The sequence below is a fragment of the Alicyclobacillus acidocaldarius subsp. acidocaldarius Tc-4-1 genome, from assembly GCF_000219875.1.
GTDB lineage: Bacteria > Bacillota > Bacilli > Alicyclobacillales > Alicyclobacillaceae > Alicyclobacillus > Alicyclobacillus acidocaldarius_A.
Genome location: NC_017167.1, coordinates 1,947,219 through 2,003,931 on the forward strand (window position 1 = coordinate 1,947,219; position 56,713 = coordinate 2,003,931).

At 62.6% G+C, this 56,713-nt stretch carries 60 protein-coding genes, 1 other RNA gene and 1 riboswitch (2 of these 62 only partly in view); of the genes, 15 read left to right on the forward strand and 46 right to left on the reverse strand.

The window, feature by feature from the left end; genetic code table 11:
* From cydD to TC41_RS09415, 5 genes are all read right to left on the reverse strand, one after another.
* On the reverse strand, positions 1–1,436 hold the 5' portion of the coding sequence (cydD, locus tag TC41_RS09395; protein WP_014464801.1) for a thiol reductant ABC exporter subunit CydD. The gene continues 322 nt to the left of window position 1, outside the view; only the first 1,436 of its 1,758 coding nucleotides appear in the window; its start codon is at positions 1,434–1,436; its stop codon lies beyond the left edge, outside the window.
* Positions 1,437–1,445: 9 nt separating this feature from the next.
* Positions 1,446–2,459, reverse strand: a complete 1,014-nt coding sequence (gene cydB, locus TC41_RS09400; protein ID WP_041695281.1) for a cytochrome d ubiquinol oxidase subunit II — start codon at positions 2,457–2,459, stop codon at positions 1,446–1,448.
* A gap of 33 nt (positions 2,460–2,492) precedes the next feature.
* The gene (locus TC41_RS09405; protein ID WP_041695282.1) at positions 2,493–3,878 is read right to left on the reverse strand and encodes a cytochrome ubiquinol oxidase subunit I; all 1,386 of its coding nucleotides are present in this window, start codon (positions 3,876–3,878) and stop codon (positions 2,493–2,495) included.
* A 223-nt stretch (positions 3,879–4,101) separates the two neighbouring features.
* The gene (locus TC41_RS09410) at positions 4,102–5,721 is read right to left on the reverse strand and encodes an MDR family MFS transporter (protein WP_014464804.1); all 1,620 of its coding nucleotides are present in this window, start codon (positions 5,719–5,721) and stop codon (positions 4,102–4,104) included.
* Positions 5,718–6,209, reverse strand: a complete 492-nt coding sequence (locus tag TC41_RS09415) for a MarR family winged helix-turn-helix transcriptional regulator (RefSeq protein ID WP_041695283.1) — start codon at positions 6,207–6,209, stop codon at positions 5,718–5,720. The genes TC41_RS09410 and TC41_RS09415 overlap by 4 nt, the downstream gene beginning before the upstream one ends.
* A gap of 206 nt (positions 6,210–6,415) precedes the next feature.
* On the opposite strand from TC41_RS09415, the gene TC41_RS09420 reads away from it, so the two are divergent.
* Positions 6,416–7,093, forward strand: a complete 678-nt coding sequence (locus TC41_RS09420) for a TIGR00266 family protein (RefSeq protein ID WP_041695284.1) — start codon at positions 6,416–6,418, stop codon at positions 7,091–7,093.
* Here TC41_RS09420 and TC41_RS09425 read toward each other — a convergent pair.
* The 3 genes from TC41_RS09425 to TC41_RS09435 are packed head-to-tail and all read right to left on the reverse strand — an operon-like array spanning position 7,062 to position 9,831.
* Positions 7,062–7,835 (reverse strand): ABC transporter ATP-binding protein, encoded by a 774-nt coding sequence (locus TC41_RS09425; protein WP_014464807.1) that lies wholly within the window; start codon positions 7,833–7,835, stop codon positions 7,062–7,064. The genes TC41_RS09420 and TC41_RS09425 overlap by 32 nt on opposite strands.
* Positions 7,832–8,848 carry a FecCD family ABC transporter permease gene (locus TC41_RS09430; protein ID WP_014464808.1) on the reverse strand — a complete coding sequence of 339 codons (1,017 nt, stop codon included), beginning with the start codon at positions 8,846–8,848 and terminating at the stop codon, positions 7,832–7,834. Before TC41_RS09430 ends, TC41_RS09425 begins: the two co-directional genes overlap by 4 nt.
* The gene (locus TC41_RS09435; RefSeq protein ID WP_148260173.1) at positions 8,845–9,831 is read right to left on the reverse strand and encodes an ABC transporter substrate-binding protein; all 987 of its coding nucleotides are present in this window, start codon (positions 9,829–9,831) and stop codon (positions 8,845–8,847) included. The genes TC41_RS09430 and TC41_RS09435 overlap by 4 nt, the downstream gene beginning before the upstream one ends.
* Before the next feature lie 93 nt (positions 9,832–9,924).
* A riboswitch (cobalamin riboswitch) is annotated at positions 9,925–10,127 on the reverse strand.
* 93 nt (positions 10,128–10,220) lie between these two features.
* On the opposite strand from TC41_RS09435, the gene TC41_RS09440 reads away from it, so the two are divergent.
* The gene (locus TC41_RS09440) at positions 10,221–10,757 is read left to right on the forward strand and encodes a hypothetical protein (RefSeq protein WP_041695285.1); all 537 of its coding nucleotides are present in this window, start codon (positions 10,221–10,223) and stop codon (positions 10,755–10,757) included.
* Positions 10,758–10,837: 80 nt separating this feature from the next.
* Here TC41_RS09440 and TC41_RS09445 read toward each other — a convergent pair whose 3' ends face one another.
* Positions 10,838–11,413, reverse strand: coding sequence for a cob(I)yrinic acid a,c-diamide adenosyltransferase (locus TC41_RS09445; protein WP_014464812.1), 576 nt, complete (start codon positions 11,411–11,413; stop codon positions 10,838–10,840).
* Positions 11,410–12,501: a nicotinate-nucleotide--dimethylbenzimidazole phosphoribosyltransferase gene (cobT, locus tag TC41_RS09450; RefSeq protein ID WP_014464813.1), complete on the reverse strand. Its 1,092-nt coding sequence runs from the start codon at positions 12,499–12,501 to the stop codon at positions 11,410–11,412. The genes TC41_RS09445 and cobT overlap by 4 nt, the downstream gene beginning before the upstream one ends.
* Before the next feature lie 119 nt (positions 12,502–12,620).
* Between cobT and TC41_RS09455 the strand changes: the two genes are divergently transcribed.
* The 4 genes from TC41_RS09455 (at position 12,621) to TC41_RS09470 (ending at position 15,042) form a co-directional block, all read left to right on the forward strand.
* Positions 12,621–13,004 carry a winged helix-turn-helix transcriptional regulator gene (locus tag TC41_RS09455; RefSeq protein ID WP_014464815.1) on the forward strand — a complete coding sequence of 128 codons (384 nt, stop codon included), beginning with the start codon at positions 12,621–12,623 and terminating at the stop codon, positions 13,002–13,004.
* 124 nt (positions 13,005–13,128) lie between these two features.
* Positions 13,129–13,596: a 6-carboxytetrahydropterin synthase QueD gene (gene queD, locus TC41_RS09460; protein ID WP_041695286.1), complete on the forward strand. Its 468-nt coding sequence runs from the start codon at positions 13,129–13,131 to the stop codon at positions 13,594–13,596.
* Complete coding sequence (locus TC41_RS09465) at positions 13,584–14,357, forward strand: 7-carboxy-7-deazaguanine synthase QueE (RefSeq protein WP_014464817.1); 774 nt, start codon at positions 13,584–13,586, stop codon at positions 14,355–14,357. Before queD ends, TC41_RS09465 begins: the two co-directional genes overlap by 13 nt.
* 16 nt (positions 14,358–14,373) lie before the next feature.
* The gene (locus TC41_RS09470) at positions 14,374–15,042 is read left to right on the forward strand and encodes a haloacid dehalogenase type II (protein ID WP_014464818.1); all 669 of its coding nucleotides are present in this window, start codon (positions 14,374–14,376) and stop codon (positions 15,040–15,042) included.
* A 53-nt stretch (positions 15,043–15,095) separates the two neighbouring features.
* Here TC41_RS09470 and TC41_RS09475 read toward each other — a convergent pair whose 3' ends face one another.
* Positions 15,096–15,296 (reverse strand): alpha/beta-type small acid-soluble spore protein, encoded by a 201-nt coding sequence (locus tag TC41_RS09475; RefSeq protein ID WP_008337062.1) that lies wholly within the window; start codon positions 15,294–15,296, stop codon positions 15,096–15,098.
* Between the two features lie 178 nt (positions 15,297–15,474).
* On the opposite strand from TC41_RS09475, the gene TC41_RS09480 reads away from it, so the two are divergent.
* The gene (locus tag TC41_RS09480; RefSeq protein ID WP_014464819.1) at positions 15,475–16,950 is read left to right on the forward strand and encodes a Ppx/GppA phosphatase family protein; all 1,476 of its coding nucleotides are present in this window, start codon (positions 15,475–15,477) and stop codon (positions 16,948–16,950) included.
* A 71-nt stretch (positions 16,951–17,021) separates the two neighbouring features.
* Here TC41_RS09480 and lgt read toward each other — a convergent pair whose 3' ends face one another.
* The 3 genes from lgt to metA form a co-directional block, all read right to left on the reverse strand.
* Positions 17,022–17,843, reverse strand: coding sequence for a prolipoprotein diacylglyceryl transferase (gene lgt, locus TC41_RS09485; RefSeq protein WP_014464820.1), 822 nt, complete (start codon positions 17,841–17,843; stop codon positions 17,022–17,024).
* Positions 17,844–17,932: 89 nt separating this feature from the next.
* On the reverse strand, positions 17,933–18,244 hold the full coding sequence (locus TC41_RS09490; RefSeq protein WP_041695287.1) for an aspartyl-phosphate phosphatase Spo0E family protein: 312 nt from the start codon (positions 18,242–18,244) through the stop codon (positions 17,933–17,935).
* Between the two features lie 134 nt (positions 18,245–18,378).
* Complete coding sequence (gene metA / locus TC41_RS09495) at positions 18,379–19,314, reverse strand: homoserine O-acetyltransferase MetA (RefSeq protein WP_041695822.1); 936 nt, start codon at positions 19,312–19,314, stop codon at positions 18,379–18,381.
* Positions 19,315–19,473: 159 nt separating this feature from the next.
* Here metA and TC41_RS09500 point away from each other — a divergent pair, with 159 nt between their 5' ends.
* Positions 19,474–19,887 (forward strand): hypothetical protein, encoded by a 414-nt coding sequence (locus TC41_RS09500; protein WP_014464823.1) that lies wholly within the window; start codon positions 19,474–19,476, stop codon positions 19,885–19,887.
* Here TC41_RS09500 and TC41_RS16870 read toward each other — a convergent pair.
* From TC41_RS16870 to TC41_RS09525, 6 genes are all read right to left on the reverse strand, one after another.
* Positions 19,884–20,513, reverse strand: coding sequence for an inorganic phosphate transporter (locus TC41_RS16870; RefSeq protein ID WP_237699893.1), 630 nt, complete (start codon positions 20,511–20,513; stop codon positions 19,884–19,886). The genes TC41_RS09500 and TC41_RS16870 overlap by 4 nt on opposite strands.
* Positions 20,399–20,998: an inorganic phosphate transporter gene (locus tag TC41_RS16875; protein WP_237699894.1), complete on the reverse strand. Its 600-nt coding sequence runs from the start codon at positions 20,996–20,998 to the stop codon at positions 20,399–20,401. The genes TC41_RS16870 and TC41_RS16875 overlap by 115 nt, the downstream gene beginning before the upstream one ends.
* A gap of 127 nt (positions 20,999–21,125) precedes the next feature.
* On the reverse strand, positions 21,126–21,524 hold the full coding sequence (panD, locus tag TC41_RS09510; protein WP_041695289.1) for an aspartate 1-decarboxylase: 399 nt from the start codon (positions 21,522–21,524) through the stop codon (positions 21,126–21,128).
* Between the two features lie 102 nt (positions 21,525–21,626).
* The gene (locus TC41_RS09515) at positions 21,627–22,487 is read right to left on the reverse strand and encodes an SGNH/GDSL hydrolase family protein (RefSeq protein ID WP_014464826.1); all 861 of its coding nucleotides are present in this window, start codon (positions 22,485–22,487) and stop codon (positions 21,627–21,629) included.
* 79 nt (positions 22,488–22,566) lie between these two features.
* Positions 22,567–22,785, reverse strand: coding sequence for a heavy-metal-associated domain-containing protein (locus TC41_RS09520; protein WP_014464827.1), 219 nt, complete (start codon positions 22,783–22,785; stop codon positions 22,567–22,569).
* 313 nt (positions 22,786–23,098) lie between these two features.
* On the reverse strand, positions 23,099–24,451 hold the full coding sequence (locus tag TC41_RS09525) for an IS1380 family transposase (protein WP_014463112.1): 1,353 nt from the start codon (positions 24,449–24,451) through the stop codon (positions 23,099–23,101).
* 137 nt (positions 24,452–24,588) lie between these two features.
* On the opposite strand from TC41_RS09525, the gene TC41_RS09530 reads away from it, so the two are divergent.
* From TC41_RS09530 to TC41_RS09545, 4 genes are all read left to right on the forward strand, one after another.
* Complete coding sequence (locus tag TC41_RS09530; protein ID WP_014464828.1) at positions 24,589–26,256, forward strand: spore germination protein; 1,668 nt, start codon at positions 24,589–24,591, stop codon at positions 26,254–26,256.
* Positions 26,257–26,301: 45 nt separating this feature from the next.
* Complete coding sequence (locus TC41_RS09535; protein WP_237700110.1) at positions 26,302–27,402, forward strand: Ger(x)C family spore germination protein; 1,101 nt, start codon at positions 26,302–26,304, stop codon at positions 27,400–27,402.
* 22 nt (positions 27,403–27,424) lie between these two features.
* Positions 27,425–28,600 (forward strand): GerAB/ArcD/ProY family transporter, encoded by a 1,176-nt coding sequence (locus TC41_RS09540; protein WP_014464830.1) that lies wholly within the window; start codon positions 27,425–27,427, stop codon positions 28,598–28,600.
* 76 nt (positions 28,601–28,676) lie between these two features.
* On the forward strand, positions 28,677–29,102 hold the full coding sequence (locus TC41_RS09545) for a DUF1284 domain-containing protein (RefSeq protein ID WP_041695290.1): 426 nt from the start codon (positions 28,677–28,679) through the stop codon (positions 29,100–29,102).
* 3 nt (positions 29,103–29,105) lie between these two features.
* Here TC41_RS09545 and TC41_RS09550 read toward each other — a convergent pair whose 3' ends face one another.
* The 5 genes from TC41_RS09550 to TC41_RS09575 form a co-directional block, all read right to left on the reverse strand.
* Complete coding sequence (locus TC41_RS09550; protein ID WP_041695291.1) at positions 29,106–30,581, reverse strand: PAS domain-containing sensor histidine kinase; 1,476 nt, start codon at positions 30,579–30,581, stop codon at positions 29,106–29,108.
* Positions 30,582–30,855: 274 nt separating this feature from the next.
* The gene (locus TC41_RS09560) at positions 30,856–32,295 is read right to left on the reverse strand and encodes an ISLre2-like element ISAlac1 family transposase (RefSeq protein ID WP_014464833.1); all 1,440 of its coding nucleotides are present in this window, start codon (positions 32,293–32,295) and stop codon (positions 30,856–30,858) included.
* 266 nt (positions 32,296–32,561) lie between these two features.
* Positions 32,562–33,584 (reverse strand): NADH:flavin oxidoreductase/NADH oxidase, encoded by a 1,023-nt coding sequence (locus tag TC41_RS09565; RefSeq protein WP_014464834.1) that lies wholly within the window; start codon positions 33,582–33,584, stop codon positions 32,562–32,564.
* 61 nt (positions 33,585–33,645) lie between these two features.
* The gene (locus TC41_RS09570; protein WP_014464835.1) at positions 33,646–35,037 is read right to left on the reverse strand and encodes a sensor histidine kinase; all 1,392 of its coding nucleotides are present in this window, start codon (positions 35,035–35,037) and stop codon (positions 33,646–33,648) included.
* Positions 35,038–35,712 (reverse strand): response regulator transcription factor, encoded by a 675-nt coding sequence (locus TC41_RS09575; RefSeq protein ID WP_014464836.1) that lies wholly within the window; start codon positions 35,710–35,712, stop codon positions 35,038–35,040.
* A 149-nt stretch (positions 35,713–35,861) separates the two neighbouring features.
* On the opposite strand from TC41_RS09575, the gene TC41_RS09580 reads away from it, so the two are divergent.
* A complete protein-coding gene (locus TC41_RS09580) occupies positions 35,862–36,308 on the forward strand; it encodes a DUF2231 domain-containing protein (protein ID WP_041695293.1) in 447 nt (148 codons plus the stop codon).
* 44 nt (positions 36,309–36,352) lie between these two features.
* On the opposite strand, the gene TC41_RS09585 is transcribed toward TC41_RS09580, so the two are convergent.
* The 3 genes from TC41_RS09585 to rnpB form a co-directional block, all read right to left on the reverse strand.
* Complete coding sequence (locus TC41_RS09585; RefSeq protein ID WP_014464838.1) at positions 36,353–36,538, reverse strand: hypothetical protein; 186 nt, start codon at positions 36,536–36,538, stop codon at positions 36,353–36,355.
* A 90-nt stretch (positions 36,539–36,628) separates the two neighbouring features.
* Entirely contained in the window at positions 36,629–37,489 is an 861-nt protein-coding gene (locus TC41_RS09590; protein ID WP_014464839.1) for a GNAT family N-acetyltransferase, read from the reverse strand.
* Positions 37,490–37,584: 95 nt separating this feature from the next.
* Positions 37,585–37,982, reverse strand: an RNA gene (gene rnpB / locus TC41_RS15490) — RNase P RNA component class A.
* A 182-nt stretch (positions 37,983–38,164) separates the two neighbouring features.
* Here rnpB and TC41_RS09595 point away from each other — a divergent pair.
* Entirely contained in the window at positions 38,165–38,938 is a 774-nt protein-coding gene (locus TC41_RS09595) for an arginase family protein (protein ID WP_014464841.1), read from the forward strand.
* Positions 38,939–38,942: 4 nt separating this feature from the next.
* Here TC41_RS09595 and TC41_RS09600 read toward each other — a convergent pair whose 3' ends face one another.
* The 16 genes from TC41_RS09600 to rpsU form a co-directional block, all read right to left on the reverse strand.
* Positions 38,943–40,052, reverse strand: a complete 1,110-nt coding sequence (locus TC41_RS09600) for a Nif3-like dinuclear metal center hexameric protein (RefSeq protein ID WP_014464842.1) — start codon at positions 40,050–40,052, stop codon at positions 38,943–38,945.
* Complete coding sequence (locus TC41_RS09605; RefSeq protein WP_014464843.1) at positions 40,049–40,819, reverse strand: tRNA (adenine(22)-N(1))-methyltransferase; 771 nt, start codon at positions 40,817–40,819, stop codon at positions 40,049–40,051. The genes TC41_RS09600 and TC41_RS09605 overlap by 4 nt, the downstream gene beginning before the upstream one ends.
* Positions 40,820–40,840: 21 nt before the next feature.
* Positions 40,841–41,452 carry a YdcF family protein gene (locus TC41_RS09610; protein WP_014464844.1) on the reverse strand — a complete coding sequence of 204 codons (612 nt, stop codon included), beginning with the start codon at positions 41,450–41,452 and terminating at the stop codon, positions 40,841–40,843.
* A gap of 186 nt (positions 41,453–41,638) precedes the next feature.
* Entirely contained in the window at positions 41,639–42,745 is a 1,107-nt protein-coding gene (gene rpoD, locus TC41_RS09615) for an RNA polymerase sigma factor RpoD (RefSeq protein WP_014464845.1), read from the reverse strand.
* Between the two features lie 36 nt (positions 42,746–42,781).
* The gene (dnaG, locus tag TC41_RS09620) at positions 42,782–44,587 is read right to left on the reverse strand and encodes a DNA primase (RefSeq protein ID WP_041695294.1); all 1,806 of its coding nucleotides are present in this window, start codon (positions 44,585–44,587) and stop codon (positions 42,782–42,784) included.
* 264 nt (positions 44,588–44,851) lie between these two features.
* On the reverse strand, positions 44,852–45,667 hold the full coding sequence (gene recO, locus TC41_RS09625) for a DNA repair protein RecO (protein WP_014464847.1): 816 nt from the start codon (positions 45,665–45,667) through the stop codon (positions 44,852–44,854).
* Between the two features lie 2 nt (positions 45,668–45,669).
* A complete protein-coding gene (locus tag TC41_RS15905; RefSeq protein ID WP_081462324.1) occupies positions 45,670–45,834 on the reverse strand; it encodes a YqzL family protein in 165 nt (54 codons plus the stop codon).
* Between the two features lie 92 nt (positions 45,835–45,926).
* Positions 45,927–46,823, reverse strand: coding sequence for a GTPase Era (era, locus tag TC41_RS09630; RefSeq protein WP_014464849.1), 897 nt, complete (start codon positions 46,821–46,823; stop codon positions 45,927–45,929).
* Positions 46,820–47,359 carry a diacylglycerol kinase gene (locus TC41_RS09635; protein WP_014464850.1) on the reverse strand — a complete coding sequence of 180 codons (540 nt, stop codon included), beginning with the start codon at positions 47,357–47,359 and terminating at the stop codon, positions 46,820–46,822. Before TC41_RS09635 ends, era begins: the two co-directional genes overlap by 4 nt.
* Positions 47,360–47,378: 19 nt before the next feature.
* Positions 47,379–47,852, reverse strand: a complete 474-nt coding sequence (gene ybeY, locus TC41_RS09640) for an rRNA maturation RNase YbeY (RefSeq protein WP_014464851.1) — start codon at positions 47,850–47,852, stop codon at positions 47,379–47,381.
* Positions 47,849–49,972: an HD family phosphohydrolase gene (locus TC41_RS09645; protein WP_014464852.1), complete on the reverse strand. Its 2,124-nt coding sequence runs from the start codon at positions 49,970–49,972 to the stop codon at positions 47,849–47,851. Before TC41_RS09645 ends, ybeY begins: the two co-directional genes overlap by 4 nt.
* 33 nt (positions 49,973–50,005) lie before the next feature.
* Complete coding sequence (locus tag TC41_RS09650) at positions 50,006–50,977, reverse strand: PhoH family protein (RefSeq protein WP_014464853.1); 972 nt, start codon at positions 50,975–50,977, stop codon at positions 50,006–50,008.
* A 19-nt stretch (positions 50,978–50,996) separates the two neighbouring features.
* Positions 50,997–52,211: a sporulation protein YqfD gene (locus TC41_RS09655; RefSeq protein WP_041695295.1), complete on the reverse strand. Its 1,215-nt coding sequence runs from the start codon at positions 52,209–52,211 to the stop codon at positions 50,997–50,999.
* A complete protein-coding gene (locus tag TC41_RS09660; RefSeq protein ID WP_014464855.1) occupies positions 52,208–52,492 on the reverse strand; it encodes a YabP/YqfC family sporulation protein in 285 nt (94 codons plus the stop codon). Before TC41_RS09660 ends, TC41_RS09655 begins: the two co-directional genes overlap by 4 nt.
* A gap of 132 nt (positions 52,493–52,624) precedes the next feature.
* On the reverse strand, positions 52,625–53,068 hold the full coding sequence (locus TC41_RS09665) for a GatB/YqeY domain-containing protein (protein ID WP_014464856.1): 444 nt from the start codon (positions 53,066–53,068) through the stop codon (positions 52,625–52,627).
* 21 nt (positions 53,069–53,089) lie between these two features.
* Positions 53,090–53,272: a 30S ribosomal protein S21 gene (rpsU, locus tag TC41_RS09670; RefSeq protein ID WP_008337132.1), complete on the reverse strand. Its 183-nt coding sequence runs from the start codon at positions 53,270–53,272 to the stop codon at positions 53,090–53,092.
* Between the two features lie 120 nt (positions 53,273–53,392).
* On the opposite strand from rpsU, the gene TC41_RS09675 reads away from it, so the two are divergent.
* Positions 53,393–54,328 (forward strand): Na/Pi cotransporter family protein, encoded by a 936-nt coding sequence (locus TC41_RS09675; protein WP_014464857.1) that lies wholly within the window; start codon positions 53,393–53,395, stop codon positions 54,326–54,328.
* 5 nt (positions 54,329–54,333) lie between these two features.
* Here the strand turns inward: TC41_RS09675 and deoC are convergent, their stop codons facing one another.
* Both deoC and mtaB read right to left on the reverse strand, forming a co-directional pair.
* A complete protein-coding gene (gene deoC / locus TC41_RS09680) occupies positions 54,334–55,632 on the reverse strand; it encodes a deoxyribose-phosphate aldolase (RefSeq protein ID WP_014464858.1) in 1,299 nt (432 codons plus the stop codon).
* Positions 55,611–56,713, reverse strand: partial view of a tRNA (N(6)-L-threonylcarbamoyladenosine(37)-C(2))-methylthiotransferase MtaB gene (gene mtaB / locus TC41_RS09685; protein WP_014464859.1) — the 3' portion only. Its footprint extends 313 nt past the window's final position; only the last 1,103 of its 1,416 coding nucleotides appear in the window; the start codon falls outside the window, past its right edge; the stop codon is at positions 55,611–55,613. Before mtaB ends, deoC begins: the two co-directional genes overlap by 22 nt.

The following is a 56,713-nucleotide window of genomic DNA, read 5'->3' on the forward strand; positions in this document are numbered from 1 at the left end:
TGCACCCGCTCGCCGTCGAGCTCCGTATCCATGCCGCCAGGCAACCGCTCGACGACCTCGTCAAGCCCCGACATCCAAAGCGCCTCCCGAATCTCCTCGTCGGTTCGCGGCTCTTTCCACGTGACGTTATCGCGCAGCGTCGCGTGGAACCACGTTGGCTCCTGCGCGACGAGGCCCAGGTGACCGCGAAACACGCCGAGATCGATCTCGTCGAGCGGCACGCCGCCGACCAGCACCTCACCTGACTCCGGCCGGATGAAGCCGAGCAGCACGGCGAGAAGCGTGCTCTTGCCCGCGCCGCTCGGCCCGACGACGGCGACCAGCTCGCGCGGGCCAATCCGGAACGAGACGTCCTGAAGCGCGGGCTTCGCGGCGCCGGGGTAGCGGACCGTGACGTGACGAAACTCGATGGTGACGCCCTGCGGGCTCAAAAGCGGCGTCCGGCCTCCGTCGCGTAGCGGCATGGCAGGTATCGGCGTCTCGAGCACCTCCCGGTGCTGCTCAAGCATCGCCACGCCGTCCCGCGCCGCGTGATATTGGGCACCCGCCGTGCGAATCGGCAGGTAATATTCCGGCGCGAGCAGGAGCAGCACGAGCGCCGCGGCGAAGTCCATGCGGCCGTTCAGCAGGCGGATGCCGAGCGAGACGGCCACGAGGCCGATGCTCACCATGGTGAAAAGCTCCGTCACGAGCGAGGACAGAAAGGCGAGCCGGAGTACCTTCATCGTCGTCCGCCGGTAATCGTCGGCCACGCGCTCGATGATCTCCACCTGCGCCCGGCTGCGCCCAAACACCTTCAGCGTCCAGAGCCCGCGCACCACGTCGAGGAAGTGGCCCCCGAGGCGTTCGAGGGCCTCAAACCGCCTGTCGGTGGCTTTCTGCGCTGCCTGCCCCACGAGGACAAGCAGCAGCACCATGAAGGGCACCGTCGCCGCAAGAATGACGGCCGTCAACCGATCCTCAACCGCAGCAAACGCGAGGATGGCGATTGGCACCGCCGCGGACGCAGCCGCTTGCGGAAGATAGCTCGCGAGATACGCGTCCATTCCGTCGATCCCGTCCGTGAGCCACGTCCGCCACGCTCCGGCCGGATGGCGGCGAACCTCCACCGGCCCAAGCGCAGCCATCTGCTCGACCATCTCGCGCCGAATGCGCCGTTTGACGTGCGAGGCGAAGCGCTGGGACAGCCACTTGGCGGCTGCCATCAGGACCGCCCTCGCCGCAATGACGGCGAAAAAGGCGATGAGCGCGGCGAACCACGCATGTGCCCCCTCCGCACGCGGGAATACGGAACTCACAGCCCGCGACAGGTACCACGCCTGCGGCAGGACCAAGAGCCCGGCGAGCGCGGATGCGGCGGATGCGAGCAGGAACATACGTCGTTCCTGGCGCGTCGCGACAGGCAGGTGACGAGTGACGGAACGCACCGGCTTCACCTTCGTTCCTTAGTATTCGAGCGGGTGATCGCTCGACAGACGCTTCCGGAACACCCAGTAACTCCATCCCTGGTACAGGAGAACGAACGGCACCACCGTCAACGCGACGATGGTCATCACCTTCAGCGAATACGGATTCGATGCCGTGTTGTAAATCGTCAGGCTCCACGCCGGATTCAGCGAGCTGACCATCACCCGTGGGAACAAGTCCATGAAGACCGTGATGGTCGAAAGAACGATGGTCAGCCCCGTCATGAAGAACGCCCAACCGTCCCGCTTCGCGCGAATGAAGAACTGGACCGAGAACAGCGCCAAACCGGCCAGGACAGGCACGACACCCGGGTCAATGCCCCGGCGCGTAAACATATCCGTTTCGAGATAGCTCAGCACGACGAACAGGAAGGTGAGCGCCGTCGCCCAGGCACCAATTGCCGTGGCGGCCGCGCGAGCTCGCTCCTGCAGCACGCCGGACGTTCTGAGCGAGATGAAGAGCGCCCCGTGCAGGATGAAGAGAAGCGTCATGCTCACCCCGCCCACGACGGAGTACAGGCTGATGAGATCCCAGAACGATCCGACGTAATTCTTGTTCTGATCAATCGGCACGCCGTGCATCATGTTGGCAAGGGCAATGCCCCACAGGAGTGGTGGCAACAGGCTGCCGCCGAAGATGACCCAGTCCCAGAACGTCCGCCAAACCGGATGTTCCACCTTGCTCCGAAACTCGAAGGCGACACCTCGCCCGATGAGCGCCACCAGCAGCAGAAAGAGCGCCATGTAAAATCCGCTGAACAGCGTGGCATACCAGCCGGGAAAGGCGGCGAACATCGCCCCGCCCGCCGTGATGAACCACACCTCGTTGGCATCCCAGAACGGCCCGATGGTGTTGATGAGCAGCCTGCGTTCCTTATCCGTCTTGCCGAGAAACGGGACCAGGATGCCCACCCCGTAGTCGAAGCCCTCGAGGAAGAAGAAACCGATGAACAACACGGCGATGATCGCAAACCAGAACGATTCAAGCGTCATCTCGCGCACCTCCTAAGGCTCGTCGCACGCCCATCAAAGCGCCACTGGCGAAAGCGACTCGGGTTCATCGCCGTGATCGTCTTCCACTGGACCCTGTCGCACGACGCGCGCGATGAGGTACAGGTCCACCGCGGCAAGAAGACCGTAGAGCAGCGTGAAGACAATGAGCGTCGTGAGCACCTCTCCCGCGGACACGGTCGGGGACACCCCGTCTCGTGTCAGCTGCAGGCCGTACACCACCCACGGCTGCCGCCCCATTTCGGTCATGATCCAGCCCATGGTGTTCGCAATGAAAGGCAAGGACGTTGCCCAGACCATCCACTTCAGGTAGCGACGGCCAGGAACTAACCGATTGCGAATGATCCGCCACACGCCCCACGCGGAGGCGAGGAACATCAGAGCACCCGCGAAGACCATGATGCGGAAGCTCCAGAAGATCACCGGGACATCAGGAACGTAATTGCCCGCGCCATATCTCGCCTGCATCTGTTGTTGAAGTTCGAGAATCCCTGGCACGCTGCCGTACAGCCGGTTGTAAGAGAGCACGCTGAGGAGATATGGTATCTGAATCATCCACGTGTTCTTGTGTGCGCCAGCGTGGATGATGGCGAACAGCGTCCACGGCGCCGGGCTGCCACTTGTCTTCCAGAGCGCCTCCGAAGCGGCCAGCTTCATCGGCTGGGACACGAGGAGATATTGCGCCTGCTCGTGCCCGACGACCATCACGAGAAAGCTCGCGGCCACGGCCACGATGGATGCTATCGCGAAGCTCGGCTCGAACACTTCGATGTGGCGCTTGCGCAACAGTTGATACGCGCTGATGCCCATCACGACGAACGCGCCGGTCACGAGTGCCCCTAGAAACACGTGTGGAAATTCGTACCACAACTGCGGATTGGTCAGGAGCGCGCCGAAACTCGACATTTCGGCATGACCGTCTTTGAGCGTGTAGCCCACCGGGTGCTGCATGAAGGCATTCGCCGTCAGGATCCAGAACGCCGAAAGCGTGGTCCCGATGGCCACCAGCCAGATGGACGCCACATGCATGCGCTTGGATAGTTTATCCCACCCGAACATCCAAACGCCTAAAAACGTAGATTCGAGGAAAAATGCAAGCAGCGACTCAATCGCGAGCGGCGCGCCAAAGACGTCGCCCACAAAGCGGGAATAGTTCGCCCAGTTCATGCCGAACTGGAACTCCTGCAAAATGCCCGTCACCACGCCCACAGCGAAGTTGATGAGAAAGATCTTCCCCCAGAATTGCGCCATCTGCTTGTAGCGGTCGTCTTTCTTGACGACGTACAAGGTCTCCATAATGGCAATCAGGTACACGAGACCGATGGTCACAGGGACAAAGAAGAAGTGATACACCGTGGTGATGCCAAACTGCCACCGCGCCAACGCGACTTCACTCGGCATGCGCCCTCCCCCTTCCATACTCGTAATCAAAAGTGATACTTGGAGCGCTCCTCACACTTGGATCGTATCACCATATACTTCGAAAAAAATGCACTCTAGGTGTAGGTTTTTGAACAAACCGCGGCACGAGCTTGAACAGTTTGTAACGACCACACAGGCATCCGACAAAAAAGCCGCTCCAGGGCTTCTCGTGAGCCCTGTGAGCGGCCGTATCCGACGCAGCTCAGCCTTCGTGTGCCTCGTTCTCCTCAGCGCGAAAATATTCTTCACCCTTGAGCCTTACCTCGGGCAGGAAGAATGTACCGATGAACGTGAGCGCGGAAAAGATCAAACCCACAAAGAACAGCTTTTGGATTCCGTACGTCAGGGACAACTTCACTGCCTGCATCAGCTGGTGATAGAGCGCCTGCCCCGCAGGGCCAAGTCGGTCAAAGTCTGCTGCGATGGCCTTCTGCGCCTGAGAGGTCAGGAGCGCCTGCGGGTTGAGCGAACCGATCTTTCCCTTCACCGCCGAGAGCGCCGAAGGAAGAGACGCGCTCAGCTTGTTCGAAAAGGCGTGATTCAACACGGTTCCGAACACCGGCGATGCAACGACGCCGCCGAGCGAACTCACGAACTGCTGGCTCGCGTTTACCGTCCCCATCACGCGATACGGAAAAGCGTTTTGCACCGCCATGTTCATGAGCGGCATCAAGGCGCCAATGCCCAGGCCCAGGACCACCATGTCCACCATGATGGTGGGCCACGACGTGTGCACGTCAATCCGGTTCAACAGGATCGAACCCATGACAATTACAGCGCCCGAAAGCCACGCCACATAGCGATACCGCCCCGTCTTGGACATCACCTGTCCAGAAACCATACTCCCAACCATGAACCCGCCCATCATCGGCGTCATGATCCAACCGCTGTTCTGCGCGTTCAGGCCGATCACGCCCTGCACAAAAATGGGCAGGTACATCAGGCTTCCGAACATCGCCATGCCCACGAGCAACTGCAGCACGAGCGACGTGGTGAACACCCGGTTGCGAAACAGCCACGGCGCGATGAGCGGATCCGGCGCACGCATCTCCCAGGAGACGAACGCCACCAGGACGAGCGCACCACCGGCCAACATGCCGACGATTTCAAGCGATCCCACGGATACTTGCTCCCCCGCCCAGGTCAGCGCGAGAAGGATGGGCACGAGTCCGACGGTGAGGAGCGCCGCCCCCTGCCAATCGACCTTGACCTGATCCTTGGTCCGAACCGTGGGCAACGCGAACACCACGCCGACGATGGCGACGACGACAAACGGCAGATTGACGTAAAACACCCATCGCCACGACCAGTTGTCTGTGATAAACCCCCCGATGGCCGGCCCGACAATGCTCGAGAGCCCAAACACAGCCATCATTACGCCCATCCAACGCGCGCGCTCCTTCGGCGAGAAGATGTCGCCGATGGTTGCCCGCGGCATGCTCATCATGGCCCCAGCGCCGACGCCTTGCACCGCACGGGCCCAGACGAGTTCCAACATGCTGTGGGCCTGGCCCGAGATGGCGGATCCGATGCCAAACATCACGAGCCCGAACAAATAAAACGGCTTACGCCCAAACACGTCCGACAGCTTTCCGTAGATGGGCACCGTGATGGACGACGTGATCATGTACGCAGTGAACACCCACGTGTACAGGTTCAGCCCGTGCAAATCACTGATGACCGTCGGCATGGCCGTGGACACGACGGTCTGATCCAGCGACGAGAAGAACATGGTCACAAGCACGGTGGCAAACGCCCACCACTTGCGCGACCCGGTGATCTGATTCGTCCTCTGCACCTCATACGAAGCGCTCAAGTTCATACCTCCTGACGAGGAGTCTCTTCCCCGTACGATTCGCCGTACGATTGGATCCGTAGCTGCTTCGCAGCAGCAACCATGGTCTCAAGCGCCGAGACGCACTGCTCAAACGCCCCAGGTTCAATCCGCGACACCATCTGCCGCATCATCTCGAACCACGCCTGCTCCACCTCGGCGAGCTTGGCGCGCCCGGCCTCCGTCAGTTCAATCACGACCACCCGCCTGTCTTCCTCGTCCCGGACCCGAGAGACGTAGCCGTGATGCTCGAGGCGGTCAATCATCACGGTGATGGCGCTCGGCGTCACCTCCAGCCGCTCCGCGAGCTGCGACACCTTGAGCCGCCCTTCGCGCCGGATCATCTGCATGGTGAAAAACTGACCCGCGGTGAGGCCCGTGTGCAGGCGGTTCAGCAAATGCGGGCCGAACTCCTGCGCCAGCACGCCGAGCGATTGTGCAAACCGCTGGGTCAGCGCATCCATGTCCCCTCTCATCCGCGATCCTCCTGATGTTCAATCGTTCAAATCGCCAAATCTTTATAACGAGCTAATCTTTCTACCGTTTAACATTTACATTGTATAAATGTCTCGCGTTCGCGTCAAGTCGACGCGATTGGACACGCATCGCGCCCCGCCTATGGTACGATAGCCCAAACGGAATTGCGGCCACGCTCGAGCGCGTGGGGATGGGAGGATGGCCGATGGACTACCACATTCACGGCAGCACCATGCAGACGCTCGAGGTTCGGCTCGAACCGGGAGAAAGCGTGTTTTCGGAGGCGGGATGCCTGCTCTCGATGACGCCCGGCACGTACATGGAGACGCGGGCGCCGGGCGGCCTTGCCGGCATGTTTCGGCGAGCGCTGAGCGGCAACAGCGTATTTCTCACCTACTATCGCGCAGCGCGAGGCGAATCCGTGGTGCAGTTCACCACGCGCATGCCTGGGCACATCCTCGCGCTGCCGCTGCACCAATATGGACGCGTGATCGCAGAACGGCACAGCTTTCTCTGCGCGGAGTCGACGGTGGACTACGGCGTGGAGGTCACGCTCAACATCGGCCGCTTTCTCGGCGGCAACGGCCTGGCGCTGACCCACCTGGCAGGCGACGGGATGGCGTTTCTTTCGATTGACGGCGAGATCGTCGAGCGCGATCTCGCCCGGGGCGAGAGCCTGCTCGTTCACCCAGGCCATATCGCGGCGTTCACAGACGGGATCGACTACCGCGTCCAACTCATGCAGGGCGTCGCCAACATGCTGTTTTCGGGAGACGGGCTGTTCCTGGTGGAGCTGACGGGGCCGGGGCGCGTGTGGCTCCACTCGGTCACCGTGCACAATCTGGTCCACGTCATTCAGGCGTACTGGGGATCGCCGCGCTGACGCTGAGGCGCACGGCCCCCGTGTGCGGATCGCGAAACGGGCGCGCATCCACGCGAAAGACGGCGCGCAGAAGCTCAGGCGTGAACACCTCGTCGGGCGATCCGTCGGCGACCAGCCGGCCGCGGTGCAGGCAGACCGTGCGGTGACAGTGAGCGAGAGCGAATTCCAGATGGTGAAGGGCGATGATGATCAGGCGGCCTTCCCCGGCGAGGGCGCGCAGCCTGGCCAGGATGTCGAGCTGATAATGGATGTCGAGGCTCGCGATGGGCTCGTCGAGGAGCAAAATTGGCGCCTCCTGGGCCAGGCAGCGCGCGATGGCCGCCCGCTGTCGCTCGCCCCCAGAAAGATTCGCGAGCAGCGTGTCTTGGTACCCCATGAGCCCCATCACGGCGAGCGCGTCGTCCACCGCGGCCGCGTCCGCCCTGCCAAGCACACCGCGCGGCGCGTGGCTGTATCGCCCCATCTCGACAAACTCGCGCACGGTAAAGGGGATGTCGTCCGCGAGAAACTGCGGCAGATACGCCACGCGGCGAGCGCGCCAGCTGGGTTCGCGCGCATGGACGGGCTCGCCCATGACCTGAACTGCGCCGCCCGTCGGGCGAAGCACGCCTGCCATCGCGCGCAGGAGCGTGGTCTTGCCCGCGCCGTTGGGGCCCACCAGGCCCACCATTTCACCTGGGACAAATTCCGCGCAGATGTCCCGCAGAATGGGATGGCAGTCGAGATGCTGGATCTGGATCATAAGCCCGCGTCCCCTCCACGCCCATGTCGGTACAACAGGTAGACAAAAAAGGGCACGCCGAGGCACGACGTCACAATGCCGACGTTCAATTCCGCCGGCTGAACCGCGGTACGGCCGACGAGATCGGACAGCGTCAGTAGCACTGCGCCGCCCAGGGCGGATGCGGCGAGGAGCGGCCGGTGATTCGGGCCCATAAGGCGCCTCAGGATATGCGGCACGATGAGGCCGATAAACGAGATGACGCCTGTCGTGCTCACGGCCACCGCTACGATGAGCGCCGCCACGGCGAGGGATACGCGCTTGATGCGCTCCACGTCCACGCCGACCGCCTCCGCGTGCTCCTCGCCCGTCGTGAGAATGTCGTACGCAAAGGCGAGGCGCAAAAAGACGGGCATGGCCAGCGCGTTGACGGCCGCAAGCGTCGCGGCCTCCGTCCAGTTCGATCCGTCCAGGCCGCCGAACAGCCAAAACATCATCTGCTGCATCTCCTGGAGTGGGGATAGGTCGAGGATGGCCGTGATGATGGCGCTGCAGAGCGAGCTCAGGGCGACGCCCGCGAGAAGCAGCCGGTACATGTCGGTGCGCCGTGCGTTCGTCGCAAGGCGGTAGATGATGGCGGCCACCGCCAGGCCAAAAGCGAAGGCCAAGGCGGGCGTGGCCACTTGGATGCGCGCGGCGAGCCCCGTCGAGACGGCGATCACGGCCCCGAGCGCGCCGCCGCTCGACACGCCGATGACGCCCGGGTCCGCCATGGGGTTGCGCAGGATGGCCTGGAGCACGGCCCCTGAGAGCGCGAGCGCGCATCCCGCCAACACGGCCACGACGAGACGAGGCCAGCGAATGGCCCCCACGACCACCGCGTCAAGGCCGCGATGGCCTGCGAAGTACGCCCACGTGTCGGCCGGGATCTGCCAAAAGGGGATGATCACAGGCCCGATGCCGATTTCAAGCGCGGCCGAGGCGAGGAGCGCGAAGGCAAGCGCTCCAAAGGCCCAGGCGCGCCGCCTGGTCATGCCATCACCTTCGGCGCCTTCAGGTGTGCTGTGGGATGCAGCACCTTCGCGACGTCGTACACGGCGCGGACGACATACTGCGACACCGAGGAGATATCGGCGCTGTTGATGGCGTACAGGTGATGCTCGCGCACCGCGGTGACCGACTGGAGCGCCGGATCGGAGGCGAGTTTCTTCAGGAAGGCCGCGTCGTCGGACGAGTCGATGATCACGTCCGGGTTCCACTTGACAATCTGCTCGTCCGTGATCTTCTGCCACCCGTTCAAGATGTGCGCCACGTTCACGCCGCCCGCGTCGCGGATGATGTCGTCGACGGTCGTGTCGCGCCCGGCCGTATAGCCGTACGAGCCGTAGTCGAGAACGGTGGGCCGCGGTTGGCCCTGAACCGCGCCTTCGATTTGTGCGATGTCTTGCTTCATGTTGGCGACGACCTCATTGGCCTTGGCGGGCTCGCCGACGAGGCGGCCGACCGTCAGGATGTTCCGCTCGATGTCCGCGATAGAATTGAAGTCATTCAGGCTGAACACATACATGGGTACGCCGGCCTGGTGAAGTTGATTGAGCACGGTCTTCGTGACGTAGCCCGCTTCCAGGACGAGATCGGGATGGACGGCCAGCGCCTGCTCTGGGTCGTCCCCGCTCCAAGCGGGAATCCCCTTGACCTGGGCGACCACATTCGAGTACTCGGGATTGGACGCCATCGTCGTCACGAGCGCAATGCGAGATTTAGGGACGAGGGACACGAGGATCTCGTCTGTGCCCTCCGAACCGGACACGATGTGCATCGGCTGGTGTTTCAGGGTGACGGTGTTCCCCATGTCGTCCTTCACGGTCATGGGATACGAGATGGCAGACGCTGCGCTCGAATTCGTGGTGAGGCTGTTTTGCGTGGTGGCCTGCGGCGTGCCGCAACCTGAGACGGTGGCGCCGAGCGCAAGCGCCACAGCCAGCGCCGTTCCTTGGAACAACGGACGTTTGAACACGTGTGGACCCCCCAATCTGTGCGTGGAGCGGTCCCATTCGAAGAAATGGCGGACGTAAATGCCCGCGCGCGTGCTCGCGCCTTTCCTCGAAGGGCGCCCGCGTGTCGCTGGGCAGGTCTCCTGGCTCACAGGTCTTCGTCCGCGCGCCTTCCCGCGAAGATGGCAGTGGCGTCGCGGCTTGGCTCGACAGAGCCCGCTTTCCTGTTCACAGTGGCGGGACCGCGCCGGACTCTCACCGGCTTCCCTATTCTCTTCGCCGCGTTGCCGCGCGAAGCACCCAGCGACATGGATCGAGTTCCATCGTAGATGGGGGCGGATGGCTTGTCAAACGGCATCGTGTCACACAATGCGGTTGACACACGTCTCCAGAAAAAAAGGAGGTCATGCGCATGTGGGAAAAGGTCGCGTTACTTGCCGCTTGCCTCGCCACGAGTGTCCCTGTCGCGGCTGCGGCTGTCAGCTCTGGAAGCTCGGGCCCCCTCCGAGCGAGCGTGAGCCCATCCTCCTCCCATCCGCCGATTCCTGCGGCGCAGGAGATGCGCAGCGTGTCCATCACCGCAGGCCTGGCGGGAATCGGGTATGAGCCCATCCACCCTGCCCAAGTCGAGGCGGAAATCGCGAAATGGATGAAGCAGGCCCGACCCGTGCAGGTGAACATCCCGAAGCTTCCCGGCCCACCTATCATCGTGAACGCCAATATCGATCCGCCCGAGGTATTCCTCACACTCGCGTCCGGCGCAACCGCCACGCTGGTGCCGACCACCTACTTCTCAGGCCGGGGCGAACCGCTGTCCAAGGACATCCAGCACGTTCCAGACGTCGTGACCTTCACCGAAGGATCGCACACGTGGTACCTGAGGTCCGCGCCGCTTTACGCCTGGCTCATGGACGGCGGCTGGCAGCGCGAGTTCCAGCTGGCGCATTGAATCCGCGGATACGAGACCTCGGGCGGAGGTGACCTGAATCTCAACGCGCGCCGGCGAAGTGACCTCGAGCCGCTTGTCCATCACTTGCCGTCGCGAAAGACGACGGGGCTGTGCTCGTACGCGATCTCGTCCACGCCCGCGCGCGCGTTTGCGGCGCGAGCCATGACAAACAACAGATCCGACAGGCGATTCAGAAAGCGCAGGGCCGCTTCTGGCACGGGTTCCTGCGCGGCGAGGCGCCACGCCTCCCGCTCCGCACGCCGGACGACCGTGCACGCCAAATGGAGCGCCGCCCCCGCAGGGCTTCCCTGTCGCAATACAAACTGAGTCAGCGGCGGCCCCTCTTCCTGATACTTGTCGATGAGGGGTTCGAGGTCGTCCACCCACGACGGATCGACCTTCGGCACGTAATCCTTTGCGGAAGGCGGTGCCGCCAAATCCGCACCCACGTCCCACAAGCGCTGCTGTAACCAGACCGCGAGACGGCGCATGTCCGACATCTGCTCGTCCTGCATCAGACTCGCGGCAAGCCCAAGCGCGGCGCAGGCCTCGTCCACCGCCCCGTACGCTTCGACGCGCCTGTCGCCCTTGTGCCTGCGCTCGCCGCCGATGAGGGCGGTGGTGCCGCCATCGCCCCCGCGCGTGTACAGCCTCATGTGACATCCCTCCCTGACCTTGCTCGTTCCGAAAACATCGCGCTGCCATCGAGCACGTCGAGCCCCGCCCTCAGGATGGGCCACGCCATGAGCGCGCCCGAGCCCTCGCCCACGCGCAGGCCGAGGTCCAGCAGGGGACGCTTGCGGAGCTCGCCGAGCAAGAGCGCGTGCGCCGGTTCCGGCGACAGGTGGCCCGCAATCAGAAAATCGCGGACGCCGGGGCGCGCGCGTTCTGCCCACAGGGCGCAGGCTCCGACGAGCACGCCGTCCAGGAGAACCGGCAGCCCGATGGCGGCGGCCTCGAGAATGGCGCCGCAGATGGACGCCAGCTCCAGGCCGCCCAGGTGCGCGAGCCCGGCCAGCCAGCGCGCGTCACCCGCCGGAAACGAGAGCTCGCGCTCGCCCCATACGGTGAGTGCGGTGCGCACCACGAGGCGCTTCTCGGCGAGCGCCTGCTCGCGAATGCCCGTGCCCGTCCCGACGACGAGATCGACATCGACGCCGAGGAGCCAGGCGGAGAGCGCGCTGGCCGCGGTCGTGTTGCCGATGCCCATCTCGCCGAGGATCACGAGATCCGCGCCGTCCTCGTGCGCGTCGCGCACGGCCTGCATGCCAATCCGAATCGCCTCCGCGCACTCGTCGACGGTCATCGCTGGCCCGCGCGTGAAGTCGCGAGTGCCGGCGGCCACCTTGCTCCGCCGAACATCCGGATGGCTGGGCGTGGACACCATGCCGACGTCGTAGACGCGCCAAGGGACCCCAAACGATCTCGCCAACACCGTGGACACGCTGCGGCCGGAGGCGATGTGGTTCACCATCTCCTCCGTCACGTGCTGGCCGTAGCGCGAGATGGGGCGGTCCTTGGCCACGCCGTGATCGCCCGCGAACAGCAGAAAGAACGGGCGGCGGACGCGCGGATGCTCCGTGGCCTGGATGGCCGCGATGTCGCAAAGCACGGGTTCGAGGGAGCCGAGACTGCCCGTAGGTTTCGCGAGCGCGTCGAGCCGCGCTTGAAGCTTCGCCCGCCACGACGCATGGACGTGGCGCGGCGAGGGCAAATGCAGGTCCCTTTGCGCCAAGATCTCCACTCCTCTGCTGGACGTCTTCCTCCGATGTACCAGAACGGACCGGGATGTGCAACGCCGCTCGCGAAATCGGCAGATGATGTGCGAGTTTCGCTGGAATTGTGGTAGAATAGGTTAGGGAGATGATGGTCATGGGCAACCATGAGCAGATTTGCCCCCGATTCGAATGGGCGTTTGCATTGCTCGGCAAGCGCTGGACCGGGCTCATCATTCGCGTCTTGCTCGAGGGGCCCAAGCGCTTTAAAGATATCTCGGATATGATTCCCAACATGAGCGACCGCATGTTGGCCGAGCGCTTCAAAGAGCTCGAACGGGCTGGGCTGGTCGTTCGGCGGGTGTACGCGGAAACGCCCGTGCGGATTGTGTACGAGTTGACGCCAAAGGGCGAGGCGCTTCGCCCGGTCATGGAAGCCGTGCAAAAGTGGGGCGACGAGTGGGTCACCGACTCGGATTGCGATGAATATCAGCGCCGATACAAGTGTTCGTCGCGGGATCGCGCACTGTAGAGCATACATCACAGAGTTTTTGTGCAGGCTGTCGCCAGGGCATCCGCCCGTGGGGCAGCCTCTGTCGTGTGAGCGAAATCTCGCGGCGGCGAACATGGCAGGAGTTCTGCGAGGAGTGAGACGCGTGAGCGCGTATGGAATTCCGGGCCGCCTGCAGGTGCTCGGCTCCGATATTGACAGATCTCAGTTGAAATATCACGACCGCCGTGTGGCCGTGACAAAGGAGTTCACGTTCGACGCGGCACATCATCTTCACGCCTACGACGGGAAGTGTGCCAATCTTCACGGTCACACGTACAAGCTCGTGATTACCGTGAGCGGGCGCGTGAACGACATCGGCATCGTCGTGGACTTTGGCGATCTCAAGCGCCTTTTCGAAGACGTCATCAAGCGCCGACTGGATCACCAATACCTGAACGAGGTCCTGCCGCCGATGAACACGACGGCGGAAAACATGATCGTCTGGATGTGGGAAGAGCTAGAGCGCGCGCTTGAGGCGTACGGGCGAGATCGCGACGTAAGGCTCGAGCGGCTCGAGCTGTACGAGACGCCGACGAGTCGGGCGTCGCTGGAACGGGCGTGGATGTCGTGAAGGCCGCCGGAGCCTCCTTCCGCGCGCCGTGGGAGGACGCCTACGAAGAGGCCAAGCGCGGCGATCCCGGCCAACTCTCGCTACCCATGGTCGAGATCTTCGAGACCGTGGAAGGCGAGGGAACGCGGGCAGGCTTCCCCACGACCTTCGTGCGGGTGTTCCACTGCAATCTGCGCTGCACGTGGTGCGACACGCCGTACAGCTATGCGCCGGAGCGCCCAGCCTTTCACGCGACGCTTCGAGAGATCGCTAAGCAGGTCGAGGCGTTTGGCTGGCCGAACGTGTGCCTCACGGGCGGCGAGCCCCTCATTCACCGGCATAAGTCGCAGTTGCTCATTGAGGCCATCGCGGATATCGAGTGGGTTCGAGACGTGCACATCGAGACGAACGGCGCCATCGACGTGCGCCCGTACGTCCGGTTTCGCGACGCGTCGGCGCGCCTGCGCGAGGTGGTGCGGTTCATCGTGGACTACAAGCTGCCCGCGAGCGGAGAAGACAGCCGCATGATCGGCGAGCACCTGACGTCCTTGTCTGAGCGAGACGAGGTGAAATTCGTGATCGCCGACGAACGCGACTTCGCGCGCGCCCTGGAGGTTATGGAGTTCTATCCCACGCGAGCCACCATCCTGATGAGCCCGGTGTGGGATACCATGCCGCCTCGGGATCTCGTGGCGCTCATCCTGAAGCATCGCCTGCGCGACGTGAAGCTGAACCTGCAGCTTCACAAGGTCATCTGGGACCCAAACGCGCGCGGGGTCTAGAGAAGGAGGACGGATTGTGCTCGTCCTGTTTGACGCCTATGGAACGCTCTTCGACTGGCACGGTGGCATGGCGCAGGCTCTGATGAAGGAAGGTATTCCAGCGGATGAGGCCGCCCAACTCGCGGCCCACATTCGCAATGTCCAGGTTCAACTGGCGTGGCATGCGGCGCTCACCGAAACGTATCGCGACTTCGACCGCGTGACGCGCGACGCGGTGGCGCACGTCTTGCAGGGGCGCTTCGAGTCTGAGGCCGTGGAGCGACTCGCCCGTGCGCAAGACCACCTTCCTCTGTTCCCCGACGTCGCAGAGGGCCTTCAGGGGCTTCGCGGCGAGCGACTTGCCATCCTGTCGAATGGCACGCTGCGCGCGCTCCAGTCGGCGTTGTCCCGGCACGGCCTTCTCTTTGCGTTCGATCACGTCGTGAGCGTGGATCCCGTTCGTACCTACAAACCTGCGCGCCGAGCCTATCAGCATGCGCTTCAAGTGCTCAAAGCGGAAAAGCGGGACGTCGTGTTCGTGTCGAGCAACGACTGGGACGCCGCCGCCGCGGAACACTTCGGATTTCGCGCCTGTCTCCTCCGCCGAACCGATGGCGGCACACTTCCCTACGGGCGCGCGCCGAGCGCGGCCATTCGGTCGATGGCCGAGCTCCCCCATCTCCTCTCCTCCATCCGGACACCATGAAGCGAGCTGCCAACGGACATCCCGTTGGCAGCTCGTTCTCGTTCGCCGCGTGTTTACGCGCGGCCCGCGAGGCTTTGCTCCGCGTACGCCACCAGGCGCTTCGTGATCTCGCCACCCACCGAACCATTCTGGCGAGAGGTGGTGTCCGGGCCAAGATTCACCCCGAACTCCGTCGCGATCTCGTACTTCATCTGATCCAGCGCCTTCGAAGCCTGCGGAACGAGCGTGCGATTGCTACCCGAGTTGTTTGCCATCTTGCATTCCCTCCTCATGTGGTGGTGATGACACCTGTAGTGTGACCGGGCCATTCGACCGTATGCTCCGCCCGGCGCGCCAAATGTTGACTCGGCTGGCGTTGCGATTGCCTTGCAGAGGCTGTACATTGGATTGAAATGAAGTCAAATCGCGAAACGGTGGATGTGAGAAGAACCGATGTCGAATCGCGTGGCCATCGTCGATCTCGGATCGAACTCGTGCCGAATGTCCATTTTCGAGATCGACGGGGAATCGTATCGCCCCGTGTATGAAGTCAAGCAGAACGTCCGACTGGCCGAAGGCATGACAGGGAACCGCCGCCTGACGGACGCGAGTGTCGAACGCGCCATCGTCTGCCTGCGCCAGTTCGTGCGGCAAGGCGTGTTGCACGACGTCGACGAATGGATGCCGGTTGCGACGGCGGCACTTCGCCAGGCTGAGAACGGTGACGACGTGAAGCAGAAGATCGAAGAGGAGACCGGCCTCCGCTTGCGCATTCTCACGGGCGAAGAGGAAGCGCGGTATGGATTTCTTGGCGTGGTCAACACCATGCCGATTCAAAATGCCGTCATTTTCGATATCGGCGGAGCGTCGAGCGAGATCGCGCTCATGCGGGACCGCGCGCTGATCCGCGCGACGAGCCTGCCTTACGGAGCGCTTAACCTCCGCGAGATGTTCGGCCGATACGGCGAACAGGCTTGCGTCAGAATGGCGAGCGACCAAGCAGCGGAAGCGCTCGCGGAACACGCGTGGGTGCGCCAGGGCGAACTCCTTCCGTTCATTGGACTCGGCGGAACTGCGCGCGCGTTGGCAAAACTGTTTCTGGCAGAAACACACCGGAAGACGCCGCGGCTGCACGGCTTTGAGCTCCCCGCTTCGTACGTCGAGGTGAAGCTCAAGCAGCTTCAGCAGATGAGCGTGAACAAGCGGCGCAAGATGAAAGGCATCGCGAAGCACAGGGCGGAAATCATCACCACGGGGCTAGCCGTGTTGGCGACGCTCGTGCGAATCCTGAAGCCCCCTTCGGTCTTCGTCAGCCGGTGCGGCATCCGAGAAGGGCTTTTGTTCGAACGTCTGCTCGGATCCGCCAATCCTGTGGTGCCCTCGGTGCTGGAGTTCAGTATCCGGAATTTCCAGAGCCACTTTCGGATCGATCGCGCCGCGGCAAGCGCGGTTGCCGACATGGCCATGCGGGTCGGGGCGGAATTGTCAGCGCGTCTCCATCTCGACCAAAGCGACAGGTTGGTGCTTTGGACGGCCGCTCAGCTCGAAGGCGCGGGCGCGTTTGTCCATCCCGAGCGATGGCGCGATCACGCCGCGTATCTGGTACTTCACTCGGACCTGTATGGACTCAGACCCGCCGAATGGCAGCTCGTGGCTCAGGTCGTCCGCTTTGATCACCGAGATCCGCGCGCGAAGAAACTGTCCCTGTTGCTTCGCCTCGCGAGATGGCTCGCACTCGAACTCGGCGTCGAGCCGCACGAGGTGTCGAGGGGCAAAGGCGGCGAGATTCAGATTGAAACCCGCCGCATGATTCAGGACATCGTGGAGGACACGGCGGATGCGAAGGTGGCGGACGACATCCGAAAAGCGCTTCAGATCACGTGCAGCTTTCGCGAGACCGGATCCGCAGCGCTTACGTCCGCGCGCTGAGGGAACGCGCTCAACCCCACATTAAGCCCAAAACAAAGGCGGAGCGCCCGATGATAGGGGCTCCGCCTTTTTCATTTGTCCTCGCCCATGGCGTCGGGGACGCCGAGCGGCGTCTTTCGCTTCTCCTTGAGAAACACCCAAACCAAAAGCCCCAGCCCCACCGCGACCGACACGAGCGCCGTCCACTGTGCGGCATCCCAGCCGAAGACGCCGCGCGGAGAGTCCCCGCGCAACATCTCCAAAAAGAAGCGGCACGCATTGTACGCCACGAGATAGTAGGCAAACGGAAAGCCGAGGGGCCAGCCCTTTTTGCGCTGTAAGATCACGAACAACAGCGCGAACAGGGCGACGTCCACCATGCCCTCCCACGTCACTGCGGGCCACAGCGGCTGGTTTCCATAAGTCTCATACGCGAGCGTGCCCGGCGGATAGACCTCGCCAAATCCCTTGTGCGTGGGCGCGCCGAACGCGCTGCCGTTCATGAAGTCGGCATCCCGCCCGATGCTCTGCCCCAAGAGAATGCCCGGCGTGGCAATATCCGCAAAATGCAAGAAGCTCAGTCGGTGTCGGCGCAGATACCAAATGGCCGCCACCAGCGCGCCCGCGATTCCGCCCTGAATCGACAGGCCGCCGTTCCACACTTGGACAATCTGCCCGGGATGCGCCGAATAGTAGCCCCAGTCGAAAAAGAAAACCTGCCAAAAGCGGGCGCCTACGATGCCGCCCACGAGAAGCCAAGGCGCGAGCCCCCACCAGTGGTCCGCGTCTCCGGGATTGCCGCGGATTTTGGCGAGATACAGCGTTACGCCGAGACCGAGCAAAAACGCGAGCGCAAAGATCGTGCTATACGAGCGAACTGGGAAGGAGCCTATAAAGAACCAGTACGAGTGCACCGACGCTGCACATCCTTTGCCATGAACATCTGCCCAATGGGCTCTGTAGACAGCCTACCGGTTCACGGCCAGCGCGTCAACGAGGCGCCCTACGACCAGCCGGTGGTGTCCATCGCCCGGCCAATCACATGGAAGCGCCTGCGGTGCAAGCGAATGCGCGAACGTTCCGACCTCGGCCCTTCGCCCGATGCGGGCGGCAAGTGGCCTTGCGCCTCACAGTGTACGGGCATCTGCGCTTCGCCGGCAAGCTGGAGGCGCATGAGCGCGACGAGATGAAGGTCCAAAAGCTGGCTGAGTCGAATGACTTCGCTGTCCTGCAGGCTGCAAGCCTCGACGGCCTGATTCATCATTTTCTTGCGCAGATGTTCAATGAGGTCCGTGGTCTGTTCTTTTTCTGACATACGATCCCCCTACCCCAAACGACAGCCAAGCACCAACGCTCACCATTATACGACGTCCGTCGGACGCGATCGCCGAACAATGTAGACAAAATCGTGGCGATTTTGTCGATCTGCGCGAGAATGTGTCGAAACCGTCACACTTGAGGCTGGCGCTTGCGGACGCGGCCGCTCAGATCGTACGGCGTCACCTGATACACGCAGTAGTTCAGCCAGTTCGCGAACAACAGGTTGGCGTGCGCTCGCCAGCGGTTGAGCGGCGTTTGGGTGGGATCATCGCCTGGGAAATAGTTCTTCGGCAACTGGATTTCCATTCCGCGCGCGACGTCCCGCTCGTACTCCTCTGCGAGCGTCGTCGCGTCGTACTCGGGATGACCGGTCACAAAAATCTGGCTTGCGTCCGGCGTCGCCGCGAGATACAAGCCAGCCTCTGGCGACGTGGATAAAATTTGCAGTTCGGGCACGCGCGCGACGTCTTCAATGGCGACGTCCGTGTGGCGGGAGTGCGGCGCGAGGAAGCGATCGTCGAATCCTCGCGTCAGGTCGCAGCGCAGATCAACCGTGTGCTCGAACACCCCGAAACACTTCTCCGCAAGCGGCCGTTTCGGAATGCCATAGTGCCGATACAGGCCCGCTTGCGCCGCCCAACAGATGTGCAAGGTGGACGTCACGGCCGATCGCGTCCAATCCAGGATCTCGCACAATTCGTCCCAGTAGGTCACCTCTTCAAAGGGCAGGTGCTCAACGGGAGCTCCCGTGATGATCATGCCATCAAACGCCTGTTCGGAGACCTCATCAAACGTCTGATAAAACATCTCCAGATGCTCAGCTGATGTATTTTTCGACACGTGGGAACGCATGCGCAAAAGCGTAACCTCCACCTGCAGCGGCGAATTTCCGAGCAGGCGAAGGAGTTGCGTCTCGGTGACCTCTTTTTTCGGCATGAGGTTGAGGATCAAGATTTTGAGAGGACGGATGTCCTGTGTAAACGCCCGCTGGTAGCCCATGACAAAGATCTGCTCGGCCGCGAGAATTTCTTTTGCGGGCAGATCGTCCGGAACTTTGATGGGCATGTTGACCCCCACCTTTCCGCATCTTCGCGCTGTCTTTGGCCTGCGTGGCGACACGCACCCCTGAGCGCAACGCCATCAGTGTAGCACAGGCCTTGACGGCAGCAAAGCGAGGGTCTCAGGCACCATGCGCCATCATACCCTATTCATAAGCCAGGGGGGATGTCCGTGTTGTTTGCGGTGGTGCTGTTGGTCCTCTGGATGGAGGGCTTCGCTGTCTTCCAAAGCGCTCGGCGACTTGGGCGAGGCCCGCTCGCGGGATGGAGCTTCTCGCCCGCTCACCTCATGCGGCTGACCTTTGCCGTGCAGCTCGCCGTGGAACTCGCCTGCCGGAGCAAAGCGATGGGGGGAACTGCGGCTACCGCGGTGGGCTGCCTGGCGGGCCTCATCGCGCTTCGCCCGCGCTCATTTCTCGAAATGTCCGAGCTCATGATGGAGGTGTTTATGGGCATCTCCATGGGCATTTTTCTCATCGGCAACATGCCAGCTCACATCGCATGGCTTTTGCTCCTGCCCATCGCAGTGTCGAGCGCGCTAGCTTTTGTGGGCGGTTTACGCGCGACATCTGTTTCCTAGACGGTGTCGTGGCGATCCGCGGCTCGGCCCTTCCGAAGTGCCTCTGCCATCCAGGACGAAGTTCCCGCACGTGCCGCACAGCGCGCCGGCTGCGGCCGCATGCTCCAATACAGCCACGCGACGATCACGGATCCAGCCGACACGACGAGCGGGGCGTACGAGCCCATCACCACCGCCTCAATGACCAGATAGCTTGCGAGCATCGCGACGAGCGGTGAAACGAGCCACGTCTTGAGAATGGTCCGAACCACCTTCTGGCGCCACACATCGAATCCCATGTGGGATTGACCGACGCCGAAGATGGCGAGTGTCGTCGCCTGGACCTGCGGCACAGGGATGCCTCCGAGGGCGGCAGCCAGGACAAGGCTCGCACTGGTCATGGAGACCACGATGCCCTGCAGGACGGATAGGTCCGTGATCCGCTTGGCGTTGGTTTCAAGCACGCGCCCGCCGAGCGCAAACGCGCCCAGGGCGACAAACAGCGCCCCCCAGTACAGACCTGCGTGTACGCTCAGGACATGCGATGCGACGAGCGGGCCGACGGCGTTCGCGACGTTGTGCATGCCAGCGGAGAATGCCTCATAGCATCCTGAAGCGAGAAGAACCACCTGTAGAGCCACTGCCACCGCGCGCCCGCGCCTCGCGATCCACGGATCGAGCCTGCGCGCGATGAGACCGAGCAGATACGAAAGGACCATCGACAAAACGGGACCACGAGCCACATGGACACGATGAACGCGAGTCGACCCGCGTGCACGTGCCCGACCGCGAGTCCCGCCCCCACCACGGCTCCCACCGTCACCTCGCTCGTCGATAAAGGCACGCCGACGACGTTCGAGATAAACAGCGTGGTGCATGCGGCGGCCAGCACAATCAGCGTGATTTCGACCGTCACGAGCTGCGACGGAACAATCCCGTTCGAGATGGTGGAAACGACCCTGCCGCCTCCCAGGGTCGCGCCGAGGAACGCGAACACGGAGACGAGAAAGAGCGCCATCCACTTTCGTCGGATTGCCCCGGCGCCGTACGCGGCGCCCATGGAGGCCGCCGTACCGCTCGCCCCGATATTGGCTGCGAAAAACATGGCGACGAGCCACGCCGCTAAAACCATCCCGCATCCCTCTTTCTATACTCGCCACTCGCCGGCGCTCAAAACATAGTAATCACTATTCTTAAGTCGGAATTAGTGTATCAGAACGGTTTTTCTTATGCAATGGGCCGCAGACGATCTCGGCGGGTCATCCGCCGAGATGGTCTTGCCAGTCGCCCGCAGGCTCGACGGCCACGATGGAGGTGATGTGGTTGTCATCGTCCACCAGGACCACAGACGCTCTGAAGGTCTCCCACTCTGCGTCATCCACCCAGGCCAGCGACAGCACGATGACGCGATCCCCCGGCTGAAAGTGGCGCGCCGGCGGGCCGTTCAGGCAAACGACGCCGGATCCCTCGTCTCCGGGAAGGGCGTATGTCGACCACAGAACGCCGTTTTCCAGGTTGGTGATCTGCACCATCTCGTAGGGGCGGATGTGCGCCGCTCTCATGAGAACAGGGTCCAGCGTGATGCTGCCCACGTAGTTGAGATCCGCCTGCGTGACGCGAACGCGATGGAGCTTGCCTTTGCACATTTGCCGCAGCACGGGATACCCTCCTCGCATGTGGTCGATTCAGCATACGCGAGTAGGGCACATCCGCATGCCGGCCGACGCGCGCCGCTCCTCAGGCGACCGGCCGAAAAGCGCCTACCCCGCCGTGTTCCCCGCCGTGTTCCCCGTCGTGTTCCCCGGGCTGGGCGATCCCGTCGGCTGCCACGCGATGGGGCCCATGCCGAACGTGGACACGAGTTCGTCGAACAATAGTCGCCCCGCGAGCACGTGCCCGGCCTCATTGGGATGCCAGGCGTCCCCATAGTAGATTTTCCACGTCTGATCATGAGCCTCCATGTACAGCGTCATGTCGCGGTTCAAGTCCAGATAGTAGACATTCGGGTTGTCAAACGAGGCGACGACATCGCTCTCCACCTGCATGTACGCCTCGTCTTCGGCGTGATTGTAGGTCGCCGTCGCCTTCGTCACCGGCGACGTGACCACGAGTACTACCGCGTGCTGGGCAAGCGCTTCCTCAATTTCATCCGCGATGGCTTGACGAAACGATGTCAACGGCGTCTTGTCGTAGATATCGTTGAGAAGCCCCCACGAGAGAACGACCACCTGGGGTCGGTCTTCCTCGAGCCACGCCAGGTACTTGCCGTCCCGGTCAAGGGTCACCGGCGAGCCACCGACCACCGTTCGGTCGTCATATACGTACGTAGTGTCCGTCGAGGCCGACAGCGCGGCGAAGGCCCGGCGGAGGTAGCTATCGTCGTGAGGATCCTTCCACCCGTGCGCCATGGATCCGCCGACGACCATCACCTTCTCCGTCGTCAAGCGCGGAGACAGGGAGGCAGCGCTGTCGGCCGCGAGCACGCTTGTGTCCCGGCTCTGCAGCCAACCCACACACCACCCGCCCACGGCCAACAGCGCGCCCGAAGCGCCCCATCCGAGCCGTCGGCGCCACGCGTGAACGCGCCTCGTATCCAGCCGGATTGCCCGCCTTCGCCTCATGGTCGACCTCATCCTCTCTTTAGCACTTCCCTCGCTCTTCTCCGTGATACCACACGTTCGTTGAAATGCATTCGAAACTTCACATCACGGGGCCGTGATCGTCACAATGAGCCCGGCCGATGATCCGACAGATGTGATCCCGATCCACGATATCGTCGTCAAACGTCACAACGGCGGTCTGATCGGCCAGATCCACGTCGAAGTGGCGCACGCCCTCTACAGCGTGCAGCGCCACGGAGACCTTGTTGGCGCAAAGGGAACACATGGCGTCGCGAAGCGTCAGCGTGGACAACGTCATGTTTCTGCCTCCTTCCTGCTTTGCCCATAGCATGAAGCGGAAGGAGAAGCGTTATGCCTGCATGATAAGGATGAATATGGAAGAGAATAAGATCCCTGAATCCGTGACAGGGCCGATGGAAAGAGGCTGATGTGTGTTCTCGCAAGCCCCTTCACTGCGATTTCACGGATGTACATTCAATTTTCTTAGGGATTGTGAATATCGGTTGGAGCCAGTGCGGCGAAAAGGCAGATGTCCCCCCTGGACTCGTGAATGGTTGGGTTCGGTTTCCATGTCAGGTCATATGCAGTGTCTTTGCTCGACACAGTTCACGTTACGCAAAGGCCAAGTACAATCGCCGAAATGCCGGGAGCCATCGATTCCCGTACCCCAATTTCAGCTTGGTCTGTCTGGCGTGTCGCACCATCTTCGCAGCCAGTGTCATCAGGTTCTGAATCACAGTCCGGATCCGGCGACGTTCTGCCTTTTTTCGTAGCGGCGCATCATTTCGCTTCAGACTCTCCTGGCCGATCACTCGCAGCAGATTGTACGCCACGCATACAAAGTGCAATACCAAGTTGTTCGTGGCGAATTTACCCGAGGGCAGCCGCTCGGCGTCCAGATCCGTCTTGATTTCGCTGTGGAACTGTTCCATCACGGCGTGGTCGTGATACAGGCGAATGATCACAGCCGGGTCATCCGGCAGTGAGGTCCAGTAGGCGCTGACCTCAATGTCCGGTACCAATAAGATTTGGCCGTCGGCCGTCATGGTCCGTTCGATAACTTCGAACACCATGCGAACTGGTTCGGATACACCCTTGACGGGACACATCAGCGAACCATGATATACCTTCTTGCCGGGACGAGGTTCATGACATGTCCCGTGTCGCTGGGCAATCACAAGCCAGGCCTCGGGGCTCTCCTTTCGCAAGTTGCGCTTGATGATGAACTCGGCCCTGCTGTCCTGGGAGCGACACACGGCGATGTTTTCTGCACTGTCATTGCCGGCATCCAGACGAACCAGAAGCGGGAGGTCCGTCACCTGCCTTGCATACTGAATACTCTCCCGCAGGAAAGTCGACGTGCCCTTTTGTACGTGGGTACTGCCTTCACGCAACTGGACATTGACCACGTAGCCCTCTTGGCCAAGGTAAGCAAAGATGGGAGCATATCCGTCGTGCCCCTTGTATGTACGGGACACGCCTTCCTTCTTCGTGCCGGAATTATCAAAGGGACTGACGTCGATATCCAGCGGGATGTAAGTTCGACGCTCTGCAGGCACGCCCAGTTCAATCGGATGCAGAGTTACATCGAGGGCTCTCAGGAGCCTTGCGGACTCTTCCCGGAGAATGGACTCCCAGCCGGATTTTCCGGCAACCATGTCCAAACGCTGGCGCAGCGTCGGGCTCGAAGGCACGTTGTCTACTTGCAGTGCGATCATGAAAAACTCGTCATCTCGAAACGCTTCGATGTGGTCGAAGTCGGTCTTGCCTTGGCAAAGCAGCCCGATGTATGAGTATGCCACGTCCCGGTTTGAAATATCCGGTTTGCCCATACCAGGCAGGCGGGTCTGATTCAACCGCTCGCCGATTCTGGTTTTATCAAGCAACACGCCGACAAGGGTCATTCCCGAATGCGTGACGATGACTTCATCGGATTCTTCAATGATGAAACGCAAGTGGTTCACCCCGATGGTGAAGAGGGATTGAATACAGCCGATATCCGAACTATCTCAATTCTACAGGACCAACCACGAGCGCTTCAGCAATTTTCGCACCTACTCGTCACGGATTCAGGAGATCCAAAGCCAGGGGAGGGACGTCCATGCACTGGTTCAAGTCGTTTACCGAACGGTTCGGATTCACGAACCCGGTCCGCGGCCGGTATCGTCCGCGCATTCCGAGCCAGCGCGATATGCCGACGTACACTGGCAACCTGGATGAAGCACTGAAATACTTCCGAAGCACGGTGGGACAAAGCGACGACTTCGTTGTGCGGATCTTCGAAATTGGGAAGGTGTCGGGCGCGCTGCTCTTTTACACCAGCATCTGCGACAAGCGCGCAGTGGAGGACACCCTTCGCGCCATTCACCGCCATCGGTTCCCGCGCCGCGCACCGCGCCCACTGCCTCAGTACCTCGTGGAACGCGTGCTGACGGGATCGGAGACCATGTTCATGGCGAGCACCTTCGAGTTGAAGGAGGCCATTGCGGCTGGAAAGCTCGTCCTGCTCCTCGACGTCCACCCTCCCGCCATCGTCATCAGCGCGAAGGCGGTCGAGCACCGCGCGCCGGATCAGCCCATCCTGGAGACGTCGACCCGGGGATCGCAGGTGGCCTTCGTGGAAAACATCGACATCAACCTCGGCATGATCCGCCAGTACATGTCCACGGATACGTTGGTCATCAAGCGCTGGTCCATTGGCGTGCGATCGCATCGGGTCGTAGCCATGGTGTACGTGCGCGACATTGCCAATCCGATTCTGGTGGAGACCGTTTCCAGGCGGCTGGACGCCATCCACACCGACATCATCAACGGCTCCGCGGCGGTGGAACAGCGCATCGTGGATCACCCGTGGTCCTTATTTAGCCTCGTGCGCATGACCTCACGCGTGGATGGGACGTGCATGGAGTTGAACCAGGGCAAGGTCGCCATTGTCGTGGACGGCGATCCGACCGTGCTATTGGCGCCGGCGACGTTCCAGGACTTCTTCCAGACCGTCGAGGACTACATGCACACCTGGTGGGAAGCCACGTTCATGCGGGTTCTCCGCGTGATTGCGTTCGTCCTCGCGGTCTGGCTTCCGGCGCTGTATATCGCGTTCGTCGACTACAGCCCAGACCTTCTGCCGAAGACGATGGCCCTGCAAATCGCCCAGTCGCGGCAAGGCGTACCCTTCCCAGCCGTGATGGAAGTCATCATTATGCAACTCGTCGTCGAAATCCTGCGCGAGGCGACGCTGCGCATGCCCAGGCAAATGGGGCAGGCCATCAGCATCGTTGGCGGTCTGGTCGTGGGCGAAGCCACGGTCCAGGCGGGCATCGTCTCCAATGTGCTCCTCATCGTCGTGGCGTTGTCGGCCGTCTCCGTGTTCGTGACGCCGAGCTACGAGTTCACGGTGATGTCGCGCCTTGGGGGATGGGTGATGATCATCGCGGCGACGCTGCTCGGATTCTACGGCGTCGTGCTTGCCACCATTTGGACGTTGTTCGAGATCTGCAACCTTCATTCCTTTGGTATCCCGTACGTGGACCCGCTGGGGGGCGATCACGTCAAAGACACGTTCCTCGACGGCCTGGTGCGGCTGCCCATCACGGTGCTGGATAGGCGACCGGAACACCTGCATCCGGTCGACACCACCGGCGACACGGACCTGATGGTCCCCATGCCCAATCCGCAGCTGGAGAAGTGGGAACCTGGCGGCAAGCGGCCCCAACGAGACATGCGCCGCCAGAAGGCCAACTGGAGAAAAAGGAAGCGATTGGACCTATGACCCTCCGGCGCGCGCGCTGGCTGCTCCGCGCAGGCCGCGGCGCTCCTGCTTCTCACGAGCGGATGCGGCGATTACCAGAAGATCAACGACCGCTCGCAGATCATCGGCATCGGCGTAGATCCGGTGCCGGACAAGCCGGACATGCTGGCCTTCACGCTTCAGGTTCCCAATTTGGAGATTGCGACGCAACAAAGCCCAGGCCTCGGCACCGGCGGGCGCCAGGGTGGCGAGGCCGTGCCTTATAAGAACTTTTACGTCGAGGCGACCTCGGTGCAGTCCGCCATCTCGCGCGCCCAGACGATGTACGACAAGGCGTTTTTTCTTGGCAACCTGGAGACGGTTGTGTTCCAGACAGGCCTCAGCGAGCGAGACTTGACCCGCGTCACGGAACAACTGATGCGAGACGAGACCATCGACAAGCTCGCGTACGTGGTGGCGACCCGAGATTCCGCGCGATCCGTCTTGGAGGCGAGGACCAACGCGCCTCCGGCGACGACCATTGAAGCCATGTGGTACAACGACATGCCACAACGCGGATACACCGCGCCGGAGAAACTGTGGCAATTTTGGCGAGATGCCGAACTCATTGGCCGGGAGCCGCACGTTCCGCTCGTGGAAGCGACGGATGACAGCATCCGCATCGAAGGCACCGAGCTGTATTTCGGCTATCAACCGGTGGGATGGCTCACGCCAGACGATACGGTGTTTTACAACTTTCTCGCGGGACAGGTTCGCGCCATTTCCATCTCCATCCCCGACGGAAACCGCTCGTTTGACATCCGCATTGTCCGGTCGCGGGCCCATCTGCGCGAAGTCTCGACGCCGCACGGCATGGTCTTGTCCGATGACATCCACATTCGCGCCAATCTGAACTCCACGGAGACCATGGCGCAGCGCCCGCTTACGAATCGGGAGGTGGAACGATACGAAGACATCGTGGAACGGTATGTACAAGACAACTGCGTGCGGGTCCTTCGCGCTCTCCAATCCGTCCAGGCCGACACTCTCGGGTTTGGATACTGTTACCTGATCCATCATCCGGAGCGCATCTACGAGATTCGAGATCATTGGGGAGATGCCTTTGGCCGGGCGCGCATCCGCGTGACCGTCACATGCCGCATTTCGCGCGAGGGCAATCTTCTCTGATTCACGCAGGAGGCGAGCCAACGTGAACGCGCAGAACGAGCGCTTAAAAAACCTGTCTGCCTTTCAGGCCATCGCGCTCTTCTCGTCGAGCTTCCTGCCGGTGATGTTTTGGATTTATCCGACCGTCGCCGTGCACTACGCCCGACTGGACGCACAGTGGTCGCTTCTGGTCACGGTGCTCATCGGCGTCTTCATCAGCTGGGTGCACGGGCGACTTAACGACCGGTTCCCCAATATGACGGGGCCTGACTTCGCGTGCTTGGTCTGGGGAAAATGGATGGGCAAGGTCATCACGTCACTCTATGTACCCGTCTACCTACTGTTTCTCGGCATCAGCCTGTACTTCACGATTTCGCTCATGAAGTATTTCTTCCCGCTTAGCACGCGCATGTGGCTCGCCCTCGCCATGATCATCGTCGCGTGGCGGGGGGCCTGGTGCGGAGTCGAGGCCATGGGACGGGCGTCCGCCATCGTCCACCCGCTCACGTTCGCGGGCATCTTGGCTTCGTTCGGCGCCATCCTGGCGAACGCGGATCAGCCCCTCATTCCCATTTCGTTCACCAGCCTGTCGCAGACGGCTTCCGGGGTCTACCACCTGCTCCCCTTGTATCTCGGCATGGACCTCATCCTGATTGTGAATCCGTACTACCGCCACCGCCGCGGCAAGAACGAGTGGTATCCCGTCATCGCCACTGCGATTGGGGGAGTGGTGGTGATGCTTGTGTTTTTTTCCATCGTCGTCAATCTGGGGTTCACCCCGACGGAGCGCCTCGCCTATCCGGTCCAGGTGGTCATTCAGCTCATTCGCCTGCGCGGATTTCTCGTCGAACGCCTTGGCATCGTGATCATCATCCTGTCGGTCGCCTTCACGACGCTCTTTCTCGGCAACCACATCTGGGCGCTCTCCACCACCATCGCTCGGATTGTGGGCGTCTCCGACCACAAATTCCGGCCCTTCACCTTCTTCGTGGCGCCGAGCATCTACGCCATTAGCCAAATCATCGCGACGACGATGCAGGCCCGGGACATTGTCACGGTGATCCTCGCGCCCGCGAGCTGGGTGGTGGTGGTCATCATCCCCGTCTGCACCCATTTGCTCGCCGTTCTGCGTGGAATCCGCACCGACACGCGCGAAGAGATACAACCGGACGGGCGGCAGCGGCGAACCGGGCGCAGGCGCGTGCGCAATTCGCCATGAGGAGCCATTGTCATTTGCGCGCGCGTCTGTTGAAATAGACGCAAGAGCGAGATCCCGTTGGACGGGGGGCGACCACTTGATTCGTTTGCGCGGCCACCACTTGCTTTGTTTGCTGGGTTATCGAGGCATGGGCTACTCGCAGGCCTACGTTCGCAATATGACCGAAATCTATGAAGCGCTCCGCACGGATCCGCAGACGCGCGTGTGCATCGTGGCGGGCCCGGACGACCTCTGCGACCACTTCCCCGAAGACCAGCCTTATCATTGTCAAAGCGGCTCTGTCCATCGCCGAGACGCGAAGGTGCTCTCGCGCCTTGGGCTCCGCGCGGGACAATGCCTGCCGTGGCGCGAGATTGAGCGCCGCGTGCGCGATCGCGTCCGTCCGGAAGACATCCGGTCGCTGTGCCACACGTGCTCGTGGCGCTCGCTCGGCGTCTGCGAGGAAGGCGTGGATTTGGTGCGCAGGCGTCTTCCGCTTCCCCCCGCGCCTCCGCCGCCCTAACGTCTATGAGTCCTTGGTGGCGGGCAGAAGAACCGTCACCGTTGTCCCGCGGCCTACCTCGCTTTCAATCAAGAGATCGCCGCCGTGATCGGCCACCATGCGCTTGGAGACCATGACGCCAAGCCCGGTGCCTTGTTCCTTCGTCGTAAAAAACGGCTCGCCGATTCGCGCCAGCGCCTCTGGGGGCATGCCGGTGCCCTGATCCGAAATCTGGACGTGAGCCCAGCCGCCGTCTTCCCACAGCAGGACGCGCAGGAGGCCGCCTGGCTGCATGGCCTCAATCCCGTTTCGCATGAGATTGATGAACACCTGCTTGAGCTGATTCGGATCGCCCTCCACCATGACCGACGCCGCGCGAGGCTCGTATTGAATCTCCACGCCGTGCAAAAGCGCCTGGGCGCTCATGAAGGCCACGACTTCTTGCACAAGATCGACGAGATCGAGTTGCTGAAAATGAGGGCGATCCGGCCGAGCCAAGCGCAGCAGTTCCGACACGATGGCCTCCATCCTCGACACCTCGCCGCGCATGATCTCGAGGTATCGCCGATTGTTTGATCTCGCCCGCTGGTACATGAGATCGATGAAGCCGCGAAGCGCGGTGAGCGGGTTGCGGATTTCGTGCGCGATGCCGGCCGCGAGCTGCCCCACGGCCGCGAGCTTGTCGGACCGCGCCAAGAGTTCCCGCGAGGCCGCGAGCGCGAGCTCCGACTCCTTCTGGGCCGTCACATCCTGGACGGAGCCAAACAGGATGCCGCGCCCCCCGGCGTACTCGTGGTAGCGCCCGACGGATCGCACAAAGCGAATCTGCCCCCGCCCTGTTCGGATGCGGTACTCCAGCTCATACGTGTGCGTATGCATGGCGCGCGACACAGCCTGCTCCACGAGCGGCCGATCCTCCGGCACGACCGTCTCCAGAAACGCGTCGTAGGTGGCCGCAAAGTGCTCGGGATCCGTCTCCCAGATATCATATACCTCCTGCGACCAGGTGAGCCGCCGCGTCGCCACGTCCAACTCCCAATAGCCGGATCTCGCCAACCCGTACGCCAACTGCAGCCGCTGAATCGACGCTTCAAGCGCTGATTCGCGTTCGTGGCGATCCGTCACATCGCGATGCCAGACCATGACGCCGACCATCTCGCCACGCCATTCGTCCGGCAACAGCACACTTTCCACCCATCGCGCGGCACCGGCCCTGTCGTGCCTCCACACGAGTCTCGCAGCCGCTCGACCACCCAACACCTGAAGCCAGACGTTCGCCCACGCAGTCCGGTCCTTGTCGCGCATGGGCCAACTCGCGAACGAGCGCCCCACTAGATCTTCCTCACTCATCCACGGGCGAACGGATGGCGTCACGTACAGACATTCCGCGTTCAACGCGTGATACGAGACCCAATCAGGGCCTTCGCGAAAGGCGCCGCCAAGCGCTTCACCGACCGCCCGCACGCGCCCGCCTAAAGAAGCAAACCGGCTGTCTTCCATCGAATCCACCTTAGCTCCGCTGCCTGAGTGCGAAAAAAGCCGAACGGGCTTTACCCGTCGGCCACACCCATCCGCCGCTCAGCATGATCTTACCGACCGCGGCGGCGTCTTCCGCTATGTACGCTATCAGGTTGCCGAACACCGCGCCAATCGAGCCGCCCCACCTGGGCGCATCTATGCGTATCATAGCGAATTCCATCCCTCAATACAATCCTCAACAATTCCCAGTCCGTGTCAAGTTGTCGTAGGGGAGGACCTCACCGCTTAGGTTGAGTCAGGCAACCGTGGCTGAAACTCTGGCGAGCTCACGAAGCACGTACTTCACCCATGGTCGGTCCGCATGCGGACCGACCAATGCTGGCATGTGTTTTTCCAGCCAAGTCGCCGCTTCTTCGACCCGTCTCGCGATTTCCGCCTCGTTCACTGGCTTTGTCTTCACCGGCACTTCCGCCTGCATTTCCGAACGAGAAGGCGTGTTGGCCCGCAGAGGCTCGTGATTGGCGCGCGTTGCAATCAGCCGCACTAACGCATCCGCCCCTGGCTTGCTCCAACGTGCCCCATGGCGCTTCATCCGTCGCGCCACGTGGTGGAACACCTGGCCCTCAATTGCACCCAGACTCACCACATCATCATCGCCCACAATGCCTTGCCAATTCTTCTCCATGTATGATTTCAGCTTCGAGATACGCTGCTTCTTCGCCCCTTCGCTTTGCTTCTCCATCTTCGTCAGCACCTTTTCTACCCGCGACCACTCCTCGGTTCTCACCGCATCCCATACCTTCCGGTAGGCCTGCGTCTCCCGTCCCAAGGCCGCAACCATCGCCTGCCGCAGGTGAAAGGGATCCAATCGATATCGAGCCCCAGGGAGCATTCCGACGCCCTTCTTCGCCCATTCCGCCCCGTCCGCGCCGAGCCAACATCGTTTCACGCTGGCCCAATCCCACACGCGCCCAAAAGAGGACACCGCTTCCTCCCAGAAGCGTTCAGCTTCCTCAGTCCCCGCGACCACCTGTCGATTCATCAGGGCGCGCCGTTCCCGCCCTTGTTCCTGCTTGCCTTCATACGCCACGGCCACCTTCAATTCGAAGTGTGACTGGCCATCTTCCTCCCTGCGCCCTCGGACATACACGCCATCCGCTTCCACGAAGAGTGTCTCGGCTTTGCGTCTCCCTCCCGGAGCGTCTCCTTGTTCGAACACCTTCTCCCGCTCCAGCTCCGCTCGGACGCGCTTCTCCCCTCCGAGCCTTTGCACTTCTTGCCAAATCGCCATCGCGCTGATGTCCGGCACCCAAGTCTGTAGAATCTCTGCCGCGCGCCGGTACGACACATCTAAAGCCAACGCCACAGCTTGGTCTCTTAACTTCCCGCTCAATCGACGACGGGGTTCGAACCCTGCTACCTCATCCAACAGGAAGCGACGTTCGCCCGTCTTTCGATTGCGGTAGTAACGCCGACGATACGTGATCTCTCCCAGGGTGGACACGACCGTCCGTGGTTTACGCTGAATAAGTTCCCACTCATTTCGGTCACGCTCCGCCGCCAGCTTCTCGTCCCACGCTTCGAGCAAGCGCGGAACCATTTCCCTCATGAATTCGCCGAAGGACCTCATGAGCCTCTCTTCAAGAATCGCGAAGTCGCACGGATGCTCAGACAACCACAACAGATTCATCCACAGCGGCAGGAAACCCGCCGCGCCATCACGAATATCCAACATGAGAGACCTCACCTCTTCATCCGCGCTCCGAACGCGGGTTGTTTTTGTGCTCAGTGAGGTCTCTTCTCTTTGTCCCCGGAAAATCCTCCCGAGAACACCCCTACTCAAACTTTATACGCTCCAATTCCCACAAACGGCCAAATGAGCGCCGCCATCCCTATCCGGATCCCTCGGCTCAAGCGAAACAAGGGGCTGGCCCCTGTCCCCGTCGAAAAGACGAGTCCGGGGCCGCCCCTCCTGCGCGGCGCGTGTGACGGCTTTTTAGTTCAAAATGCGCGCTGATACTGAACCGGGACCTGCGGCTTCTCGCCGAGCGAAAGGGCCGCGTGAATGGGCCAGTACGGATCGCGCAACAGTCCGCGCGCAATGGCGACGAGATCCGCGTCTCCGTTGGCGACGATCGACTCGGCCAGCGCAGGGTGATCGAGCATCCCCACGGCGATGACGGGAACCTGAAGCGCGTCTTTGATGCGCCGCGCGTAAGGCACCTGGAAGCCCGGAAAGTTCCCGGGGCGGCGTGCGCCGGGAGGCCCTTCTCCGCCGCTGGACACGTGAATGACGTCGGCTCCCGCGTCTCGATATCGCCTGCAGATTTCGATGGCGTGATCGAGGTCGTAGCCCCCGTCCGCGTATTCGACGGCCGATACGCGCACGAAGAGCGGCATGCCCGAAGGCATCTCAGCCTTGACGGCCTGAATGACTTCGACGCCGAACCGCGCCAGATCCTCTCCATAAGCGTCCTTGCGGCGATTGGTGAGCGGCGAGTGGAACTGGTGGATGAGATATCCGTGCGCGCCGTGCAGTTCGATGACGTCGAATCCGGCCTTCACCGCCCTGCGCGCGGCCGCGGCGAACTTCTCCACCATCTGCTTGACTTCATCGGTCGAAAGTTCGCGCGGCGTCTTGTACTGCGGCCCGTCGAAGCGGATGGGAGACGGCGCCACCGGCACGGGCGCATCCTCCGCCTTCCGGCCGGCGTGTGCAATCTGGATGCCGATCTTCGCCCCGTGCGCGTGACACGCGTCGACGATGCGCTGAAAGGGCGGGATGTGAGCGTCCGACCACAGGCCGAGATCGTAATCGGTGATGCGTCCGTCCGGCTCCACGTCGGTCATCTCGACGATGATGAGTCCGACACCGCCTACCGCTCGGCTCGTGTAGTGCGTGAAATGCCAGTCGTTCGGCTTGCCATCCTTGGCCGTCACGGAGTACTGGCACATGGGCGCCATCACAATGCGGTTTTTCAACTCGAGGTTCCGAATGGCATACGGCGTGAATAGGTGAGCCATGTGGCCTGTGCTCCCTTCGGCAGCTTCGGAGGACCCGTTTGGGCCAACCGCTTTTTCTTGGTTAAGAACTATTCTTTTTATAGCACATGAAGAGCATCCGGGCAAAACGGCCCTTCCGGGGCTCTGCGGAAGGGCGCTGGGGCAGGCGCACTTCGACCTCCGTCCCTCTGCCGTGCGAGCCTGGGCTAAAAATGCGGATTTGCCCCCCGTGGGCCTCGGCAATCCACTTCGCAATGGACAAGCCGAGTCCCGCCCCGCGCGAGGCGCGGGACGGATCGGCCTGGTAAAAGCGGTCGAACACGCGGGGCAGATGTTCCGAAGGAATGCCTTGACCCGTGTCCCTGACGGCGAGCACCACGGCGTTTGCGGATGCGTAGCTGTCGATCTCCACCCAACCGCCGGAGGGCGTGAACGCGATGGCGTTGTCGATCAAGATGCTGAGGAGCTCCACGAGCCGATCCGGGTCTGCCACGGCCGGCGTGTCGCGCGCCACGACGCGCAATTCGACGCCCTTCTCCTCGGCAAGCGGCGCGAACCTGAGCGCGGCTTCCCGCGCGAGGGCAGCGAGATCGACCGGCCTAAAATGCAACACCGCCGCGCCTTCGTCGGCCTTGGCGAGCGCGAGCAGATGGTTGACCAGCCTCTGCAGACGGCTTGTCTCTCGATCTAGCGAGGCGACGACCTCGCTCATCTCCAAGATGGTCTCGCCCGGATGGCGAAACATGCGGTCGATCTGCAGCCGCATCACGGCCAGCGGCGTCCGAAGCTCATGGGACGCATTGGCGACGAACCGCCGCTGTTCTTCGAAGCTGCGGCGAATGGGGCGAAGTGCGCGAGAGGCAAGCATGAAGCCAGCGCCAGCCGACGCCACGGCGAACAAACCGCCCGAGACACTCAGGATGGTCAAGAGCTCGCGCAAGAAAGCGACATCCTGGGCCCGGTTGTAGAGGATGATGGCCGCATCCGCCGGCGCATCGCCGACTCGAACCGGCCGAGGCAGTTCCACTTTCATCCCCAGATACGGCACACCCGCCACACTCACCTCGCGCGGCCTGTCGCTGAGCCCATCCCTAGCCACCATGGCCGCTTCGGACGCCGTAAGGCTGCCGGCCGGCGTCTGGGACACGACCCGCGCCCCCGCGAGCAACACGTACACGAGGTGTTGTTCGCGGGTCTCGTCCACTTCCGCGAGCAATCGATCTCCGTCGGATCGCGGATCGGGCGCATGGCCTCGATGAAGCGGCGGAGCCTCGCCGTCGTCGTGATCGCCCGGCAGGATCTGTTCGTCTCGACACGCGCGCAGGTTGGCTGCGGCAGCGCTCATCGTGGCGAACTCGTCCGCGCGCACGCGGTGATCGGTGAACGCGTAGACGACGGCGCTGAACAAGAGGAGGATGCCTGCAAATACGAGGGTGTAAAGGAGCACGAGGCGCAGGGCAGTCTTGCGAAACACTCACGCGTCACTCCACATGTATCCGACGTTGCGCACCGTGCGAATCGCTGTATCGTAGCCGAACGGCTGAAGTTTCTTGCGCAGATAATGGACATACAGATCCACGGTCGTGTCCATCACGTCCGAATGGATGCCCCACACGCGGTTGAAGATCCGCTCGCGCGTGAGAATTTGTCCGCGATGGCTGAGCAGGTATTCGAGGAGATCGAACTCCTTGTCGCTGAGCTTGAGGGGCTCGTCCCCAAATGCCGCACGCCGGGCGAGGGGATCCAAAACCAGGGAACCTGACCGAAGCGTCAGGTCGGTCCCTAATTCCCGGTTGCGGCGCAACAAGGCGCGCAGCCGGGCAAGAAACTCCTCAGTGGCAAACGGCTTCGGCAGGTAGTCGTCCCCGCCGGCGTTCAGCCCTTGAACGCGGTGATCAACGTCGCCCAGGGCGGTGAGAAACAGAACAGGCACGTGCACGCGCTTGTCCCTCAAGGTGCGGACGAGATCGTAACCCGACAGGCCAGGCAGCATGACGTCGACAACGAGCGCGTCGTACACCGCCGTCTCGGCGAGGTAGAGGCCCTCCTCGCCGTCATACGCCACATCAACTTGAAACGACTCCTCTCGCAGGAGTTCTGCAAGGGCCTGACTTAGCCCCCTGTCGTCTTCGACGAGAAGAATACGCATAGCTCCCTCCAACAGACGCCGCTCGGTGAAACTCCCGCATCAGGATACGACGTGTAGCTTGAAATCTGCTTGGAAGCGCGCCGTTCCAATCCCTTTTTGAAGTCGGTTCGTCACGATGAAGACTTGGACGTGAAACGGAGGGGCATACGTTGTTGGGGCTCGAACATCTACTCCCAAGCACCATTCATCCCATGGTGGTGCATTTCACCATCGCTGTCGCATATCTCGCCGGGGCCGCCGGGCTCGCCGGCGCCGTCCGCCAGACGCCGTTTTGGTCCCGCGCCTTCCTGTATCTTCTTCTCCTCGGCATTCTGGCCACCGCTTCGGCGGCCGTCGCCGGCGTCGTGAGCGAGTCGTATCTCTCGAGGATTCCCGAACAGGTCGCTCCCATGCTGCATACGCACAAGGAGGACGGGTTGTGGACGGGCGTCTTCCAGGTGATGGCCGCGGCGCTTCAACTCGCACGAGGGACGAGGCGCGGCCGCGTGTCGTGGGCAGCGGCGGCCGCAGCCATTCTCGCGTGCGTCTTCGTCACGTTGGCAGGCCACCTCGGTGGCACGATGGTGTACCAATACGGGCTCGGAGTCAAGGCCTGAAGGCCTAGACCGGGCCCGTCTGGGTTTCAATCAGCCGGGGTGCGTCACGCCTCAAAGCCGCTCGCCGGATCGGCTTGGGCAGGGGCAGTTCGCTGAGCTGTGCGCCGCGCGTCCCAGGAACGGGTGGCCGCGGAGACCACGAGCGTCACGAGGAAGTTGGCGACGGGCGCGATGAACCCGCTGTTCAGTCCGGCGACGATGGCGTGATCCGTGAGCGCGAAATATGCCACCAGTGTCGGAATCGCGCGACAACGACGACTATGGAAAGATGGTATTCGGTACTTCGGCTTGAATTCCTCCAAAAGCGAAACGGCCCGCGCTCATCCGAACGCAGGCCGCATTAGGGCGTATAGATATTGTCGATGGCCGGGAAGCCTGGGCGCGCCGCGCAGCATGATGACCGAGGAAGACTGGTCCTCAAAACCGAGCTTGCGCAGCCGATGCAGGAAGGAAGCCCGTTCGGCCGGCACATCCATCACGACGGGCCCCTCCACGCCTTCCGCCAACAGGTGCATGAGGTTCAGCGCCATGATGTCGTTTTGCGCCAGGATGGGGCCCACCCTCATCCCGGTTTCCGACGGAAGCGCCACACCCATGCCCTGAGCTTTTCCAGCGTCGTCGCAAACCGCGATGACCTTGTCCGCCGCGCGCATCACGCGCTGGAGAAGTTCCGAGCGGTCGGCTCCGAAGGCGTGCTCATCTAGGCGGCGCACGTCCTCCAACCACGCGTCGCCCTGCCCTTCCACCCCGAGCGGCTCCTGGGGCAAGTGGTGGACGAGCACCCGGTTTGTCCCGAGCCGCACAACCTCTCCAACCGGGCGGAAACCGAACCGGGCGTATAGCGGCGCAAGTTCCTTTCGGGCCACCAGCCCAACCGGCACGGCTCCCGCGGCTCCCTCAAACTGGCGAAGGACGTGATCGATCAGTTTGCTGCCGATGCCTCTGCGCTGAACGTCCGGCAAAACTGCCACGTTCCCGAGCCACGCGAGGCGCTGTCCGTATCGATACACGCTCGCGACGCCTGCGAGGTGGCCGTCCACGTAGGCGCCCCACGCCCCGCCAGCGGCAAACAAGAGGTCGATCTCGGCGGGATCCAACCGCCAGCCTACCGATTCCACCACGCTCACCCATGCAGCGCGTTCCGCTTCGCCCAGGCGAGCAATCACCCATTCCGTTGCCATGCATGCCTCCTGTGCGCCTGTCGGGCGCCCTATGCGAGGGCCATACGAAAACATCACCCAACGTGGGTGATGTCCGCTCCGCGACGATATGTACGCGAAGAAGCAAGCCTGTAAGCCGAGTTCTGTCCTCCTGTGCTGCAAGCGGCGTAACGCCTCGCACGTGTGGAGTGGCAATCATCTATCTAGGCCGACTGTTGCCAGCCGGCTCCAGCGACCAACCCGGGCGCGCGGCGGGCCACCGCATGTGCGCCCCTACTTGGTCTTGCTCCGGGTGGGGTTTACCTAGCCAGCCCGTCTCCGGACTGCTGGTGCGCTCTTACCGCACCGTTGCACCCTTGCCTGTGCTCAAGCGAGCCATCGGCGGTCTGCATTTCTGTGGCACTTTCCCTGAGATCGCTCTCGCCGGACGTTATCCGGCACCCTGCCCTGTGGAGCTCGGACTTTCCTCCCGTGCAGCCTCGCGGCTCGCACCGGCGATTGCCCGGCTTACTTCTTCGCATCAGCATGGAGAGTATACTCGGATTTCGCCTGCCTTGCAATGGGGGATTCCACCGATCCCGCCCATCCCAGGCTGCATCGCTCCCGATTCTCTGCTATGGTAGAGAAGGAGCCAAACCCTGCGCTTCGGATGAGACACCATTTCAAGTCCCACGAGCTTGAAAGGAGTGGATCATCTTGTTGTCGCGAAACCCTGGCGTCACCGTCCTCCACCTGGACGAAAGCTTGTCCGTCCAGTCGCTCCCACTCCCGCCAGAGCACGAAATCGTGCATCTGGACGACATCCCTGGAACCCATGGCATGTGTGATCCGTTTGCGGCCCGCGCCATCGAGCGTCGCCTAGAACGGCGGACCTATCGCGGGGTGACGCTGATCGGCAGCGGCACCTACCACTATGTCACGTACTTCCTTCTCCGCGAATGCCAAGAGCCCTTCGCGCTCGTCTTGTTCGACCATCACACCGACTGCGCCGCCGAACCCCCACTTTTGTCCTGCGGAAACTGGGTCAGGCGCGCGCTCTTTCGAATACGAAAACTTCGCCGCGCGGTCATCGTGGGCGCCCGCGACGAAGGCCAGTTGCGCGATCTCGGCCGACGACATGGCGACGTCACCCTACTCGACGAAGATGCGCTGTCTCGGCTGTCCGCCCCGCGCAGGCTCTCGGAACGCATCCTGGAAGCCGTGGGCCCGTATCCGGTTTACATCAGCATCGACAAGGACGTCTTGAGCCCGGCTGACGCGGCGACCGACTGGGATGGCGGGAGCATGCGCCTCCCGACGCTTCTGTACGCACTCGTCTCCTTGCGACGCCATCGGCGCATCCTTGGCGTCGACCTGTGCGGAGAATGGCCCATCTCGCCCATCGGCGCCGTGAGCGCCCAATCCCTTCGGGAGATCCAGAAAAACGAGGCCGCCAACCGCGCCATTCTCCGCGCCTTGCGATCCGGCTGATGTCTCACACAAAGCGCCAAGGATCGACGCCTTCGACGTCGACGCGGATCTGCACCGCCGACCCCAGCGCATCGCGCAGCCTCCTGGCCACCACTTCGCATACCGGCGCCTCGAGCGCCGCGTGAGGCACGTCGACGATCGCAAGCCCGTCGTGCACGGCGTCCGCCGCCTGATGGTGCGACACGTCCGCCGTCACGAGGACATCAGCGCCACACGCCAGCGCATGCGGAATATACCCACTTCCAGCTCCTCCGAGCACGGCGACCTTTTGTACGCGCGCTCGCGGGTGACCCGCGTACCGAAGGTGAGGCAGATGAAAGGCGCGTCTCACCTGATCCACAAAGGACTCAAGCTCCATCGGTTCGGGCAGTGCCCCCACGCGCCCGATGCCGAACGGACGCCCCGGCACTGCCAGTGGGTAGACGTCGTACGCCACTTCCTCGTACGGATGCGCCTCCAGCATGCTCGCGACGATGCGGTCGAGATCGCGCTCGTAGGCAATGGTCTCCAGCCGCACCTCATCCACGAGCTCGAGCTTGCCCTCCTCGCCGATGTACGGGTGGGTGCCAGGTCCTGGCTTGAACGATCCCGTCCCCGGCGCTCCGAAGGTGCAGTGCGAATACGCGCCGATGTGGCCTGCACCGGCGTCTCCGAGCGCCTGGCGAACCGCGTCCACATGCGACACCGGCACGAATACCACCAGCTTCACCAGTTTGTCGCGCCCGGTGATGTCGAGCACTTCGGGATGGACGAGACCCAGCCTCTCCGCGATCACGTCGTTCACGCCGCCGGGGGCGCAGTCGAGGTTGGTGTGCGCCGCGAAGAAGGCGATTCGATGCGCGACGAGCTTCGCGACCATCGCCTGGCGCGGCTTGTCCCACCGAATTTCGGAGAGCGGCCGAAAGAGAAGCGCATGGTGCGCAACGATCATATCCGCTCCCCATACCACAACGCGATCCGCCACGGCCGGCGTCACTTCGAGCGTCACCACGAGTTTTTCGACGGGCCGGGCGGGATCGCCTATTTGAAGCCCGATGCGGTCTCCCTCCATCGCCATGTGCGGCGGCGCGATGGCATCCATCGCCCGCATCGCGTCGGCAACCGTCACGGTCATGCGCCATCCTCCTCCCACATCTCCATCAGTGCACGCCAGATCTTTTGCCGCCTGGCGAGCATCTCACGCTGAGCCGCATGCATGGTGGCGTTTGCGGCGCGCACGACGCGCGCCATCGCCCGCTCCGTCCGGCTGTTCTCACCTTCGATCCGGCGGCGCAGGCATGGATTATTCGTTTGACAGAGGTGCGGCCCGACCATCCAGAGCGCCTCCCAAGCTTCGTCCGGCCGGAGGCCGCGATCGCACAGCGCCGCAAGTGCAACTGCGTAGGCAGGATCCGGCCCGCCCCGATATTCCGCGGCCACAATCTCGTAAGGCTTGTCCGCTTCGCAGACCGCCACCTCCGCGGCGAGATGAAACCCAAGGCGATAGAGCGTCTGGCGCAGCACGTGGCCACCCCCCATCGGCTGGAATACCAGCCGGCGAGCCGAACGGGCGACATCTTCGCGCCGTTCGATCATGTCCGCCTGTGCACGCCCGCCGAGCCCCGCCGACACAATCACGTCGGCTTCCCCGACTTGAAGCGGCTCGAGGCCGTCCCCAAGGCGAAGGGATACGCGCGGGAGAAGCCCACGGGCAGCCAGGTGAGCCCGAGCGCGGGACAGCGGCCCTTCGCGCACGTCCGTCGCGATGGCGCGATGGACCATGCCGGCCTCCAGAGCAAACAGAGGCAGATAAGCGTGGTCGGTGCCGATGTCGGCAAGGGTTTCACAAGGGAGCGCCAGCTGCGCCACGGCCCTGAGGCGCGGGCCCAAATCCATGGCCATCGTCCCTCTCCATCATTGAAATTACGCTTTCAAATTACCTTTCCAAAACGGGGCCTGTCTTCCCCGCAACATATAATCGATGTGCGCAAACACCTCGCGAACGGCCGCACGAAACTCCCCCTTGGTGGATGCGGCGCCGCAGCCGGTCGCCTCCATCCCCATCATGCGGGCGACGGCGAGCGCCCTCGGGAGATGATAATCCGAAGTGATGATGACCGCCGTCCGATATCCCCGATGGCCCATGATGGCGCTGCTGTGATACAGGTTCTCCCACGTGTTGGTGGACATCTGCTCTTCGTGCACGACCTCGGGCGGGATGCCGTTCATGACAAGGAAGCGCTTCATGCTCCGCGCCTCAGAGACGGTCTCATTGTCTCCCTGGCCGCCGCTCACGATAATGGCGCGGATGTAGCCCTGGCGATAGAGCGCGATGGCCGTCCGAAGCCGGGCCGCGAGCGGGTGACTCGGTTCAAAGCCATTCGTGTATGCGCCGAGCACCACGCCTACATCACTTGGTACCGGCCGTTGAGATCGGCCCTCGTATTTCAACCGCTCGGCAAACCGAAAGAGAAACGCGAGCGAGCCCAGGACCGCCACTCCACACGCCAACAGGCACATCCAGAACCAGGTCAAGCTGTCCCCACCGCCTCATCGCCATATCCTCTTCCACGATACGCGGATGAAGATAGCGATAGACCGGCCGCCAGAGGTGGTCATCCGGGACCAGCAGGGCAGCGTCGAATCGGCAGGAACAAAATCAGGCCGCCACGCCCCATCACGAGACGAGCAGCCTGTGCCATGCGCAACGTGGAGCTCTTCTCACTCGAGGAAGTCCTTGAGCCGCTTGCTTCGGCTCGGATGGCGCAGCTTGCGCAGCGCCTTCGCCTCAATTTGGCGGATCCGCTCACGCGTCACGCCAAACACCTTCCCGACTTCTTCGAGCGTTCGCGTCCGGCCGTCATCGAGTCCGAACCGCAACCGCAACACGTTTTCTTCGCGCTCCGTGAGCGTATCCAGCACGTCCTCCAACTGTTCCTTCAAGAGCTCGTAAGCCGCCGCATCGGCTGGAGCGGGCGCCTCGTCGTCTGGGATGAAATCGCCGAGGTGGGAGTCGTCCTCCTCGCCAATGGGAGTTTCCAGTGACACAGGTTCCTGCGCGATCTTCTGAATCTCGCGCACCTTCTCCGGCGTCAGATCCATCTCCGCGGCAATCTCCTCCGGCGTGGGCTCACGCCCCAATTCCTGAAGGAGTTGGCGAGAGACGCGGATCAGCTTGTTGATGGTCTCCACCATGTGCACCGGGATGCGGATGGTCCGCGCCTGATCGGCGATGGCCCGCGTGATGGCCTGCCGGATCCACCACGTAGCGTAGGTGCTGAACTTGTAGCCCTTCCGGTAGTCAAATTTCTCGACCGCCTTGAGCAAACCCAGGTTGCCCTCCTGGATCAGGTCGAGAAACAGCATGCCGCGCCCGACGTATCGCTTCGCGATGCTGACGACAAGGCGCAGGTTGGCTTCCGCCAAGCGCTGTTTCGCCTCTTCGTCTCCCTGCTCGATGCGCTTCGCGAGCTCAATCTCCTCTTGGGCCGACAAGAGCGGCACCCGCCCGATCTCCTTCAGGTACATCCGCACCGGATCGGAAATCTTGACGCCAGGCGGAACGGAGAGATCGTCCAGATCGTAATCTTCGTCCTCGCGGCCGCCGCCCTCGTCCCGCTCGTTCACGACGTCGATCCCAAGCTCCGCCAGCTGCTCGAAAAAGTCGTCCATCGCGTCGGCGTCTATGTCGAACGCGCTGAGCCGATCCGAGATCTCCTCATATGTCAATGAGCCTTGCTTTTTGCCCAGCTCAATCAGTTGTTGTTTGGCTTCCTGAAGGGTGATACCCTGATCCTCGTCACGGATTTCGTCATTCGTCTTCGCCATGTTCCCCGCCTCCTTTACCCCATTCGGCGCAACCCGTCATTCGGCGTGGAGCGCGCGGGGCTGCTTCATGGTTGCCATCTGGCTCTGAATCCACTCCACTTGCAGCTTGATCTCTCTACTCTTCTCTTGATCGCCAGCCGCCTCGGCCTCGTTCCACGCGCGCACCTTTTCCTTCAGCTCCTGTTCCAACCTGAAGAGCTCGAGCGCCCTCAGGTAATCCTCCACGAGCTCCGCCGTGATCTCCGGAGGCTCATCAAACAGGAGCGACGACGCCAGGCGAACCAACTCCTCATCCTCGAGGCGATCGATGAAGGCCGAGGGCGGTTGTCCCGGCTGCTCGAGCCGCCAGGAATACACGTGCGACAAAAGCGCCGTGTGCAGCGGATGGGCGAGCTCGGTCACGCCCTTCTCCATCAAGTACTCTGCCGCCTCCTGGCTGAACAGTGCAGCTTGGAGAATGCGAAGGCTCACCTGATCCTTTCCCTTGGCGGCGCGCGGCGAGTTCACCCAAGGTGCGACCTCTTCTCTCGGAGGAGAACGACGCCTTAAAGGTTTCGCGAAACCGCGCATCTCCTCCTTCAACGTTTCGACAGAGAGGTTAAATTCCTGTGACAAATTTCGCAACTGATATTCCTGCTCCACTGGACTCGCTCGCTCCGCGAGCAGCCGAAGCACCTGGCGCAGGAATTCGGTTCTGCCGGCAGGGCTCACCCATTCCGCTCGAGCGCGCATATCCTCGATCAGGAACTGAACTGCGGTCCAGGTCGATTCGGACAGCATGCGTTCAAACGCCCGCGCGCCGTGCGCCCGGATGTATTCGTCCGGATCCATACCGTCCGGCAGCCGCAGCACCACAGGTGTGATACCCGCCTGCTCGAGGACGTCGATGGCGCGCACTGTCGCCTTGCGCCCGGCCTCGTCGCCGTCGTACGCGATCACGACCTTGTCGCAGTCGGCCTTCAACAACTGGGCCTGTTCTTCCGTCAGACTGGTGCCGAGCGTCGCAACCGCACACTCGATGCCCGCCTGCGCAACCGCCAGGACATCCATGTAGCCTTCGAGCAACAGCGCTCTCCGCTCCCGGCGAATCGCTTTTCGGGCGCGATGAACATTGAAGAGCATCCTACCCTTGTGAAACAGTTCATACTCAGGAGAATTCAGGTACTTGGGCTTGGCATCGTCATCGAGCGCCCGCGCGCCGAAGGCGACGACCTGTCCTCGCCGATCCGCGATCGGAATGATCACGCGGCCGCGGAACCGATCCACCAACTCGCCGCCGAGATCCACCGCAAGCCCACAGGCAATGAGCTCCTCGGCCGAGAAGCCCTTCTGCTGCAGGAACGACATCATGGCCCGTCCGGACGGGGGCGCGTAGCCCAATTGGAAGGTCGCCATGGTCGTGCGGGAAATTCCGCGCGAAAGAAGATAGTGAAGGGCTTGCACTCCAGCATCTGTATTCATTAGAATGTGGTTGAACGCTTTTGCAGCGAGATCATGCGCCTGCCGATACCGCTCGAGCCTCGGCGAGCGAGGAGCGGGCGCGTGGAGCGCATCGGGCAGAGGGATGCCGCATCGCTCGGCGAGCAGTGTCACTGCCTCGGCAAATGAGATGCCCTCGATGTCCATCAGAAACCGGAATACGGTGCCGCCAGCCCCGCATCCGAAACAATGGTACACTTGGCGTTCGGGTGATACGGAGAACGAAGGCGTGCGCTCATTGTGGAACGGGCAAAGACCGACATACGAACGCCCGGATTTGCGCAAGGGCACATATTCGCTGATGACTTCGACGATGTCGACCTTCTGGCGCAGCGTATCAATGAACGTCTCGGGAACGTTCATCACTGCACCCCCTATCCGGCGTCGCCCACGGTTGCCTCGTCTCGGGTGATGCGCCGGTGCATACTCATGTATTCTACAATGTAGGACACTTTCCTCCTATCCGCAAAAAGTTGTCTCTTTCTCGACATGGTTCGACAACCAGGCTTCTCTCGAAGCTTGTGGCGTCCCCGGAAGCGAGCTTTGAGACATGCCTAGTATCGACGCCCCAAGTCAAATTTATCCTCTTCTCCATCCCCGAATCAGTTTATGGTTCCCGTATGGCGCTTATGTGTCGAGATCGCGCCCATCCTCGGCAGGAGGGTGGGGTAGCGACGCCACAATCTCGTCGAGCACTTGACGCGCCCGCCCTCCCACGCCTGCAAATTCTTGAAGTTGATGTGCGAGAATGCGCGAGAGCGCATCCCGCATGGCGCCAGAAAGATCGACTCGATGAAGTTTTGCGATGTCAGCCTGGGCCAACAGGTGAAGGACGGCCGAAATCTTGCGCGGCAAGGGCCAGCCTCGAACCGCGGCTGAACCCGTTGCGCTCGCGCAATCGGCGCAGATGAGCCCGCCTTCGAACGGATCGTAGCGAGGCGCCTCGCGGGTTTCGGCCAGCGGCACGCCGCACCGGATGCACACGCGCCAGTCCGGCCCCACGCCGAGCCACGCGCATACCTTCAACTCAAACGCACGAGCCAGCACGTCCACAGGCACGTGGTCCGCCTCCAGCCCGTCCAACACGGCTACAAACTGCCGATAAGCCGCCGGGGGCGCGTCAGGTCGCTCGGGAACAGCACGGGCGGCGAGATCGCACAAATACGCGGCATACGCCGCCTTGACCACGTCCTCGTGCAGGGCGCGGCGCTGACGGGTCACCTCAGCCTGACGCACGTCGCCCATGCCTCGCCCCTGATACAGCACGTAGGTCCCTTGCACACACAGCTGCGCGGCCGCCGACAGCCGTCCGGTCGGCCTGGCCGCCCCGCGCGCCATGGCCGTCACGAGCCCCGTTTCCGTCAGGAGTGTCAGGATGGCGTCGCGCTCTCCGTAGCGCACGACGCGCACCACGACGGCCTCTGTCGTCCATATCACCGTCACACTCAGCCCTTCAGCGATGCCTGGAAATGCGAATCCTCTTGGAGCTTCTCTTCCTCCGCCGGTTGTTCGTCGTCCGTGAATTGTTCTGCCTGCTGACAGGCGCGATACAGGAGGTACGCGTACACATCTCCGGTGAGCTCGAATACCTTCCACGTGATATCACGCATCGGCATCGTCTCCCTTCCGCTCCGCGGACTGCATTTCCATGACTGTAGTCTGCCGTGCCACCCCGCCCGTATACCCGGAATCCCCTGGAGGCTTAGCCCTCGCGGTCAAAGCCGAATTGGTGCAAGAGCGCGGGCTTATTCCGCCAGTCTCGCTTCACCTTGACCCACAGCTCCAGGTAAATTCGGTTGCCAAACAGGGCCTCCAATTCATGTCGCGCCATCTCGCCCACGCGCTTCAACATCTGGCCCTGCTTTCCAATGAGGATGGCCTTTTGACTCTCGCGCTCCGTGTAAATCACCGCGCTCACGTAAAGCGTGTCCGACGACCGCCGCTCCATGTGTTCCACCGCCACCATCACCGAGTGCGGCACTTCGTCGCGCGTCAACAGGAGCACCTTTTCCCTAACGATCTCGCTGATGATGAACGACTCCGGTTGGTCCGTGATCATGTCGTCCGGATAATACTTCGGCCCTTCGGGCAGCCGCTTTTCGATGATCTCGGCCAAAAGATCCACTTGCTCGCCTCTGAGCGCCGAGATGGGCACGTATTCGTCAAAGGGCCGAAGCGCCTGATACTCCTCGATGCGCTTCAGCACCAGCGCCCGATCCTCCAGCGCGTCCACCTTGTTAAGCGCGAGGATCACAGGCGTCCGCACGCGCTCGAGCTGCTTCGCGATTTCGTGTTCTGTGGGATGAACGGGCGAAGAGGCGTCCACGACCATGACGATCACGTCGACCTCGTTCAGCGTCTTGAGCGCGGCGTCGACCATGTACTCGCCGAGCCGATGCTTTGGTTTGTGAATCCCCGGCGTGTCGATGAAGATCATCTGCGACGTCTCGGTTGTGCGTACGCCGCGGATGCGGTTGCGCGTGGTCTGCGGCCGGCTCGACATAATGGCGACCTTGTGGCCAACGAGGGCGTTGAGAAGCGTCGACTTGCCGACGTTTGGCCGGCCGATGAGCGCCACAAAACCAGACTTGTATGTCATCCCGTTTCCCCCTCCTTTCGAGGCCGTTTGATCTCGATGTCTGCGCGGTAAGGCCACAACCTGAACGCCCAGACTATCGCCAGCCACACCGTGACGAGCGCCATCGCGCCCAGGTTGTGGCGGCTCCAGAGCCAGAAGTGCCAAGGCCAGTTGGAGGCGAGCAGCCACGTCGCGATGGCGAGCGCACCCAAGGCGACGAATGTCACAGCGCCGCTGGCCACGTCCTTCGCCATGCCGGCAACCGGGTGTTCTCTCCAACCTGAAGCCACGTCCACGGCCAATTCGATGGCCGTATTGAACAACTCGGCTGCAAACACGCACATCGACACAAACACCGTGATGGCGGTCTGCGGCAAGTTGGGCCGCAGGCACCACTCGACGATGGCGAGGCAGGTGAACAGCCAGACGTCCCTCTTCAAATTTTTCTCGGTGTGGAAAGCGTAGACCACACCGCGCAGGCTATATGCCACCGCGCGGAGAAACGGCTGTGCCATCGGATCGGTCATCATCTGCCGGCCCTGCCCCGCGTCCTTCATGGGTTCACCGCCCCGCCGCCTACAATCTCGGAAGCCCGATGCCCTGTAAGATCTCCTCCTGCAGCCCGAACATCTCGCGCTCGCCCGCCTCGTCCTCGTGATCGTATCCATTCAGGTGCAAAAACCCGTGCACCAACAGGAACGCCATTTCCCTTTCCAGGGAATGACCGTAGGCCTCCGCCTGCTCACGGGCGCGATCCACGCTGACCACGATATCCCCCAACATCGGCTCCACTTCGTCGGGATCGGCGAGCGCCTCCCCCTCATTCATCGGAAAGGACAGCACATCCGTAGGCCTGTCCACTTGCCGGTACGCCCGGTTGAGCTCGTGGATCGCGTCGTCGTCCACAAACAGCACGGAGACCTCGCCCTGCACGCCGATGCGCTCGGCCGCGACCTCGAGCACGCGCTCCACGAACGCCTGGGCGTCGCCATACGGCGGGGCGAGGGGCCAGTCTACCTCGCAGGTCACATCGACGGACAAACGGTTCACTTCGCCACTTCCTTCTTCAGCTTGTCAATATCCGGATATTCAATGCGCGCGTGATAAATGCCCTTGAGCGTCTTCATGAACGCGCCGACCATGGCGTCGAGGTCCTGCAGCGTCAGGTCGCACTCATCCAGTTGGCCGTCCTGGAGGCGGTCCCGGATGATCTTGCGGATGACGCCCTCCACGCGGTTGGGCGTCGGCCGCGACATGCTGCGGACCGCAGCCTCGACCGCATCGCAAATCATGATGATGGCGCACTCGCGCGTCTTGGGCTTCGGACCCGGATATCGAAAGTCGTCCAAGCGCACGGTTCCGCTCTTATCCTGCTCCTTGGCCTTGTGATAAAAATACCACAGAATGGTCGTGCCGTGATGGGTAGCGCAGATATCCTGAATCGGCTTCGGGATCCCGGCCTTGCGCAGCATCTCGAGTCCGTCCGAGACATGGGACGTGATGATGAGGTGGCTGAGACTTGGCGCCACCTTGTCGTGCGGGTTTTCCTTCGTCATTTGATTCTCCACAAAGAACATGGGCCGCTTCGTCTTGCCAACATCGTGATAATACGCCCCGACACGGCAAAGAAGCGGATCGGCCCCCACGAGTTCCGCCGCGGCCTCTGCGAGATTGCCGACGATGAGGCTGTGGTGGTACGTTCCAGGCGCCTCCAGTAACACCTTCCGCAGCAGCGGATGGTTGGGGTTCGAAAGCTCGAGAAGCCGGATGGGCGTGAGGAGCCCAAATGCCGCTTCGAAGAAGGGCAAGACGCCCATCGTCAAGATGGCCGCGAAAATGCCGTTCAGCGCGGCCAGGCCCACGTGGAGCGACAAGGCGTGAAGGTCCGAGCCACGGTTCTCCTCCAGGAGATACAGCGCGATCACGGTACCCATGTTCACCGCGGAGACGATGAACCCCGCGCGCATGAACGTGGCACGGCTCGTGACGCGCGCGACGCTGTATGCGCCGGCGAGCGAACCCACGAAGCCGTAGAACACGAAGTCGTAGTTCATGCCGAACGCCGCCCCGAGCAGAAACGAGAAGAAAAACGCGGCCACTACCGCGAGCGACGAGTCCATCATCACCGTGATGAGCATCGCGCCGAGCGAAATGGGCAGCAGATACGGCGTGGAGGTGGGCCCCCCCGCTACCACAATCCACTTGGTCACCGCAATGAGGATGGCCATCAGGACGAATACGAGCCCCAAGATGCCCAGCATCAGATTGTCCAGCCGGCGCCTCGGTGCCCTCCGCTCCACGTAAGCCGCGAGCATCGCGACCGAGAGCGCGATGAATAAGGCAAATCCGACCCCCACGCGGACGCTCGGATACGCCGAATACAGGCCCACGTCCTTCAGCTTGCTGATGACGTCCTGGGTGACGACCTGATTTTTCGCGACGATCACGTCGCCTTGGTGGATAAGAACCGGCTGTACGCTCTCCGCCGCCTGCTCGCGCGCCTCCTGAGTCGCCTGCGCCTGATACACCATATTCGGTCGGAGCACACTCACGGCGGTATTCTGGACAATCAAGGCCTCGTCGCGATCCAGCCCGAGATTCAGGTTGACAATCTGGCGATCCACGAGAAGCATCGACTGCTGCATCGAGTCCGCATAAAAGGGCTGGCTCAAGATGGCCTGCACGACTTTCGCGCTGTCTTTCTCCAACGCGTCGAGCCGCGCGGGCGGCTCGCGGAGCATCCGTTCCAACGTCGAGCTGGACAGTCCTTCAGGCGCCACCCGCCTCACCGCCGCCAGCCGCTCGGCGGGCGTCAGGTTTGGATTCGAGGCGGCCGTTTTCGCCGCCTCGAACAGCGTCGCCAGCTGCTGCAGCGCATCCGTGAGCACCTGCGGCGACTGCGCGTACTGCTTCGGGACCTTCGCTTCAGCCGCCCTCCGCTTGGCCGCCGTCGCGGCCGTGTCCACGGCCGTCACCGGTGCCACCACGGTGGTCGGACTTACCTCTCCGACCTTGAAATGGTAGCGAGGCGGCACCATGCTCGACGCGAGAATCGCGAACAAGAAAACGCCAAGACCCGCGTAGATGAATACGCGGATGCGCCGGTTGTGGCGAAAGGCGTCGTCGTCCAACCAGCGGCGAATGGCGTTTCCCCATCCTGTCCACTTCATGACCGACCTGCTCCTTGCGCTCGAGGCAGGGCCTCAGCCCTGCCTCGCCTGATCTTGTGCATATGCGTCGATGATTTTTTGAACCAGATGATGTCTTACGACGTCCGACGGGCTGAACGTGTGGAAGGCGATGCCCGGAATCCCTTTCAACACGCGCTGCGCGTGGACTAAGCCGGATAGCCTACCCGCAGGAAGGTCAATCTGCGTCACATCGCCCGTGATCACCATCTTCGAATGGAATCCGAGGCGAGTTAAAAACATCTTCATCTGTTCAATCGTCGTATTCTGAGCCTCGTCGAGGATCACGTAACTGTCCTCGAGCGTGCGCCCGCGCATGTACGCGAGGGGCGCAATTTCGATATTGCCGCGCTCGAGCGCGCGGATGACCTGCTCCTGACCGTAAATGTCGTGCAGCGCATCGTACAGCGGCCGCAGATACGGGTCCACCTTCTCCTGGAGATCTCCCGGAAGAAAGCCGAGTTTCTCCCCCGCTTCGACAGCCGGGCGCGTCAGTACAATCCGCTTCACTTCTCCGCGCTTCAGCGCCATGACCGCCATTGCAACGGCAAGATACGTTTTTCCCGTACCCGCCGGTCCGACGCCAAACACAATATCGTTGCGGCGGATGGCGTCGACGTACCGCCGCTGCCCCAGGGTCTTGACCCGGATAGCCTTCCCTTTGTACGTCGTGCCAATTTCGGTCGTGTAGACGTCGATGACGTCGTCGAGATCGCCCGCATGCGCCATTTCAATCATATATCGATAATCCGATTCACCGAGTTGCATCCCGCGGCGAACCAAGGTGGTGACCACGCTCAGCAGGTGCTGAAGGCGTGAGACCTCACTTTCGTCACCCACGAACTGGATCTCCGTGCCCCGCACAATCACTTTCGCGGAAAACGACTGACTGAGCAGGTGCAAAAGCAAGTCGTTCGGCCCGAGTGCCTGCACCGCTTCTTCATTCGTCGGAAACACCCACTTCTTCGTCGCCGTCTGCTCAGCCAACGATGCACCATCCCCGTCCTTACGATTGCGCCGCGCCTTGGGACTTGGGCAAGCCTCCAATCTCCGGGATGGGGGCTTTCGCGCCGATGTCCTGCTGGACGCGCGTAAGTATGGTCGCGTATAGAGTACCACGCTCGAGACGCTCCTGTAAAATTGACTGGCCCAAAATGACCATGTCTCCGCCGGCGAGGGACCGGACGTCGGAAGCTGCCATGATGAGGGCCTCGTTCCGGGCCGCGGCAGCGTCCACGTGCCAAACCGAGGGCTTGACCTCGTAGAGCGTGGCGTGCACCCACTGCACGGGCAATCTCCATTTTCCCAAGTGCCAGTCGGTCTCGCGATCACGCTCGTACACCGCCGCAGGTGCTTCTTGAAATCCCCACACGCGCAGCCGCGCGCCACCCACTGCGAGGTACTCGCGCGAGACCGAAGCGCCGGTCAATCCTTGTGATGAAATTTGAAGCGGGATGGACACCTCGGACGTGTACCAAACCTCGGCGAACACGTGCCCGCTCGCGGGTACGCTGGGGCCGCGATCCGTCAACAGCCCCGAGATGAGCACCTGCCCGGGGTAGACGAGCTGATGAGGCTTGACCATCACGCGCCCCCGCGACGCCTGCACGTCGAGGATCACGCCCGGACGCGTGGCGACAATGTTACACGGCTGTTGACTTGCTTGGGGCACGCCCGGAATCTTCGGAATCCCGCGCACGACGGCGACCGAGCCCTTGATTTCCACACCCACCCACACGTAATTCGGCGCGCGAGCCACCATCCGTTCGGCGAGTTCGGCGGGCGGCGCGAGGTGCGACTTCCACTGGCCGACCTGAAGCCCTGCATCTGCCGCGGCCTGCCTCAACTCTGCCTCTTGGTCCTCGCCTTCCGCGCCCACAATCTCGACGCGCCACACGATGGACGACAGCGCGTAGAGCACGGCCACGAAGGCCACCGCTCCAACCGCAAACGCCTTCCGCTTTGCGAGGCGCCTCCACAGAAAGGGCACACCGTGGCGCTCGACGACGCAAAACCTCACGCCATAAGCCCGCCTCGACGCCATGAGGTGGCGAAGCGCGTCCGTACTCACGCGAAGCATCACGCCGTCCGCCTTGAAACGGACGTCCCGCACCACGACACCCTGACGCTGCAGTCGCGCGACGAGCTGTCCCGCGCCCGGCCCCGTCACCCAGAGCGTCGCGGATCCCTTCAAGAACCACTCTAGCCGGGAGTCGCTCATCGCAGGCCACCTCCGAAGCTCAGGCGGCGAACGCGCCCCACGGCGTGAATTTCCCGCTCCGTTACGAGCTTGATGACAAACGACTCGCCCTCGATCTCGACGACGCGATCGCCGAGATCGCAGGAGATGCGATCCGGCGAAATCTCGAGCAACGCCTTCGCGCCCTCGATGGTGACGTCGTCACCCACGATGGTTACGCGAGCCACGGATTCGACAGCGTCGGGCGGGAGGCGGAGCAGATCCCCCGCGCGCCGCTTGATTGAAGACGTCCATCCCGGCATGGCCGATTCCTCCCCCTGGATGACTATGCGAGACAGGCTCGCGTTAACACCCGTGGGGATGTGCCGGTGAAATGAACGGAGGAGCCGTCCTCAGCGAACGGCTCCTCGTATTTTCAGATCTTCATCAACCCTTCAGGCGAGCAGGCGCTCGACAATTTGCTGGACGCGCCGCCCATCTGCCCGCCCGCGCACCGCCGGCATCAGCTCGCGCATGACTTTGCCCATGTCGGCCTTTCCGGCAGCGCCGACCCGCGCCATCACGTCCTTGGCCAACTGTTCGATCTCGTCGTCACCGAGCTGGGCCGGCAGATAGGACTCGAGCACCGCGATCTCCTGCTCGGCCTGTTCGATGAGATCCGTCCGATTCGCATCCTGAAACGCCTGGAGGGAATCTCGGCGCTGCTTGATCTCCTTCTGAATGACGCCCAACACGTCTTCATCCGTCAGCGCTCGGCCCAATTCGATTTCGCGATTTTTGGCCGCCGATTTCACCATCCGGATGACCGAGAGCCGGACCTTGTCCTTGTCTCGCATCGCCTGTTTCAGGTCCTCATTCAGCTGATCAAGGATGGCCATGATGCTTCCTCCCGATTCGCCTCAGTAGCTGCGGCGGCGCTTGCGCTGGGCTGCCTGGGCCTTCTTCTTTCGCGCGACGCTCGGCTTTTCATAATGCTCGCGCTTGCGAACCTCCGCCAACACGCCATCGCGGGCCATCTGCTTCTTGAAGCGGCGCAGCGCGCTGTCGATGGACTCATTTTTGCGCAGACGGACTTCCGACATGAGATCCCCTCCCCCCGGACACATCAGTTGTGGCCATTATAGTACAGCAGGAAATGCTCGTCAAACACGAATGCGCCCGCGGTGGACGGCATAGGTTGTCCTAGAACGGGAGGGAGGCGTATGATCACCCACATCCTTGCGACGTGCCTATCCCTCGTCGCCTTCCTCGGTGGCTTACGCCTCATGCGGTCCGGCTTCGAGCGCATGGCCGAAGGGCGCCTGGCGCACCTCATTCGGATTGCGGCCTCGACGCCCACGCGCGGGATACTCACAGGGGCCGTGAGCACTGCGCTGCTTCAATCCTCGGGGGCGGTGACCGCCATCACGGTCGGACTGGTTGCGGCCGGAAGTCTGGACTTCGCGAGCGGCTTAGGACTCGTGCTAGGAGCCAACGTAGGCACCACCGTCACGCCGCAGTTGCTCAACCTGAATCTCTGGGGCATCGTGCTTCCCGCCCTCGCGGCGGGCCTCATGCTCTCCCTCTCCCCCAGACTCGAGCGCCGGCCGCTCGGCGAAGGTCTGGTGGGATTTGCCTGCCTGTTCATCGCCCTGCAGGCGCTCGCCGCCGCGCTCCATCCGCTCGCGACGGCGCCCTTCTTTCACGAGGCGCTGGCCACAGCCGGCCGCCACATCCTCTGGGCAGCCCTCGCGGGTTGCGCCCTGAGCGCGCTCGTCCAGTCGTCCACGGCCACCACGGTCATCGCCATGGCTCTGGTCGGCGGCCACATGATCCCCCTGGAAGGCGGCATTGCCATCTCACTTGGCGCCAACATCGGCACCTGTCTCACGTCCGTCATCGCGGCCATCGGCACACCGCGCGCCGCCCAGCGCATCGCGCTCGCCCACGTGCTCCTGAACAGCATGGGCGTCGCCGCGTTTCTCCCGGTCCTGCATCCGTTTGCGAGCGCGGTAGCGGCCCTGTCCTTTTCACCGAGCCAGGCGGTGGCGAACGCCAACACCGCGTTCAATATCCTCTGCACGCTTGCGGTCTGGCCTTTCACGCGCCCCTTCGCGCGGTTCCTTACCTGGATGCTGCCCGACGCACGCACGACCTAACGTCCTCACGCCTCGTCCAACAGCTTAAGCGCGGACGATGTGCCGAGCCGATCCGCACCAAACCGTAGCAGGTGGCGCGCGGCAACCGGCGTGCGAATGCCGCCGCTCGCCTTCACCCCAGCGCTCCCCGCGACCGCGACGGCCATCATGGCGACGTCGGCTGGACGCGCGCCCGCCTTGTGGTAACCCGTCGACGTTTTCACAAAGTCGGCGCCCGCCGCCGCCGACACCAAGGCGCCCTTAATCACCGCGTCCGGCCCGAGCGCACTCGTTTCCAGAATGACCTTCAGCGGCACGGACGGAAACCTGAGTCGCGCCACCTCCGACACCGCGCGCACAGCCTGCGCATACGTCCACACGTCCCCCTCGGCCAGCGCGCCGATGGGCCCCACCATGTCGATCTCGTCCACCCCCGCGGCAACGGCCTCGAGCGCCTCCTGGCGCATGGCGTTGACCGCCTGCGTCCCGTGCGGAAATCCGATCACGGTGCACACCCGGACGCCGCTTGCCGCCATCGCTTGCTTCGCCAGAGACACGTGGCGCGGAGAGATGCACACCATCGGAAGGTTGTGTTGGATGGCCTCCAGACACAGGTTTTGCACGTCGATCTCGCTCGCCTCTGGCTTCAGCAGCGTCGACTCGATGGCCGCCCTCACGGCGCCTTGCGTCACCTCGCGAGGCAGCTGAAGGCTCTGTGGTTTCGGCAGAGGCAACTCTGGGAAGGTCACGGCCAACTCCTCGCGGCACGCCTCCACCAGTTTCCGAACGACAGGCTCTGCCTCGCGCCACGCCGCGACCAGATCATCCCACGGCTCGTCCGGCCCGAGCGCCCGCCACGCCTCCTCGAGCCGCGAATCTCGCCACGTGAGAAGCGCCTCCGCCTTCTGAAACGCAAACCGCCAGTTCGCGTAGCCGCGCTCGTCGTGGCGCCGCCTCGCCTCGTCCCACGGCAAAAAGTACGCCCCGTTCACTTCCTCGGCCTGGTGCACCGGCTCGGAGCCGTCTTCGGCCACCATGAGAAAGAGCCGAACCTGCTTGCGCACCGGCTCGCCACCGCGCTCGATGAGGTACTCCACGCGCCCGATGTCGCCCGCGATGCGCGCGATGACGCCCGTCTCCTCCTGCACCTCGCGCAGCGCCGCCTGCTCCCACGACTCGCCAGGCTCGAGATGGCCCTTGGGAAAGGAGACCTTGCCGTACTGATCGTCAATGAGGAGCACCTCGCGCGCGCCGTTTCGCTCGCGCACCACGACGCCCCCAGCTGCCCGCTCCACGCGTATCGTCACGACGTCATCCGCCCCCATTCCATCGCCTGCTCTTCGTCAGGGAACGTCACCTGCTCGAGAAACACAGCCCGGTGCACGCCCGGCCCGACGCCCGTCATCCGGACGCGGATGACCTCGCCGACCATCGACTCCAGCGGCACGCCGGAAGGCGCCTCAAACGCCACGCGGAGGTAGTGCCCGTCGTATCCCACGAGCATGCGGGACGCCTCAGGCAGGTGGCTGTACGCGCGGCGCGCCTCGTCGTCCGCCGAGGCGAGCGGCGACTCCGCGATGACCTCGAGATCCCGCCCCACGAACGATGCGGCGTACGCCTGGCGGAGCTCATCTCCGAGCGCGATCATCCGCGCGACGCGCGCGCGCTTCACGTCCTCCGGCACCTGATCCTTGAACTTGTACGCCGCAGTGCCCCGCCGCGGGGAGTACGGAAACACGTGCAACTGCGCGTACCCCTGCGCGCGCACAAACGCGTACGTCTCCTCGAACTGCTCGTCCGTCTCGCCCGGAAACCCGACGATCACGTCCGTCGTCACGGCGAGATCGGGCAAACGGCGGCGAAGCTCCCGCAGCTTGTCGGCGTACTCGGCCGTCGTGTAATGCCGGTGCATCCGCCGAAGCACTGGATCGGAGCCCGCCTGAAGCGGGATGTGCAGATGGGGCACCACCTTCTTGGACGCCGCGAGCACATCCATCAGCCGATCGTCGATCTCGCTCGCCTCAATCGAGCTGATCCGGATGCGGAACGGCAGGTCGATGCGCTCGAGATCCATCAGCAGATCCGCCAGGCGATAATGCTCAAAGTCCTCGCCATAGCCACCCGTGTGGATGCCCGTGAGCACAATCTCCCGATAGCCGGCCCGAGCCAGCTTCGTCGCCTGAAGCACCACGTTCTCCGGCTTGCGGCTGCGGATGAGCCCCCGCGCGCGCGGGATGATGCAAAACGTGCAGAAGTTGTTGCAGCCGTCCTGGATCTTGAGGTTGGCCCGAGACCGCTCCTCGAAGTACGGCACATCGAGCTCGTCGAACTCGGTCGCCTTCATGATGTTGCCAACCGCGAGATACGGCTTCCGCTCCGCGAGGACGGCCTCGACGTGATCGACGA

Bases quoted from the DNA above. Each gene is read 5' to 3' on its own strand.
- cydB (WP_041695281.1), bottom strand. From the start codon at position 2,459: ATGACGCTTGAATCGTTCTGGTTTGCGATCATCGCCGTGTTGTTCATC.
- TC41_RS09405 (WP_041695282.1), bottom strand. From the start codon at position 3,878: ATGCCGAGTGAAGTCGCGTTGGCGCGGTGGCAGTTTGGCATCACCACG.
- TC41_RS09410 (WP_014464804.1), bottom strand. From the start codon at position 5,721: ATGAACTTGAGCGCTTCGTATGAGGTGCAGAGGACGAATCAGATCACC.
- TC41_RS09415 (WP_041695283.1), bottom strand. From the start codon at position 6,209: ATGAGAGGGGACATGGATGCGCTGACCCAGCGGTTTGCACAATCGCTC.
- TC41_RS09420 (WP_041695284.1), top strand. From the start codon at position 6,416: ATGGACTACCACATTCACGGCAGCACCATGCAGACGCTCGAGGTTCGG.
- TC41_RS09425 (WP_014464807.1), bottom strand. From the start codon at position 7,835: ATGATCCAGATCCAGCATCTCGACTGCCATCCCATTCTGCGGGACATC.
- TC41_RS09430 (WP_014464808.1), bottom strand. From the start codon at position 8,848: ATGACCAGGCGGCGCGCCTGGGCCTTTGGAGCGCTTGCCTTCGCGCTC.
- TC41_RS09440 (WP_041695285.1), top strand. From the start codon at position 10,221: ATGTGGGAAAAGGTCGCGTTACTTGCCGCTTGCCTCGCCACGAGTGTC.
- TC41_RS09445 (WP_014464812.1), bottom strand. From the start codon at position 11,413: ATGAGGCTGTACACGCGCGGGGGCGATGGCGGCACCACCGCCCTCATC.
- TC41_RS09455 (WP_014464815.1), top strand. From the start codon at position 12,621: ATGATGGTCATGGGCAACCATGAGCAGATTTGCCCCCGATTCGAATGG.
- TC41_RS09475 (WP_008337062.1), bottom strand. From the start codon at position 15,296: ATGGCAAACAACTCGGGTAGCAATCGCACGCTCGTTCCGCAGGCTTCG.
- TC41_RS09480 (WP_014464819.1), top strand. From the start codon at position 15,475: ATGTCGAATCGCGTGGCCATCGTCGATCTCGGATCGAACTCGTGCCGA.
- TC41_RS09490 (WP_041695287.1), bottom strand. From the start codon at position 18,244: ATGTCAGAAAAAGAACAGACCACGGACCTCATTGAACATCTGCGCAAG.
- metA (WP_041695822.1), bottom strand. From the start codon at position 19,314: ATGCCCATCAAAGTTCCGGACGATCTGCCCGCAAAAGAAATTCTCGCG.
- TC41_RS09500 (WP_014464823.1), top strand. From the start codon at position 19,474: ATGTCCGTGTTGTTTGCGGTGGTGCTGTTGGTCCTCTGGATGGAGGGC.
- TC41_RS16875 (WP_237699894.1), bottom strand. From the start codon at position 20,998: ATGGTTTTAGCGGCGTGGCTCGTCGCCATGTTTTTCGCAGCCAATATC.
- TC41_RS09515 (WP_014464826.1), bottom strand. From the start codon at position 22,487: ATGAGGCGAAGGCGGGCAATCCGGCTGGATACGAGGCGCGTTCACGCG.
- TC41_RS09520 (WP_014464827.1), bottom strand. From the start codon at position 22,785: ATGACGTTGTCCACGCTGACGCTTCGCGACGCCATGTGTTCCCTTTGC.
- TC41_RS09530 (WP_014464828.1), top strand. From the start codon at position 24,589: ATGCACTGGTTCAAGTCGTTTACCGAACGGTTCGGATTCACGAACCCG.
- TC41_RS09550 (WP_041695291.1), bottom strand. From the start codon at position 30,581: ATGGAAGACAGCCGGTTTGCTTCTTTAGGCGGGCGCGTGCGGGCGGTC.
- TC41_RS09560 (WP_014464833.1), bottom strand. From the start codon at position 32,295: ATGTTGGATATTCGTGATGGCGCGGCGGGTTTCCTGCCGCTGTGGATG.
- TC41_RS09565 (WP_014464834.1), bottom strand. From the start codon at position 33,584: ATGGCTCACCTATTCACGCCGTATGCCATTCGGAACCTCGAGTTGAAA.
- TC41_RS09575 (WP_014464836.1), bottom strand. From the start codon at position 35,712: ATGCGTATTCTTCTCGTCGAAGACGACAGGGGGCTAAGTCAGGCCCTT.
- TC41_RS09590 (WP_014464839.1), bottom strand. From the start codon at position 37,489: ATGGCAACGGAATGGGTGATTGCTCGCCTGGGCGAAGCGGAACGCGCT.
- TC41_RS09600 (WP_014464842.1), bottom strand. From the start codon at position 40,052: ATGACCGTGACGGTTGCCGACGCGATGCGGGCGATGGATGCCATCGCG.
- TC41_RS09605 (WP_014464843.1), bottom strand. From the start codon at position 40,819: ATGGCCATGGATTTGGGCCCGCGCCTCAGGGCCGTGGCGCAGCTGGCG.
- rpoD (WP_014464845.1), bottom strand. From the start codon at position 42,745: ATGGCGAAGACGAATGACGAAATCCGTGACGAGGATCAGGGTATCACC.
- dnaG (WP_041695294.1), bottom strand. From the start codon at position 44,587: ATGAACGTTCCCGAGACGTTCATTGATACGCTGCGCCAGAAGGTCGAC.
- TC41_RS15905 (WP_081462324.1), bottom strand. From the start codon at position 45,834: ATGCGTGATATCACGTGGAAGGTATTCGAGCTCACCGGAGATGTGTAC.
- era (WP_014464849.1), bottom strand. From the start codon at position 46,823: ATGACATACAAGTCTGGTTTTGTGGCGCTCATCGGCCGGCCAAACGTC.
- TC41_RS09635 (WP_014464850.1), bottom strand. From the start codon at position 47,359: ATGAAGGACGCGGGGCAGGGCCGGCAGATGATGACCGATCCGATGGCA.
- TC41_RS09645 (WP_014464852.1), bottom strand. From the start codon at position 49,972: ATGAAGTGGACAGGATGGGGAAACGCCATTCGCCGCTGGTTGGACGAC.
- TC41_RS09655 (WP_041695295.1), bottom strand. From the start codon at position 52,211: ATGAGCGACTCCCGGCTAGAGTGGTTCTTGAAGGGATCCGCGACGCTC.
- TC41_RS09660 (WP_014464855.1), bottom strand. From the start codon at position 52,492: ATGCCGGGATGGACGTCTTCAATCAAGCGGCGCGCGGGGGATCTGCTC.
- TC41_RS09665 (WP_014464856.1), bottom strand. From the start codon at position 53,068: ATGGCCATCCTTGATCAGCTGAATGAGGACCTGAAACAGGCGATGCGA.
- rpsU (WP_008337132.1), bottom strand. From the start codon at position 53,272: ATGTCGGAAGTCCGTCTGCGCAAAAATGAGTCCATCGACAGCGCGCTG.
- TC41_RS09675 (WP_014464857.1), top strand. From the start codon at position 53,393: ATGATCACCCACATCCTTGCGACGTGCCTATCCCTCGTCGCCTTCCTC.
- deoC (WP_014464858.1), bottom strand. From the start codon at position 55,632: ATGGGGGCGGATGACGTCGTGACGATACGCGTGGAGCGGGCAGCTGGG.